51 protein-coding genes and 2 tRNA genes are annotated in these 57531 nt (G+C 66.2%); 22 read left to right on the forward strand and 31 right to left on the reverse strand.

The window, feature by feature from the left end; translation table 11 throughout:
* Positions 1 to 470: 470 nt before the first annotated feature.
* Positions 471 to 556 (reverse strand) — tRNA-Leu (locus CW348_RS03305).
* Between the two features lie 220 nt (positions 557 to 776).
* On the opposite strand from CW348_RS03305, the gene CW348_RS03310 reads away from it, so the two are divergent.
* The gene (locus CW348_RS03310; RefSeq protein ID WP_011293210.1) at positions 777 to 2078 is read left to right on the forward strand and encodes a M20/M25/M40 family metallo-hydrolase; all 1302 of its coding nucleotides are present in this window, start codon (positions 777 to 779) and stop codon (positions 2076 to 2078) included.
* 732 nt (positions 2079 to 2810) lie between these two features.
* Positions 2811 to 3527 (forward strand): hypothetical protein, encoded by a 717-nt coding sequence (locus CW348_RS03315; RefSeq protein WP_104613100.1) that lies wholly within the window; start codon positions 2811 to 2813, stop codon positions 3525 to 3527.
* A gap of 143 nt (positions 3528 to 3670) precedes the next feature.
* Here CW348_RS03315 and CW348_RS03320 read toward each other — a convergent pair whose 3' ends face one another.
* On the reverse strand, positions 3671 to 3856 hold the full coding sequence (locus tag CW348_RS03320; RefSeq protein ID WP_011293208.1) for a DUF5703 family protein: 186 nt from the start codon (positions 3854 to 3856) through the stop codon (positions 3671 to 3673).
* Positions 3857 to 4082: 226 nt separating this feature from the next.
* On the opposite strand from CW348_RS03320, the gene topA reads away from it, so the two are divergent.
* The 7 genes from topA to CW348_RS03355 all read left to right on the forward strand — a co-directional run bounded on the left by topA (position 4083) and on the right by CW348_RS03355 (position 14378).
* Positions 4083 to 6803: a type I DNA topoisomerase gene (gene topA / locus CW348_RS03325; protein ID WP_278459516.1), complete on the forward strand. Its 2721-nt coding sequence runs from the start codon at positions 4083 to 4085 to the stop codon at positions 6801 to 6803.
* Positions 6804 to 6961: 158 nt separating this feature from the next.
* Positions 6962 to 9022 (forward strand): dTMP kinase, encoded by a 2061-nt coding sequence (gene tmk, locus CW348_RS03330; protein WP_038044175.1) that lies wholly within the window; start codon positions 6962 to 6964, stop codon positions 9020 to 9022.
* A gap of 73 nt (positions 9023 to 9095) precedes the next feature.
* The gene (locus CW348_RS03335) at positions 9096 to 10268 is read left to right on the forward strand and encodes a DNA polymerase III subunit delta' (RefSeq protein WP_011293205.1); all 1173 of its coding nucleotides are present in this window, start codon (positions 9096 to 9098) and stop codon (positions 10266 to 10268) included.
* Positions 10269 to 10319: 51 nt separating this feature from the next.
* Complete coding sequence (locus tag CW348_RS03340; protein ID WP_011293204.1) at positions 10320 to 11126, forward strand: regulatory iron-sulfur-containing complex subunit RicT; 807 nt, start codon at positions 10320 to 10322, stop codon at positions 11124 to 11126.
* Positions 11062 to 12600, forward strand: a complete 1539-nt coding sequence (locus CW348_RS03345; protein WP_016189298.1) for an alpha/beta hydrolase — start codon at positions 11062 to 11064, stop codon at positions 12598 to 12600. The genes CW348_RS03340 and CW348_RS03345 overlap by 65 nt, the downstream gene beginning before the upstream one ends.
* Positions 12601 to 12717: 117 nt before the next feature.
* Complete coding sequence (locus tag CW348_RS03350) at positions 12718 to 14241, forward strand: aminotransferase class V-fold PLP-dependent enzyme (RefSeq protein ID WP_104613101.1); 1524 nt, start codon at positions 12718 to 12720, stop codon at positions 14239 to 14241.
* A gap of 63 nt (positions 14242 to 14304) precedes the next feature.
* Positions 14305 to 14378: transfer RNA gene (locus CW348_RS03355), tRNA-Thr, on the forward strand.
* Positions 14379 to 14991: 613 nt separating this feature from the next.
* Here the strand turns inward: CW348_RS03355 and CW348_RS03360 are convergent.
* Both CW348_RS03360 and CW348_RS03365 read right to left on the reverse strand, forming a co-directional pair.
* Entirely contained in the window at positions 14992 to 16197 is a 1206-nt protein-coding gene (locus tag CW348_RS03360) for a helix-turn-helix domain-containing protein (protein WP_104612658.1), read from the reverse strand.
* Positions 16194 to 16502, reverse strand: coding sequence for a putative quinol monooxygenase (locus tag CW348_RS03365; RefSeq protein WP_011293200.1), 309 nt, complete (start codon positions 16500 to 16502; stop codon positions 16194 to 16196). The genes CW348_RS03360 and CW348_RS03365 overlap by 4 nt, the downstream gene beginning before the upstream one ends.
* Positions 16503 to 16662: 160 nt before the next feature.
* Here CW348_RS03365 and CW348_RS03370 point away from each other — a divergent pair, with 160 nt between their 5' ends.
* Both CW348_RS03370 and CW348_RS03375 read left to right on the forward strand, forming a co-directional pair.
* Entirely contained in the window at positions 16663 to 17076 is a 414-nt protein-coding gene (locus CW348_RS03370; protein WP_287462758.1) for an ATP-binding protein, read from the forward strand.
* 309 nt (positions 17077 to 17385) lie between these two features.
* Positions 17386 to 17865 carry a DUF488 domain-containing protein gene (locus CW348_RS03375; protein WP_011293198.1) on the forward strand — a complete coding sequence of 160 codons (480 nt, stop codon included), beginning with the start codon at positions 17386 to 17388 and terminating at the stop codon, positions 17863 to 17865.
* Positions 17866 to 17899: 34 nt separating this feature from the next.
* Here the strand turns inward: CW348_RS03375 and CW348_RS03380 are convergent, their stop codons facing one another.
* Both CW348_RS03380 and CW348_RS03385 read right to left on the reverse strand, forming a co-directional pair.
* The gene (locus CW348_RS03380; protein WP_169803327.1) at positions 17900 to 18751 is read right to left on the reverse strand and encodes a hypothetical protein; all 852 of its coding nucleotides are present in this window, start codon (positions 18749 to 18751) and stop codon (positions 17900 to 17902) included.
* A 389-nt stretch (positions 18752 to 19140) separates the two neighbouring features.
* Complete coding sequence (locus tag CW348_RS03385) at positions 19141 to 20106, reverse strand: hypothetical protein (protein ID WP_104612659.1); 966 nt, start codon at positions 20104 to 20106, stop codon at positions 19141 to 19143.
* 709 nt (positions 20107 to 20815) lie between these two features.
* Here CW348_RS03385 and CW348_RS03390 point away from each other — a divergent pair.
* Positions 20816 to 21043, forward strand: a complete 228-nt coding sequence (locus CW348_RS03390) for a hypothetical protein (protein WP_287462761.1) — start codon at positions 20816 to 20818, stop codon at positions 21041 to 21043.
* 324 nt (positions 21044 to 21367) lie between these two features.
* On the opposite strand, the gene CW348_RS03395 is transcribed toward CW348_RS03390, so the two are convergent.
* The gene (locus CW348_RS03395; RefSeq protein ID WP_011293194.1) at positions 21368 to 22414 is read right to left on the reverse strand and encodes an NAD(P)-dependent alcohol dehydrogenase; all 1047 of its coding nucleotides are present in this window, start codon (positions 22412 to 22414) and stop codon (positions 21368 to 21370) included.
* 202 nt (positions 22415 to 22616) lie between these two features.
* Positions 22617 to 22994 (reverse strand): thioredoxin, encoded by a 378-nt coding sequence (gene trxA, locus CW348_RS03400; protein ID WP_011293193.1) that lies wholly within the window; start codon positions 22992 to 22994, stop codon positions 22617 to 22619.
* 117 nt (positions 22995 to 23111) lie between these two features.
* Here trxA and CW348_RS03405 point away from each other — a divergent pair, with 117 nt between their 5' ends.
* The gene (locus CW348_RS03405) at positions 23112 to 23459 is read left to right on the forward strand and encodes a hypothetical protein (protein ID WP_011293192.1); all 348 of its coding nucleotides are present in this window, start codon (positions 23112 to 23114) and stop codon (positions 23457 to 23459) included.
* Between the two features lie 180 nt (positions 23460 to 23639).
* Here CW348_RS03405 and CW348_RS03410 read toward each other — a convergent pair whose 3' ends face one another.
* Positions 23640 to 25022: a 6-phospho-beta-glucosidase gene (locus CW348_RS03410; protein WP_011293191.1), complete on the reverse strand. Its 1383-nt coding sequence runs from the start codon at positions 25020 to 25022 to the stop codon at positions 23640 to 23642.
* Positions 25023 to 25158: 136 nt separating this feature from the next.
* Between CW348_RS03410 and CW348_RS03415 the strand changes: the two genes are divergently transcribed.
* The gene (locus CW348_RS03415) at positions 25159 to 26316 is read left to right on the forward strand and encodes a carbohydrate kinase family protein (protein ID WP_011293190.1); all 1158 of its coding nucleotides are present in this window, start codon (positions 25159 to 25161) and stop codon (positions 26314 to 26316) included.
* A 30-nt stretch (positions 26317 to 26346) separates the two neighbouring features.
* Here the strand turns inward: CW348_RS03415 and CW348_RS03420 are convergent, their stop codons facing one another.
* The gene (locus CW348_RS03420; protein WP_011293189.1) at positions 26347 to 26910 is read right to left on the reverse strand and encodes a superoxide dismutase family protein; all 564 of its coding nucleotides are present in this window, start codon (positions 26908 to 26910) and stop codon (positions 26347 to 26349) included.
* A 281-nt stretch (positions 26911 to 27191) separates the two neighbouring features.
* Here CW348_RS03420 and ptsP point away from each other — a divergent pair, with 281 nt between their 5' ends.
* Positions 27192 to 28889 (forward strand): phosphoenolpyruvate--protein phosphotransferase, encoded by a 1698-nt coding sequence (ptsP, locus tag CW348_RS03425; protein ID WP_061783971.1) that lies wholly within the window; start codon positions 27192 to 27194, stop codon positions 28887 to 28889.
* Between the two features lie 219 nt (positions 28890 to 29108).
* Here ptsP and CW348_RS03430 read toward each other — a convergent pair whose 3' ends face one another.
* The 5 genes from CW348_RS03430 to CW348_RS03450 all read right to left on the reverse strand — a co-directional run bounded on the left by CW348_RS03430 (position 29109) and on the right by CW348_RS03450 (position 36509).
* Positions 29109 to 29477: an STAS domain-containing protein gene (locus tag CW348_RS03430; RefSeq protein WP_011293187.1), complete on the reverse strand. Its 369-nt coding sequence runs from the start codon at positions 29475 to 29477 to the stop codon at positions 29109 to 29111.
* Positions 29478 to 29783: 306 nt separating this feature from the next.
* A complete protein-coding gene (gene meaB, locus CW348_RS03435) occupies positions 29784 to 30782 on the reverse strand; it encodes a methylmalonyl Co-A mutase-associated GTPase MeaB (protein WP_011293186.1) in 999 nt (332 codons plus the stop codon).
* A 98-nt stretch (positions 30783 to 30880) separates the two neighbouring features.
* Positions 30881 to 33103, reverse strand: a complete 2223-nt coding sequence (scpA, locus tag CW348_RS03440; protein WP_011293185.1) for a methylmalonyl-CoA mutase — start codon at positions 33101 to 33103, stop codon at positions 30881 to 30883.
* Positions 33100 to 34992 carry a methylmalonyl-CoA mutase family protein gene (locus CW348_RS03445; RefSeq protein WP_011293184.1) on the reverse strand — a complete coding sequence of 631 codons (1893 nt, stop codon included), beginning with the start codon at positions 34990 to 34992 and terminating at the stop codon, positions 33100 to 33102. Before CW348_RS03445 ends, scpA begins: the two co-directional genes overlap by 4 nt.
* 62 nt (positions 34993 to 35054) lie before the next feature.
* Complete coding sequence (locus CW348_RS03450; RefSeq protein ID WP_016189290.1) at positions 35055 to 36509, reverse strand: hypothetical protein; 1455 nt, start codon at positions 36507 to 36509, stop codon at positions 35055 to 35057.
* Between the two features lie 148 nt (positions 36510 to 36657).
* On the opposite strand from CW348_RS03450, the gene CW348_RS03455 reads away from it, so the two are divergent.
* On the forward strand, positions 36658 to 37140 hold the full coding sequence (locus tag CW348_RS03455) for a glutathione peroxidase (RefSeq protein WP_016189289.1): 483 nt from the start codon (positions 36658 to 36660) through the stop codon (positions 37138 to 37140).
* A gap of 59 nt (positions 37141 to 37199) precedes the next feature.
* Here CW348_RS03455 and CW348_RS03460 read toward each other — a convergent pair whose 3' ends face one another.
* The gene (locus CW348_RS03460; protein ID WP_011293181.1) at positions 37200 to 37691 is read right to left on the reverse strand and encodes an NUDIX domain-containing protein; all 492 of its coding nucleotides are present in this window, start codon (positions 37689 to 37691) and stop codon (positions 37200 to 37202) included.
* Between the two features lie 59 nt (positions 37692 to 37750).
* Here CW348_RS03460 and CW348_RS03465 point away from each other — a divergent pair, with 59 nt between their 5' ends.
* Complete coding sequence (locus CW348_RS03465; RefSeq protein ID WP_011293180.1) at positions 37751 to 38392, forward strand: YigZ family protein; 642 nt, start codon at positions 37751 to 37753, stop codon at positions 38390 to 38392.
* Positions 38393 to 38396: 4 nt separating this feature from the next.
* Here the strand turns inward: CW348_RS03465 and CW348_RS03470 are convergent, their stop codons facing one another.
* Positions 38397 to 38648, reverse strand: a complete 252-nt coding sequence (locus tag CW348_RS03470; protein ID WP_011293179.1) for a DUF6504 family protein — start codon at positions 38646 to 38648, stop codon at positions 38397 to 38399.
* Positions 38649 to 38919: 271 nt separating this feature from the next.
* Here CW348_RS03470 and CW348_RS03475 point away from each other — a divergent pair, with 271 nt between their 5' ends.
* A complete protein-coding gene (locus CW348_RS03475) occupies positions 38920 to 39522 on the forward strand; it encodes a TetR/AcrR family transcriptional regulator (protein WP_011293178.1) in 603 nt (200 codons plus the stop codon).
* 10 nt (positions 39523 to 39532) lie between these two features.
* On the opposite strand, the gene CW348_RS03480 is transcribed toward CW348_RS03475, so the two are convergent.
* Both CW348_RS03480 and CW348_RS03485 read right to left on the reverse strand, forming a co-directional pair.
* Positions 39533 to 40177 (reverse strand): DivIVA domain-containing protein, encoded by a 645-nt coding sequence (locus CW348_RS03480; RefSeq protein WP_104612660.1) that lies wholly within the window; start codon positions 40175 to 40177, stop codon positions 39533 to 39535.
* Positions 40178 to 40291: 114 nt separating this feature from the next.
* Positions 40292 to 41155 (reverse strand): N-acetylmuramoyl-L-alanine amidase, encoded by an 864-nt coding sequence (locus CW348_RS03485; protein ID WP_016189287.1) that lies wholly within the window; start codon positions 41153 to 41155, stop codon positions 40292 to 40294.
* A gap of 240 nt (positions 41156 to 41395) precedes the next feature.
* Between CW348_RS03485 and CW348_RS03490 the strand changes: the two genes are divergently transcribed.
* Positions 41396 to 41758 (forward strand): YkvA family protein, encoded by a 363-nt coding sequence (locus CW348_RS03490; RefSeq protein WP_016189286.1) that lies wholly within the window; start codon positions 41396 to 41398, stop codon positions 41756 to 41758.
* A 137-nt stretch (positions 41759 to 41895) separates the two neighbouring features.
* Here CW348_RS03490 and bldC read toward each other — a convergent pair whose 3' ends face one another.
* Positions 41896 to 42099: a developmental transcriptional regulator BldC gene (gene bldC, locus CW348_RS03495; protein ID WP_011293174.1), complete on the reverse strand. Its 204-nt coding sequence runs from the start codon at positions 42097 to 42099 to the stop codon at positions 41896 to 41898.
* A gap of 696 nt (positions 42100 to 42795) precedes the next feature.
* A complete protein-coding gene (locus CW348_RS03500; RefSeq protein WP_038044171.1) occupies positions 42796 to 43713 on the reverse strand; it encodes a hypothetical protein in 918 nt (305 codons plus the stop codon).
* 438 nt (positions 43714 to 44151) lie between these two features.
* Here CW348_RS03500 and CW348_RS03505 point away from each other — a divergent pair, with 438 nt between their 5' ends.
* On the forward strand, positions 44152 to 44391 hold the full coding sequence (locus CW348_RS03505) for a DUF3073 domain-containing protein (protein WP_011293172.1): 240 nt from the start codon (positions 44152 to 44154) through the stop codon (positions 44389 to 44391).
* Between the two features lie 168 nt (positions 44392 to 44559).
* Here CW348_RS03505 and purM read toward each other — a convergent pair whose 3' ends face one another.
* From purM to CW348_RS03520, 3 genes are all read right to left on the reverse strand, one after another.
* Positions 44560 to 45612 carry a phosphoribosylformylglycinamidine cyclo-ligase gene (gene purM / locus CW348_RS03510; RefSeq protein ID WP_011293171.1) on the reverse strand — a complete coding sequence of 351 codons (1053 nt, stop codon included), beginning with the start codon at positions 45610 to 45612 and terminating at the stop codon, positions 44560 to 44562.
* Between the two features lie 77 nt (positions 45613 to 45689).
* A complete protein-coding gene (gene purF, locus CW348_RS03515; RefSeq protein WP_011293170.1) occupies positions 45690 to 47144 on the reverse strand; it encodes an amidophosphoribosyltransferase in 1455 nt (484 codons plus the stop codon).
* 10 nt (positions 47145 to 47154) lie between these two features.
* Positions 47155 to 47664, reverse strand: a complete 510-nt coding sequence (locus CW348_RS03520; RefSeq protein ID WP_104612661.1) for a sterol carrier family protein — start codon at positions 47662 to 47664, stop codon at positions 47155 to 47157.
* A gap of 436 nt (positions 47665 to 48100) precedes the next feature.
* On the opposite strand from CW348_RS03520, the gene CW348_RS03525 reads away from it, so the two are divergent.
* Together CW348_RS03525 and CW348_RS03530 are read left to right on the forward strand one after the other, a co-directional pair.
* A complete protein-coding gene (locus tag CW348_RS03525; protein ID WP_011293168.1) occupies positions 48101 to 48718 on the forward strand; it encodes a DUF47 domain-containing protein in 618 nt (205 codons plus the stop codon).
* A 44-nt stretch (positions 48719 to 48762) separates the two neighbouring features.
* Positions 48763 to 49758: an inorganic phosphate transporter gene (locus tag CW348_RS03530; protein WP_104612662.1), complete on the forward strand. Its 996-nt coding sequence runs from the start codon at positions 48763 to 48765 to the stop codon at positions 49756 to 49758.
* A gap of 76 nt (positions 49759 to 49834) precedes the next feature.
* Here the strand turns inward: CW348_RS03530 and pstB are convergent, their stop codons facing one another.
* From pstB to CW348_RS03565, 7 genes are all read right to left on the reverse strand, one after another.
* Positions 49835 to 50614, reverse strand: a complete 780-nt coding sequence (gene pstB / locus CW348_RS03535) for a phosphate ABC transporter ATP-binding protein PstB (RefSeq protein WP_011293166.1) — start codon at positions 50612 to 50614, stop codon at positions 49835 to 49837.
* Between the two features lie 56 nt (positions 50615 to 50670).
* Positions 50671 to 51756 (reverse strand): phosphate ABC transporter permease PstA, encoded by a 1086-nt coding sequence (gene pstA, locus CW348_RS03540; protein WP_011293165.1) that lies wholly within the window; start codon positions 51754 to 51756, stop codon positions 50671 to 50673.
* Entirely contained in the window at positions 51757 to 52719 is a 963-nt protein-coding gene (gene pstC / locus CW348_RS03545) for a phosphate ABC transporter permease subunit PstC (RefSeq protein ID WP_011293164.1), read from the reverse strand.
* A gap of 334 nt (positions 52720 to 53053) precedes the next feature.
* The gene (gene pstS / locus CW348_RS03550; protein WP_011293163.1) at positions 53054 to 54172 is read right to left on the reverse strand and encodes a phosphate ABC transporter substrate-binding protein PstS; all 1119 of its coding nucleotides are present in this window, start codon (positions 54170 to 54172) and stop codon (positions 53054 to 53056) included.
* Between the two features lie 275 nt (positions 54173 to 54447).
* Positions 54448 to 55419 carry a mycothiol synthase gene (gene mshD / locus CW348_RS03555; RefSeq protein ID WP_011293162.1) on the reverse strand — a complete coding sequence of 324 codons (972 nt, stop codon included), beginning with the start codon at positions 55417 to 55419 and terminating at the stop codon, positions 54448 to 54450.
* A 54-nt stretch (positions 55420 to 55473) separates the two neighbouring features.
* Entirely contained in the window at positions 55474 to 56490 is a 1017-nt protein-coding gene (locus tag CW348_RS03560) for a hypothetical protein (RefSeq protein ID WP_287462787.1), read from the reverse strand.
* 262 nt (positions 56491 to 56752) lie between these two features.
* Complete coding sequence (locus CW348_RS03565) at positions 56753 to 57514, reverse strand: response regulator transcription factor (RefSeq protein ID WP_011293160.1); 762 nt, start codon at positions 57512 to 57514, stop codon at positions 56753 to 56755.
* Between the last annotated feature and the right edge of the window lie 17 nt (positions 57515 to 57531).

A 57531-nucleotide genomic window follows, 5' to 3' on the forward strand; every position in this document is an offset into this window, starting at 1 on the left:
TGTTCGACCGCAGTGTTACAGCCACCCGAACAGTATACAGCTTGGATCTATCTAATGTCTGAGGATCGAGAGGGATGGGCTAACCCCACGGCTGAAGCCGGGGGTCTGCGCCCAAGAATTTCGATCACTACCCGGCAGATGGCCAGGCGGAGACACCTCTGCCGGGGGCTATCGCCGCAGCGCCGGACAACGCCCGGTTGGCCCCGCTGCCGGCTTTCCCAGGCCACCAACCGCCGAGAGCTCTGGAACCAGTCGAGGAAAATCACACCGCGGCGAACAGGAACGCCAGCCCGGTATCTGCCAAGGTCCGAAGCAATCTTGGAACAGAGACGCACTCGCCGCTTCCAGGCACAGCCCTCTGCACCGCGGAAGCCTACGCCGAACCCGGCCCAGCGTTGGCCTGACTGCCCACACAACGAAAAGTCCTGGCCGCTGCTGCCAGCAACCAGGACTTTGTCGATTCAGGTCCGTGTCCGAGGGGGGACTTGAACCCCCATGCCCTATAACGGGCACTAGCACCTCAAGCTAGCGCGTCTACCTATTCCGCCACCCGGACCTGGGGTGCTCCTTGGCGGACCACCGCCTGACAAAGACAACCATATCAAAACTCTGGGGTGGCCCGTACGCCAATAAACCCTGCCTCGGATCGGCAGCTTAGCCGACAACGGAGACCTCATCCGTCGAGAAGCAGCACAGGACTGCTCAGAACCGGGACCATGGGGGCAGGAATCAACGCAACAAAGGATGGTGTGCGACCCATGACGGACAGGGAAGGGATGAGCACGGCCGAAACCGAGGTCGTCGACCTGTGCCGAGAGCTCATCGCGATCGATACCTCCAACTACGGGGACCACTCCGGGCCGGGGGAACGCGAAGCCGCCGAATACGTGGCCGCCAAACTCGACGAAGTCGGCCTGGAAGCAACGATCTACGAATCCCACCCCAAGCGCAGCAGCGTGGTGGCGCGGATCGAAGGAACTGATCCGTCCCGGCCGCCGCTCCTTGTGCAAGGACACCTCGACGTGGTTCCCGCGGACCCCGCCGACTGGACCCACCACCCCTTCTCCGGGGAGGTCGCCGACGGATGCGTGTGGGGCCGGGGCGCCATCGACATGAAAGACATGGACGCGATGGTGCTCGCAGTAGTCCGGCAGCGGATGCGGGAAGGACGCCGCCCTCCGCGGGACATCGTGCTCGCCTTCCTCGCCGACGAGGAAGCCGGAGGGACCCACGGCGCCCACTGGCTGGTGGAAAAGCATCCCGACCTGTTCGCCGACTGCACCGAGGCGATCAGCGAAGTCGGCGGGTTCAGCATCACCGTCAACGAGAACCGGCGGCTGTACCTGATCGAAACCGCAGAAAAAGGCCTCGCGTGGATGCGGCTGACCGCGCGGGGCACGGCAGGGCACGGGTCGATGGTGAACAACGACAACGCGATCACCGAACTCGCTGCCGCCGTGGCCCGGCTGGGCCAGCACAAGTTCCCGGTCCGGCTCACCCCGGCAGTACGCACCTTCCTCGAAGAAGTGTGCGCCGAGTTCGGTATCGAGTTCCGCGAAGACGACGTGGAAGCCACCGTGGCCCAGCTGGGCCCGGCCGCGAGCATGGTGGGCGCGACCCTGCGCAACTCGGTGAACCCCACCGTTCTGGCCGGAGGCTACAAGGCCAACGTCATCCCCGGAACGGCCACCGCACAAGTGGACGGGCGTTTCCTCCCCGGGTTGGAAAAGGAGTTCTTCGCGGAGATCGACCGACTGCTCGGCCCCAAGGTCACCCGCGAATTCATCCAGTACCTGCCTGCCGTGCAGACCGAGTTCACCGGCGGCATCGTCACCGCCATGACCCAGGCGCTGCAGGCCGAAGACGCAGGAGCCAAGGCCGTGCCGTACTGCATGTCCGGCGGCACCGACGCCAAGGCGTTCATGCGGCTCGGTATCCGCAACTTCGGGTTTGTGCCGCTGCGGCTGCCCCCGGGATTGGACTTCGCGGGCATGTTCCACGGGGTAGACGAACGGGTCCCCGTCGACGCCCTGCAGTTCGGGGTACGGGTCCTCGACCGTTTCTTCGACCTGGCCTGAGCAACGCCTTGCCGTCCCGGGACCGCTTCGGGGTGGTTTCGGGACGGTTCACCCTAGACACGCCTGGTTTCACATCGAGACGGACTGCTTACTTGGTGCTACCGTTGCTTTGCGTTTCGGAGAGCTGAATCTCCGCGACAGTCGTGGGATTAGTCCTGCTCAGCCGGAGTCACTGAGGGGTTGGTCCATGGTGTGCTCGGAACGCGAGCGACAGGACGCCGCTGGCCGTCCGGTCTGCGGTGCTGCCCCTCCCGCTTCCGCTCACATCCCGGCCCGCGACGGGTTGGGCGTCAGATTCGGGGCGGACCCCGCCCGATCTGCCTTCCCCACCGAGTGGAAAGCGAAGGCTGCGCTGGCCGTGGCCCCCACGACTACCGCTGCCCCGCTGCGGGGTGGCGGTGCCACCCTGTTCCGCGGTGGCTTCCCACCAGTGCGGGGCAGCCGCACACTCCCGGGAAGCCCGCACAGCGTCGGCCGATGGTGGCGGCATCGGCACCCGGACCGGGCGACGCAAACCCCCGCCGCGGCACCCCAGAAGCCGCCCCGGCACTTCCCGGTCCACGGGACAGCTCCCCTATCGAGGCGACAACGACGTCGAGGTACTCCCCACCCGGCCAGTCGGAACGCGGCCCAACCCGACCGGCGCACACCCGCCGACGGCTCCCCAACCCTCACATAACCCGCACCGCCGCGTCCGTAGACACCAGAGACTTGTCCAGAGGGAGAACACGCATGCACGCACCCGTGCGGAACACCACGCTCGCCGCCCTCATCGCCGCGGGCTTTGTCGCGGCCAGCCCGGCAGCGTATGCCGACACGGTCGGAGACGACCACGACGCGCTCCTCAACGTAAAGTGGACCCCCCTGATCGACACCACGCTCAACGTCTGCGACACCTCTCTCACGCTCGTGCAGCGCTCCACAGTGTGCGCGACCGCAACCACGCCAGCCGCCCCCGCTGCAGAACAGCCCGCACCCGCCGAAGCAGACGCGGCCCCGGACCGGTGCCGAGCCGAAGCGCACTGCCCGCTAGCAAACCTGCCGCAGATCGTCGAAGTCCACGCCATCACGCCGCCCCAGGAAACCGAGGAGACACCGGAACCGGTGGAAGCCCCCTCCCGCGAGGCCGAGGCAGAACCGGTGTCCGCTGCGGAGCCCGGAATCGCCCCCGTCCTCGAAGCGAACATTCCCCGCAACAACGACACCTGGCATGCCGCGAGCCCGGAGCCTGAGGAGATCCCTCCGCTGCGTCTCGCAGAAATCCCCCGACTGCCGGAACCGCTTGACCGCCCTGCAGCCCCCGAAGTCGCCTCGTATGCGCTGACCACGGTCGGATCTCAGGACTCCCCGCTGCTCACCGCGGGGGTCGCCACGATCCTGCTCGGTGGGGTCGCGATCTACGTCGGGTACGGTCTTGGCCGCGCAGACCGGCCGAACCTGTTCCGGTGACGGCAGCGGACCGTCGACGGCGGAGACCCCGCACCCGCGCCGTGGTCTGCAGGCCAGACTTCTCCAGTCTGTCCTGCGACGAGGGCATTTCCTCCGCGCCGTTCAAAGGACACGGACATGCCTCGCTATGTTTGTGTCTGAAATCACACTAGTCTGGGTTGTCGGATGATCCGGCGCCGTAAGGTGACACGGCGGCTGCCGTCCATGTACACACGTACTCGGGCCAGCTCCCACCGTCCGTATTCGGCGTGATCAGTGAGGGCCTGACGGGCCGCGCTCCGCGAAGTGCCGCGTGGAAAGCGGAGTTCCTGGTATTCGTACTCAAGCATTGCGTTTATTCTGCGACTGCTGACGGGTGTTGCGCCAGAGCGTTACCCGGACGAACTGAGGGACAGTGTCTCTCCCATAGTGGGAGATACCCGGACCGCGGGCCCATCACGTCGGTCCGGATGTGCGAAAGGCACCAAGCGGCGTCGGTTACCGTCAAAGTTTGGGCAACCGACCCGCGCGTTGCGGAGTGGACGCGCGAACGCGAGGCGAGACGTAGGGGAAGACGTGCCACCCAAGAAGGGCAGTGCCGGAGACGGCGTGAAGGACACCGTACGGGGCGGAGGAAACAAACTCGTCATCGTCGAGTCGCCCGCCAAGGCGAAGACGATCGCGGGCTACCTCGGCCCCGGCTACATCGTGGAGTCCAGCATCGGCCACATCCGGGATCTGCCAAACAAGGCCGCGGAGATCCCGGCACGCTACAAGGACGAGCCGTGGGCGCGCCTCGGAGTGAACGTCGACCGCGACTTTGAGCCTCTCTACGTGGTCAACGCCGACAAGAAAGCCCAAGTCAAGAGGCTCAAAGAACTGCTGGCCGAAGCTGACGAACTGTACCTGGCCACCGACGAGGACCGCGAAGGCGAAGCGATCGCCTGGCACCTGCGCGAGGAACTCAAACCCACGATCCCGGTCAAGCGCATGGTGTTCAACGAGATCACCAAGGAAGCCATCCGCCACGCGGCCCAACACACCCGCGACCTCAACCTGCGCCTGGTCGACGCCCAGGAGACCCGCCGCATCCTCGACCGGCTCTACGGCTACGAGGTCTCCCCGGTGCTGTGGAAGAAGGTCATGCCCAGCCTGTCGGCAGGGCGAGTGCAGTCCGTGGCGACCCGTCTCGTGGTTGAACGGGAACGCGAACGGATCGCGTTCACCCCGGCCGAATACTGGGGCCTCAAAGCTGTCTTCGCTGTCCTCACCGGGACAGACGGGGCCGACCCCACGACCTTCCCGGCCACCCTGGCCACCGTGGACGGCGACCGGGTCGCCCAAGGCCGCGACTTCACCTCCCAAGGCGTGCTGCGCTCCCCCAAGGGGGTGCGGCACTTGGACGAGGAGACGGCGCGCGGACTCGCGGAACGCCTGGCCGGAGCCCAGTACACGGTGCGTTCCGTGGAGCGGAAACCCTACCGGCGGTCGCCGTACGCGCCGTTCCGCACCACCACCCTGCAGCAGGAGGCCTCCCGCAAGCTGGGCCTGTCCGCCAAGCAGACCATGCAGGTGGCGCAGCGGCTGTACGAGAACGGCTACATCACCTACATGCGCACCGACAGCACCACCCTGTCGGAGAGCGCTATCGCCGCGGCCCGCGCCCAAGTCGCCCGCCTGTACGGCGACAACTACCTGCCGGACAAGCCCCGCACCTACACCAGCAAAGTCAAAAACGCCCAGGAAGCCCACGAGGCGATCCGCCCGGCCGGCGACACTTTCCGCACCCCCGCGGAGACCGGGCTGAGCGGGGTGGAGCTCCGCCTCTACGAACTCATCTGGAAACGCACGATCGCCTCCCAGATGAAGGATGCGGTCGGCGAATCGGTGAGCGTCCGCGTCGCAGGGACCTCCACCGCTGGCGAACAGGTCGAATTCTCCGCCACCGGGAAGATCATCACCTTCCACGGCTTCCTCAAAGCCTACGTGGAAGGCACCGACGACCCGCAGGCCGAACTCGACGACCGGGAACGGCGGCTGCCACCGCTCACCGAAGGAGACCCGCTGCACGCCCAAAGCGTCGACGCGGAAGGACACAGCACCCGGCCGCCCGCCCGCTACACCGAGGCGTCCCTAGTCAAAGAACTGGAAGAGCGCGAAATCGGCCGCCCCTCCACCTACGCCACCATCATCGGCACCATCCTGGAACGCGGCTACGTGTTCAAGAAGGGCTCCGCGCTTGTGCCGTCCTTCCTGGCGTTCGCCGTGGTCCAGTTGCTGGAGCGGCACTTCAGCCACCTGGTCGACTACGACTTCACCGCGCGCATGGAAGACGTGCTCGACGCGATTGCCCGCGGGGAAGCGGAACGGGTGCCGTGGCTGCGCCGGTTCTACTTCGGCGCTGACGGACAGATCGGCCTCAAAGAACTCGTCAACGAGCACCTGGGGGACATCGACCCCAAGGAGATCAGCTCGTTCCCGCTGCCGGACAGCGACATCGTGCTGCGGGTCGGCCGCTACGGCCCCTACCTGGAACGCAACGGCCAGCGGGTGAACGTACCCGACGACCTCGCCCCGGACGAGCTCACCAAGGAGCGGGCCGAAGAACTGTTTGCCCAGCCCAACGGGGACCGGGAACTCGGCAAGGACCCGGAGACGGGGCGCACCATTGTGGCGAAGAACGGCCGGTTCGGCCCCTATGTCACCGAGGTCATCGAAGAGACCGAAGCTGAGGCCGAGGAGGCGAAGCCGAAGGGGCGGAAGAAGACCGCTGCCCCCAAGCCGCGCACCGCGTCCCTGCTGAAGTCCATGTCGTTGGAGACGATCACCCTCGAGGACGCGTTGAAGCTGCTCTCCCTGCCCCGCGTCGTCGGGGAGATCGACGGGGAGCAGGTGACCGCGCAGAACGGCCGGTTCGGCCCCTACTTGAAGAAAGGCAGCGAAAGCCGCTCCCTGGAAACCGAAGAGCAACTGTTCACGGTCACGATCGAAGAAGCCAAGGAGCTTTTCGCCCAGCCGAAGAAGCGGCGCACCCGGGCCGCGGCGCCGCCGCTGCGGGAACTCGGCCCGGACCCCGTCACCGGCAAGCCCATGGTGATCAAAGAAGGTCGGTTCGGCCCCTACGTCACCGACGGGGAGAGCAACGCCTCCTTGCGCAAGGGGGACGACGTGGAGTCGCTGACCCCGGAGCGCGCCGCGGAACTGCTGGCGGAGCGGCGGGCTAAAGCGCCCGCGAAGAAGACCACGTCCCGCACCACCACGCGGAAGACCACGAAAAGCACCGCGAAAAAAGCGTGACAGGCATTCCAGGGGGAGGACCTTCCCGGGTCCTCCCCTTCCTGATCAGGACGAACGTCCTTTTCATCCTGAGGCCCCGGGAGAAGATGTCCAGAAATGCCAATAATGGGCATTCCGTAAGCGTTGCATGATTCGCACCCGTCGCTACGCTGGTCGCCATGAGCAGACCCGCACCCCTAGGGACACCCAGCGAGGCGCGCACCGTTCTCGCGATTCCGCCATTCCGGCGGCTGTGGATTGCGCTATCCCTGTCCAGCCTCGGTGACTGGCTGAGCCTCCTGGCACTCATGTCTTTGGCCGCGATCCTCACCGAGGGCGAGGAAGCAGTCATCCAATACTTCGCGGTGAGCGGAGTCGTCGTCCTCAAAGTGCTCCCCTCGGTGGTGCTCAGCCCGATCGCGGGAGTCCTCGCCGACCGGCTCGACCGCCGCCTCACCATGGTCGTGGGCGACGTTATCCGCGGCCTGCTCTACATTTCGATCCCCATCGTGGGCCGCCTGGACTGGCTGCTCATCGCCAACTTCCTCGCCGAATGCGTGGCCCTGTTCTGGTCGCCCGCCAAGGACGCCACCGTGCCCAACCTGGTGCCCCGGCACCGCTTGGAACAGGCCAACCAGCTCAGCCTGCTCACCACCTACGGTTCCGCCCCCGTCGCTGCCGGACTGTTCGCGCTGCTGGCCTCCCTCAGCACGGTGCTCGGCGGCCTCTTCCCGGTCCTGCAAACCCCCGAAGCCGACATCGCCCTCTACATCAACGGCGTCACCTTCTTCGTCGCCGCAGTCGTCATCGCCCGACTGCCCATCCCCACCACCCACAGTTCGGACAAGGTGACCCGAACCTCCATGTTCCGCGCCATCTGGGACGGCCTCCGGTATGCGGGAACCACCCGCCTGGTGCGCGGCCTGCTCTTGGGCATGCTCGGCGCGTTCGCCGCAGGCGGCGCAGTCATCGGGGTCGCCCGCATCTACGTCACCCACCTCGGCGCCGGCAACGCCGGGTTCGGTGTCCTGTTCGGCGCGGTCTTCACCGGCATGGCGCTCGGTATGTTCGCCGGACCCCGCGTGCTCCGCGACTTCAGCCGCCGCCGACTGTTCGGCCTGTCCCTGCTGGGCTCCGGGATTGCGCTGCTGCTGGCCGGCCTGATCCCCGACATGGTCCTGGCTGCAGTGCTCACCACGGGCGTCGGCGTGGGCGCGGGCATCGCCTGGGTGATCGGCCTGACCCTGCTCGGACAAGAAGTCGAAGACGAGATCCGCGGCCGCACCTTCGCGTTCCTGCACGCCATGGCCCGCGTCGTACTCATGGGTTCGGTCGCGGTGTCCCCGCTGATCGCCGCCACCATGGGGTCTGCCACTCTCAAAGCCGGGCAGCTCAGCTACGAGTTCCACGGCTCCGCCGGCATGCTGCTGATCGCCGCGGTCCTCCTCATCCTCGTCTCCCTCGTGGCCTACTGGCAGATGAACGAAGGCCACGACAAGACGCTGTGGGCTGAACTCAAAACCCTGCTGGGCGGCGCAGCCGAAGAAGAAGGCGCCCCCGACAAGCCCGGCGGCCTGTTCGTTGTCCTGGAAGGCGGCGAAGGCTCCGGCAAGTCCACCCAAGTCCGCGAGATCGCCGTGTGGCTGCGGGACGAAGGCTTCGACGTGCTCACCACCCGCGAACCGGGCGCCACCAAACTCGGGATGCGGCTGCGCACCATGCTGCTCGACAAAGCCAACGAGGGCATGGCGGCACGCACCGAAGCACTGCTGTACGCGGCCGACCGTGCCGAACACGTCGACAAAGTGATCCGGCCCGCACTGGAACGCGGCGCGATCGTCATCAGCGACCGCTACGTGGACTCCACGCTCGCCTACCAGGGGGCGGGACGGGAACTGGACCCCGACGACGTCGCCACAATCAACAACTGGGCCACCGGGCGGCTCGTGCCGGACCTGACGATCCTGCTCGACATTCCCGCCGAAGAAGGACTGCGGCGGCACGCCGACCGTCCCGCCGACCGGCTCGAGTCAGAAAACCTCGAATTCCACGAGCGGGTCCGCCGCTGCTTCCTGGAACTCGCCGACCGCGCCCCCGACCGCTACCTCGTGCTCGACGCCCGGGAACCGCAGGAAGAAATCACCAAGGCGATCCGTAGGCACCTGCGGCGCATCCTGCCCGACCCGGTCCCCCACGACGCCGAAGAGATCACCGGCATGATCCCGATCATCAAGGAGTGACCGAGCCTCAGGCACCCGCCCGAAGCACCCAGACCGCCCCGACTGTCGTCGGGTCCCCCTATGCTGGCCGGTGATGAGCGTCTTCGACACCCTGGTGGGCCAGGACACGGTAGTCCAACGGCTGCGCGCCGCCGTGCGCGCAGCCGACAACCTGCTCTCCGGCGGTGACGGCACGGGCATGACCCACGCGTGGCTGTTCACCGGCCCGCCCGGGGCAGGGCGAGCCCAGGCAGCCCGCGCATTCGCCGCCGCCCTCCAATGCACCCACGGCGGCTGCGGCGAATGCGCCTCCTGCCACCAAGTGCTTGCCGGAACCCACCCCGACGTCCTCTACGTGCGCCCCAGCGGGCTCAGCTTCGGCGTGGAGCAGACCCGGGAACTCGTGGTGCGCGCCGCCTCCAGCCCCACGGGGGGCCGCTTCCGGGTCGTGCTGTTCGAAGACGCCGACCGCGCCACCGAAGCCGCCTCCAACGCCCTGCTCAAAGCAATTGAAGAACCCGCCCCGCGCACCGTGTGGCTGCTGTGCACGCCCACCGCCCACGACCTGCTCGTCACGATCCGCTCCCGCTGCCGCCTCGTGAACCTGCGCACCCCCAGCACGGAAGCGATCATCGACGCCCTCGTCACCCGGGACGGGATCGACCGGGACCGCGCAGTCGCCGCGGCCCGCGCCGCTGCCGGACACTTGGAACGCGCCCGCCAACTCGCCACCGACGAAACCGCCCGCGCCCGGCGGGAAGAAGTCCTCACCATCCCCGCCCGGCTCGACAGCCTCGGCGCGTGCGTGCACGCCGCCGCCCGCCTGTACGAGATCGCGGAAGCCGACGCGAAGGAAAGCACCGCGGCCCTCGACGAACAGGAGAAAGCAGACCTCAAAGCTGCTTTCGGGGAAGGCGCCACCGGCAAAGGCGTGGCCAAAGCAGTGCGCGGCGCAGCCGGAGCCCTCAAAGAACTCGAGGAACGGCAGAAACGCCGCGCTACCCGCATCAAACGGGACGCCTACGACACGTTCCTCATGGACCTGGTCGCCTTCTACCGGGACGTGCTCGCCATCCAACTCGGTGCGTCCGTGGAACTCTCCACCGCGGACCGCGACGCCGACCTGCGTCGCGTGGCACGCTCCAGCACCCCGGAAGCCACCCTGCGCCGCATCGACGCGATCATGGAATGCCGCCGCCGCATCAACGCCAACGTCCACCCGCAGATCGCCATGGAAGCGATGACCGCCGCCCTGTATCTGGGCTGAGCCCTGCACGACACTGGTGCTGGCCGCAGGACGCCGCTTAGGCTGATCACCATGCCCATGATCATGGCGGTGGCCTTCGAACGGTACGGACGGCTCCACTACCTCGACCCGGGGCAGACCAGTCCCCGCGTCGGCGACAAAGTGCTCGTCCCCGCCGAAGGCGGACCCGAGGTCGCCGAATGTGTGTGGGCACCGCAGTGGGTCAACGAAGACATCCACGGCCTCCCCGTCTGCCTGGGCCTGGCCACTGACGCAGACCTGGCCCGCGCCGAACAGGCCCGCCGCCGACGCGCTGAAGCACGCCGTACTGCGCGGCGCCTAGCCCGCACCCGCGGCGTGGACCTGGTGGTCGTCGGCGCCGACCACGTCGCCGACAGCGACGCCGTCACCATCTACTACACGTCGCGCACCCGGGTGGACTACCGGGCCCTGCAACGGGAGCTGGCCCAGACCCTCAAAGCGCGGGTGCGGTTCATCCGGCTCTCCGCACGCGACGAAGCCCGCCGGCACGGCGGTATCGGCCCGTGCGGCCGCGAACTGTGCTGCGCCACCTTCCTCACCCGCTTCGAACCGGTGACGATGCGCATGGCCAAAGCACACAACCTGCCCGCTAATCCCCTGCGGATCTCGGGCGCGTGCGGCAAGCTGATGTGCTGCCTGCGCTACGAGCACGAGCCGGACCAGGAGCACGAGTCCCCGGGGCGGCGCTTCTCGTGCGACCGAGCGGACGTCTGCGCGGCGAGGCAGGCATACGACAACGCCTACGAGGGCCTGGCACGGAGAACAGAAACGAGTGGGAACACAGGGCTGGATCGGCGCGTCACTGGTGGTGGCGCTGCTCGCGACCGGATGCGCTAACGTCAACCCCCTTGCCGCGTCGGAGACAGCGGACCCGCTGGCCGCCTTCTACGACCAGGAGATCGCCTGGGAGGACTGCGGCCGGGGCTTCGAATGCGGCACGATCACAGTCCCCATGGACTACGACGACCCGTCCGGACGGCAGGTGACGATCGCGGTGAAACGCCTCCCCGCCTCCGGGGACAAAATCGGATCCCTGGTGGTCAACCCGGGTGGGCCGGGCGGCTCCGGACTCGACTATGTCAGCGCCGCCCCCTCCCTGTTCAGCGAGCAGGTGCGGGAACGGTTCGACATCGTTGGCTTCGACCCGCGGGGCGTCAGCCAGAGCACCCCCATCTACTGCATGGACAGCGCGGGACTGGACGAGTTCATCGGCTTCCCCGCGCCCATCCTGGACAGCGAGGACCCCGCCGACACCCGACTGGACGAGTTCGCCCAGGTGAACCGCGACTTCGTTGCGGCGTGCCTGGAACGTTCCGGGGAGCTCATCCACCACGTGGGCACCGCCAACGTGGCCCGTGACCTGGACGTGCTGCGGGAAGTGCTCGGCGACGACAAGCTCACCTACCTCGGCAAGTCCTACGGCACGTTCATCGGCGCCCACTACGCCGAACTCTTCGGCGACAAGGTGCGCGCCCTCGTCCTGGATGGCGCGGTCGCCCCGCACGGCGACCAGTTGGAGCTCAGCGTCGAACAAGCGGAAGGCTTCACCACGGCCCTGCACGCTTTCGTTGACGACTGCCTGACCTGGTCCGACTGCCCGCTCGCCGACGGGGAGAACCCCACCGTGGAAGAAGGGGTGGCGCGGATCGCTGCACTCATGGAGCAGGCCGCAGCCGAGCCGTTGCGCAACCGGATTGACGACCGGGAGATCAACCAGACCCGCGTGGAACTGGGGGTGCTCGCCGCCTTGTACAGCGAGTCGCTGTGGCCGCGGGTCCGCGCCGGGCTCGCTGAAGCGATCAACGACGGCGACGGCACGACGCTTCTCGAACTCGGCGACATGCTGTACCGCCGGGACAACCGCACCACGTACGAGAACTCCCTGGCCGCGCTGATCGCGGTGAACTGCGCGGACCGGCCCGGACCGCGGGACCTCGCCGCCTACGAGGAGGCTGCGCGCACCGTGAAAACAACGTCGCCCCTGTTCGGGCCGTCCCTCGTGTGGGGCTCGTTGACGTGCGCGTACTGGCCGGAAGAAGCCCAGGAGGACGCGGTGCCGGAGATCGACGGCGATGGCGCGCCGCCCATCCTCGTCGTCGGCACCACCCGGGACTCCGCGACCCCGTACGCGTGGGCGGAGGAAATGGCTGAGGCTCTGGAGTCGGGGGTGCTGCTCACCTGGGACGGGGACGGCCACACCGCCTACGGGTTCGACGCGTGCGTGGACGCGGAAGTCGACGCCTACCTGGTGGAGGGGGACGTGCCGGAAGACGGGACTGTCTGCGCCCTGGGAACCCAGACAAACCGATAAACCCGGCAAACTACCCTGAACCAGGTAAAAGCTCCTCAAAATACGCGAGGATGGTGGGAAGCGGGGCGCAACCGCGGGAATGGCCCTCACAAGGACAGGCATGACGCGGAGGGCAGCATGAAACGGACGAAGGACCGCGCGGCTCCGAACGCCACAGGGACGCATCCGACCCCGCAGTCCCCCATCCCCCAGCAGAGCACGTTCCTCGACACCTACCCCGAGTACGCCGACACGGCGATACTCGACCACCTGCGCGCCACCGAATACCGGTACCTCGACGCCAAAAACCACCTCTACCTGGACTACACGGGGGGCGGACTCCCCGCCGAAACCCAGATCCAAGCCCATGCTGACCGGGTACGGGCCAACTGCTTCGGCAACCCCCACTCCGCCAACCCCACCTCCGCCGCCTCAACCGAACTCGTGGAACAGGCCCGTGACGCGGTACTGCGGTTCTTCAACGCCTCCCCCGACGAGTACACGGCCATCTTCACCCCCAACGCCACCGGGGCCTGCCGTCTCGTCGGCGAGGCGTACCCGTTCCAACCCGGAACCCGGTTCGTGCAGCTCGCCGACAACCACAACTCCGTGAACGGCATCCGCGAATTCGCGCGCCGCAGAGGAGCACAGATCGACACGATCGACGTCACACCTCCCGAACTGCGCGCAGAAGAACACGAGATTCACACCGCGCTCGACCGCCCCCCACCCCCGCCCCTCCGGAACCGGGAGGACAACGGCGGGCGGGCCGGACTATTCGCCTACCCGGCGCAGAGCAACTTCTCCGGCGTGCAACACCAGCTGGAATGGATCGACATCGCCCACCGCTACGGCTTCGACGTGCTGCTGGACGCGGCCGCCTACGCGCCCGCCAACCGGATCGACCTCGCAGAAATCCACCCCGACTTCATGCCTGTGAGCTGGTACAAGCTCTTCGGGTATCCGACCGGCCTGGGCTGTCTCATCGCACGCCGTGAAGCCCTTGCCCGACTGCAGCGGCCGTGGTTCTCCGGAGGCACCATCCAAGCGGTCAGCGTGCAAGGCGACTGGTTCCACCCGCTGGACGGCGCCGCAGCCTTCGAAGACGGCACCGTCAACTACCTGTCCATTCCGGATGTGGAAGTGGGACTGCGCTGGCTGTCCGCGATCGGCATCGACACCGTGCACACCCGGGTGCAGTGCCTCACCGGCTGGCTGCTCGACCAGCTGGTCCGCGCCCGCCACGCCACGGGCACGCCGCTCGTCCGCATCTACGGGCCCACCACCACGGACGCGCGCGGCGGCACGATCGCGTTCAACTTCCTCGACCCGGCGGGGCGCGTCGTCGACGAACGGGTGGTGGCCCGTGACGCGGCACGCGCCACCATCTCGCTGCGGACCGGATGCTTCTGCAACCCCGGGGCAGGGGAGGCGGCTTTCCGGCTCCGCCGGGAAAACCTGCGACTGCCCGGACTGCAGTTTCCCGCCACAGTCGACGAGGTGCTCGCTGCCATGGGCATGCCCACGGCCGGAGCGATCCGCGTCTCCTTCGGCCTAGCGAGTACCCTGGATGATGGAGCGCGTTTCCTGGACTTCGCGTTCTCCACCTACCTGGACCGCTTCCCCGACACCAGCGACCTGCCCGCACGGGTGGCGTGCTGACCCGTCCGGATTCGATTTCGGTCCTGCCCAGGAACGCGCTAGACTTACAGAGCCTCTGTGAAGGCCGCCTTAGCTCAGTCGGCCAGAGCGACGCACTCGTAATGCGTAGGTCGTGGGTTCGATTCCCACAGGCGGCTCGCAGTACGGAAGGCCCTCCCCGGTCCAGGGAGGGCCTTTTCTTGTCCTCTGTGCTGAGGAGGGGTCTCTGGCCAGGCTTCGGAAGCCGGCCTCGTCTGCATTCCTCGGGGTCTGACGGGACCGGAAGATCCAACGCCCTTGCTTGAAGGACGATGACGGAGCCGCCAACCGTCGCCGCCCGTTCAGCGCCTCCATGGCCCAGCGTGATGCGGAAAACAACAGGAAACCTTCATGGGTTGGCGGTGACGCTCAGGTCAAAGCGGCGTAGTGGTGCTGCCGGAACCCGGAGGGATCCCCAAACAGAGAAGCTCGGCTCGAAGTGCCACCATCAACGATCTACACTTCTCCAAGAAGTGAATGAAACTGGCGCCTTGGGCCGGTAAAGTCGCAGGTCGTTAAGTGTGCTCCCCGCGCATGCGGGGATGGACCCGGCTCGGTGCGAGAACGCATCGCCTCGGCTCGGTGCTCCCCGCGCATGCGGGGATGGACCACGCAGGGGGCGCGGGGGCGAAACCCGTATAGGGTGCTCCCCGCGCATGCGGGAGGGGTGCGGCGGTAGCCACACCCTGACCGGTGCTTGTGTGACTGCCTGGTGTTTTGAGTTGTGAGTATCTAAAGCATGCCTGCTCTGCGGGCCAGTTCTTGGAGTGCTGGGCTGGCGGGGTCTTGGATGGTGAGGAGGTCTCCGATTGCTTGACGGGCTAGGGGATGGCTGTGGACTTGTTCGGGTGTGATTGATTCTGCTTGGTGCAGCGTATGGATGGCTTTGTCGAGGTTGCGTCGCTGAAGGTGGGCGCGTGCGACGTCGATGAGGAACCGTCCTCGCCGTTCTGCGGATAGGTCTGAAGCATCGACTGTTGCTGCTGCTCGCAGCGCTATTCCGGCATCGCCTAGGTCCACTGCGACCGATACTTCATGCAGGCTCACGTTGGTTGGGCCGAACTCGGTGTGGAAGTCGTTGCGGTCTGCGCCGAGTTGTTGAGCTAGGGATCGTGCTGAGATGAGGTGTGTGTATGCGGCGGTTGCGTCGTTGCTGCGGGCGGCGGCAATGGCCCGTTGCAGAGTCAGCGCTCCCATGAGTGATAGCACCTCTGGACGGTCGTTGGAAGCCAGAGAGGACAGCGCCTCTATTGAGGTGCGCGCTACTGTGTCGACCTGGTGGAAGTGTTTGGCCCCCTGAAAGGTCACACACAACCGGAACTCGCCCGCCGCCATCAACAGCGGATCATCAGCCCGCTCTGCCGCGACGATTGCCCGCTCAGCAGCAACCCAGGCCGCCGCAAAGTCGCCCAGCTTGCTGAGCGCCGACGAACACGCCTGGTAGACCGAGGCCAGCAACCGGAAACATTCGGTGCGCTGCTCGTCGTCGACGGATCGTGTCGCTGTCTCCAGTTGAGGCACCAAGGATTCCAGCAGGTCTGTCAACTCCAGGTAGTGACCCTTATGGGTGAGCTGCCACGCCTGCTCTACACGAGGCCGCAACTCTGCAAGATCAGCTGGTTGCTTCTGAGCGAGGAGCGCATTCAGGGCGTGCGCGGCACTCAGCACCAGGCGCAGCCGGGTACTGTCTGGGGTTTCTTTGGCTGTGGCCGCGACGATAGGTGCCTCAGCGGCCAGTTCCGCAACCGGTACGTCCAACACCTCAGCCACGGCTGCCAGCACCGACATCCGGTCGACCTTGCGCACCCCGCGTTCCACCTGAGAAACCCAGGCTTCAGAACGGTTGATGAGAGCAGCGAACTCCCGTTGCGACAGGCCCCGTCTGCGCCGGTATTGGGCGATCTTGCGGCCCAGCGCTTTCTGATACTCCGTACTCACCGTGCCACACCTTTGGCATCCTGCAGGTTCAGGAAGTCCACGGTGAAAGACTCCAGGTACTGGCCGCGTTCTTCAAGAAAGCGCATCACGTGCGGCTGCTCTTCGTGGGTCTCGAAAGCCGTCCGGTCAGCGTACAGCTCGTAGAAGACCCGCTGCAACGGCTCACCGTCCACCTCGTGCACTGCATAGACCAGGGTCCCCGGCTCGCTCTGGCGGATCTTGGGCAACGTCTCGGCCACAAGCGCATCAAACCCCTGCGCGCTGGCTTGGTCTTTCAGGACGAACTTAACCACCAGACCGAACACGGCGACTCCCTTAGCTGACTCTATGCGTTTCGCTGTCCGTACTCATCGTGTGGCAAACACATTCCAAACAACATTTACTTATTGTACTCCAGCCGTACTTTAAATACTGGTCGCGCAGTTCATGTCGGCTATGGGCTGTCTCACGAGAGGTCACACCGCGATGAGCCTGCACGCTGCCCACCCCCTCCATCCGACACAGTCGGCCCGCGCCCGCTGGTTCCCCGGCCGCCCCGGGTCCATCAGCCAAGTCCGTCGCTTCATCGCCGAGGAACTCCCCAGCCACCCCCGCCAAGACGACGCAATTCTGCTCACCAGCGAACTGGCCACCAACGCCATCGAACACACCCGCTCCGGCCAACACGGCGACGGCTTTTTCGTCACCGTCGAACACACCTGTACCGAAATAGTCCGCATCACCGTCCACGACAGCGGAAACCGCCAACAAACCCCTCACGTAACCAAACCCGAAACCGACGACAAACACGGCCGAGGGCTCTTCATCGTTGACGCTCTCGCCGACCGCTGGGGAAGTCGCAAAGGATGGCACGGCCAAGAAACCTGGTTCGAGATCTGACGGTCGAATGAACAGTGGAAATTAACTCATTTTTCTGTCGAAATATGACTGTTTCTGTTTGTGGGTACAGTTTGGTTTGGAGGCTTGAATTATGCGGTGAAGGAAATGGTGTTTGAGAAAGTCTTGGTTGGGGGCTTTAAAATTTGTCGTTACAGTTTTAGAGGGAGTGATGGGGTGGGAATTGACTGTGGTTCGACTGCTAGAGTTTTCCACATCATGTGGAAAACTTTCTCTTCTTTGGTTTTAAATAGTTTGAGGATAGTTGTGTCTTTGTTGTTCGATTGCTGATATCCTTGGGTTAAGGAGTTCTTGGCAAGAGAGGTGGCAATGTCGGATACTCCTCTGTTTGATGCTTGTGGTGTTGTTGGAGTGGGCTATGAAGGGCTCGATGTCTTTCAATTTATAGAAAAACTGAAAAAAGACCAAGTGTCTCTTCTTGTTGATATTAGAAAGACTCCGATATCACGAAAGCCTGGACTTAGCAAAACGAGGTTAAGTGAGAATCTCAAGGCTGTCGGAATCGAGTACAAGCACGCTTCCTGTCTCGGGAATCCGAAGTGGAATCGACCAGGATTCTCTGGAGATCCGCGCGAGCTAGAGGAAGCACGATCCACATATTCAAAGCTTATGCAAAACAATGAAGCAAAGCAGTGGATCGAGTGGATTGCAGAGCAGGCCATGACAAGAACAGTTGCTCTGATGTGCTTCGAGGCCTGTGAAGAGCGCTGCCACCGCTATGTAACGATCCGGGAAGTCCGTGATCGTATCGGAAAGCTCGCTACTGCCTGATGAAGTGATAGTAATCGGCAAATAAGAATCTATTTTAACGATCGGGGTAGTAAATGCCGAGAACAGAAAAAGTGTGTCGTCGCTTCGCTTGGTTTCCGACGAAGAAGACGGTGTCCTTGGTAGGTGCACACATCTCTTCGAAAAACTTCTCCTTGATAATCGATGTGAGTTCTTGGTCGGAGGCCGGTCGGAAGCGGCGCTGCAAAGCGACAAGTTCCCAGTCGAGGATTCTTTGACGATGGCCTCGACACTCTGGCTGCCAGCAGGTGTAGCGGTACCACGCTGCGAACCGTGGTGCCTCGAGAGCGGTTCGTGGCGCAGAGGAGTCGAGGGCAAGCTGGTTGACATACTTGTCAATTTTCCGCTGCTCCTCAGGGGTCCACGGAGGATGCGGGGCAACCTCGATACCGTAGATACGTTTCGGGCGGATAGCAGCCAAGGAACGTGCCTGGGGATCCTCTTTACACCGCCAGTAGATCCGGCACATGGACTCCTCGATGAAGCCGGAGATATAGGGGATTCTTTTCTTCCATCCCTTCAGCTTTTTTTCGATTTTTAGGGAATCTAAGCGAGGACGCCAGCTTTCCGGACGCTGGTCGTGGAGTCTCGATGGTTTCGCGAACAGAGACACCACATCGTACTTGTTAAACTGGTCCTCGGATTCGAGTGCCCGAAAGTTGATCGGATATAACCGGACCCAACCTTGACAGTCAGGGTCGAGGCGCAAACCCGCGACGCAGACTGTCTCGCCATAGGTTTCTGACGGTGTGGGAGCGGCTTTGACTGTAATGAGGACCCGCATCCGCTCCAGTTGATCCCCTGGAGGCTTTAACGGAGGCGATTCGAGATCGGGGCTGAAAAGGGACAGTTGTTCTTCTCGAGGCATAGGACTCCTTTGGCAGAGGACGAGAAGACCATTTCTCCACGATGTAGAAACTTTACCCATGGTAAGGGGGTGGGAAACAGATATGAAAAACAAGCCTCTTTTTTTGTAATTTTTATTATTTCTATTATGAGGATTTATGTCGTCTATCTGTTGGAAAGTTGTTGCGTCTTATCTGGACGACTGAGGAGAGTAGTACCTCTCCGTGAGGAAGCCTCATGGCCACACGCTAAGCCAGTGGTCGAGATGCTAAGCCGCAGTTCTTCGTTCCCGGTGCTTGATCGGGGCGGCACTCCAACGCCAGCGATCCCAAAGAAAAGTTTGAAACAGGGAATTAAAAAATCTTCGCTCCATGATCTACTAATTCCCAATTTTCTGAATGTTTTTGGATTTTAAGGTGTCTGGGGCTCTTCAGGGATGCGCCAAATAATTCGAAAGCGACTCTCTGGGGGTAGATTGATGGGGCCGATAGTTTCAATTCTTTTAATAAGATAGTTGAATACTAGGTGATGTGCTTCTTCTGAGACTTCATGCCAAGTTTCGGGAGTTACAGTCATCACCTCTCGCAACAAAGTGACATCTGACTCTTCCTGGAGTATTTCCGCTCGCTCCTCTTGGCTTATCGTCTCATCAGTTCTGATGGCATGTACAGATTTTTGGAGAAGGTTGGGCTCAGAGCGCAGGCGCCGCAAAATTTCTGAGCATCCGTAACGGAAAGCCTGGATGGCTGATACTTCCTCAACCTCGGGGCTCTTGTAACCATAAGGTACTCCTTCCTCTGCTCCTGGATAGTCGCCTTTAAGTATGCGCGAAAGTGCGCGAAGAGCGAACTCTACTCCATTTTCTTCAATTATTCTTTTGACGGAATAAATCCATTCATCTTCAGAAATTATTGGCTCATGTGGGAGTGTCAATGAAGGGTGGATTTCAATAGCGTTGAAGGGATTGATGATGAGTCCAGCAACTAGTTCAGGGGTCCACTTTCCGTCCTCGCCGCCCCAGCCGCTGAGATCGAATTCTCGAGCAGACTTCCAAGCTCCTGCCTCGCCCTGACGTGTTGCACGCCATAGCGGAAGGAACCGTGCCACCTCGGACTGGGGGTCTCGAGGCGGAGTGCACTGCTCGGCCGTCACGACAACGATTGAGCGAACAGTCTCCCAGCGCGGCTTCCGTTCTCCTTTGAGAGCAGTCCGGACGCCTTCATGACTGACACTGTCTGGGAGATCGTCTCGGTCCTTGATGAGCGAACTGATCTTCCGATAGCTCAGCAATCCAGTAGCTCTATGCAGTTCCTGGAGAGCCTCAACCAGCTCTTCGTGTGCCAAGGAAGCAGGGAATGAAGTAGCGTCTGCCGGCATATGGGCTCCTTCCAGCAGCAGGAAATGTCAACTTTTGCCAACAAAGCAGTCTGTTTTGCCAACAAAGCAGTCTGATTGCGTCAATTTTAGTCAACTTCCTGGCTTTTCCTGTCAGATGACGACATGCAGCCAGAGATGTCCGAAGCATGGAAGGTGACGTCTAGCTTTGTTGCTTCAAGGGGTTGCTCGCGTATGCACATTCCTGCTTATGCCCGTGCCACGATCCGTGCGGAGTTACCACTAGTCCCGACCCCAGGACAAGTGGCTGGCCTGGACTGTTGTTTCTGCAACGAGCCTTTTGGGAGACGCGCACCAGTCTCGCTCGGGGGGACTGAAGGATTCGGGTTGTTTGCATGCCGCCCTTGTCTAACCCATCTGGTCGCCCGGGCACGTCAACTGCGTGATAGCGCACTTGTCCGAAAAGCTGAGCAGGCTCGGAAGGAAGCAACTGCGTGGGCTGCAGAGCGTGGACGATATCTCGCTGAGCTTGAGCGGGTGCGTCGGGCAGCGGAGGCCGTAGCCTACCTCGTTACGGAGAAGGATCTCAGAGCTTCGCAGACCGCCTGGTTGTTCATGGAATTGGAGTCGGCTTATGCCTGGGTTGAGGACGGTGCTCCCGAACAACCGGCCTCCGTTGAGGACGAGGACGAGATTATGCAAAGAAAAAAAGTTCCAACTCGCGTTGGAAATGATCTCAACGAGGTTCGCTGTGGCGAATTCTCTCGCTTATCGGATCATCAACGACGCCATGCCTCCTGATCCGGAGCTTTGTGAGGAAATGGAATGTCCCGAAGGTTGCGACGGTAAGCATGACTTCTCAGACATCGATTGTGGACCCGATGCCATATTAGAGTCTTTGGTAGAGTTTGGAATCGATGTAGAAGAAGGTGAATACCGCACTCTTTCTCATCCAGTTGAGGACGGGGAAGCGCCGTGAAGTGGGACAGCTTGACTCTCGCTATCCTTGCCTTCTCCGGCTGTGTCACTCTGACACTCTCGCAGATCAATGAGGTCCTGGCACGAATACCGCCAATCATTCGTGCTTGGCGTCAGGTGCGGAGTGAATTGGGCAGCAGTGGAAAATATGAAGAAGATCCCGACCTGGTAGATGGTGGTCCCCGTTCAACGGGGAACTATGTCGAACGGTAGAGAGACTTCCTGAGCTATTGCTGGTCAATCAGCTCTGCGTTGGATGTTTTGCGTAATAAAAGATCCTTGGGGTGGATACTTTTCCAGGAGGGTATCCACCCCAAAACGATTGTCACGACCTCTGGGCGGGCACCAACACCGCGCGACCCTGGATCTTCCCGGCCTCCATCCGCTTGTACACCTCGGGGCCTTCCTCAAGCTCGTAGCGTTCCACGTGCACGTCGATCGCGCCCTGTTTGGCGAGTTCGACGAGTTCGATCAGCTCGGAGCGGGTGCCCCAGTAGCTGGTGCTCACCCTGGTGCCGTAGGGGAGCGAGTCGAACGACACCGGCAGCGACCCACCGCCGATACCGATGATGTTGATGTGGGAGTCCAAGCCTGCCATCTGCGCGGCAAGGTCGAGGGTGACCTGTGCCCCCACGAAGTCGAACACCACGTCGGCGCCTGCGCCGTCGGTCAGCTCCCGCACCAGGCCCACGGCTTTGGAGTCGGACGGCAGCGCGTGGTGCGCTCCGCTGCGCAACGCCAGTTCCCGGCTCTCCTCGCGGATGTCCAAGGCCACCACGGTGGCTGCGGACATGAGGCGCAGCAGCTGGATGCCGACGTGCCCCAGCCCGCCTGCGCCGATGACCACCGCGACACTGCCCGGTTCCAGCTTGGACATGGAGCGTTTGATCGCGTGGTACGGGGTGAGTCCAGCGTCCGTGAGCGGGACGGTTTTCACCGGGTCGAGGTCCCCGATCGGCACCACGTGCCGCTCCGAGTCGACGAGCAGGTATTCCGCTAGTGCTCCGGGACGGCCCAGTCCCGGGGGCATGATGCCGAGGCGCGCGGCGCGCGGACAGTAGTTCTCCCGGCCTTGCGAGCAGGCGTGGCAGGTGCCGCACCCCCACGGTCCGTAGACGACAACCGAGTCGCCGACGGAGACGGCGTTCACGTTCTCCCCCACGGCTTCGACGACGCCAGCGCCCTCGTGGCCCAGGGTGAGCGGCAACTGGTAGGGGAGGGTTTTGGCGTCCCAGTGCATGACTGTGAGGTCGGAGTGGCAGATTCCCGCGGCGGTGACGCGCAGCAGGATCTGGCCGGGGCCGGGAGTGGGCACGTCAACGTCGACGACGCGGGGCGGCTGGCCGACCTCACGGTATTGGACGGCATGCATGGTGTTCCTCCTCTGCGAGCGGTCCGCCTTGGGATTGCAATCCCATTGGGGCGACTACCCGCAGGTGGGGGGAAGGAACGGGCGGAAAGTCAGCGGGAAGGTGGGAGGAAGGCGGCGGTCTTCGAGACGCTCAGCCTGCCCGGTGCAGGCGTAAGGCCCACCGGAACCGGTGGGCCTTGCATGCCTCTGCTGTGGGGCCGTGTCACGCCTTTGCGGACTGTTCTGCGATCTTGCGCCGCACCTCGTCCATGTCCAGTTTGCGGGCGTCCGCGATCAGGGCTTCCAGGGCCTGCTCGGGAATGGCCCCTGCCTGGGAGAACACGACGACGCCTTCGCGGATCACCATGAGGGTGGGGATGGAGGAGATGCGGAACGCTGCGGCGAGCTCCTGTTCGGTTTCGGTGTTGACCTTGCCGAAGACGATGTCGTCGTGGCGGGCAGCGACCCGTTCGTAGACGGGGGCGAACATGCGGCACGGACCGCACCAGCTCGCCCAGAAGTCGACGAGCACCATGTCCGAGCCGGTCACGGTTTCGTTGAAGTTCTCCTTGGTGAGTTCGATCGTCGCCATGGCTGACACCGTCCTTTCCCTTGAATACCCCTAGGGGTATTAGGGTAACCGGTACGTGTCCTGTTTTGTTCCGACGCCCCGCGACCAATCCCTCACGGTGGGGATGGTGACGTTTAGTGTCGAAGTATGAGCATGCTGCTGATGCTGGTCTCACTGCTCGGAGCTGTCCTGGTGATGGCGGTGGGGATAGCGCTCGTGCGCTGGGGGGCCGAGTACCGGGGAGGCCGGGCATTCGACGCGGACGGCATAGAGCCTCTGCCGGAAGGCAACGGCATCGGGGGGTATTGGCCGCTTGTTGAGGACAGCACCGGTCACGAACCCGTCCTCGCCCCGCACATTCTGTCCCGAGTGCGTGACCTGGTACGGGAAGGTCGGGAAGCGGAAGCGGTGGAGATGGTCCGGGAGGCGACCGGCATGGACGTGTACCGGGCTCGGGAAGCGGTCGCTCTCGTCCGGCGCAACACGGAAGGGTGACCGGGGCTGAAGCGGGGAGGCCAGGGGTTTGCCCGACTGCAACCGAGCAGTGTCACATCCCTGAAGCAGCCGCGGGCTCCAGCCGGTGCTCTGTCATCCCTTGCGCTGTTCCGTGGCCGTCCTCCTGCACGGCTGCGGAACAGTCCTGCCCCGATGGGGACGGCATCGGGGCAGGACTTTCTAGTCTCCGGGCAGGATGCGGGCCAGTTCGGGGAAAGCCTGCAGGTAGCCGTCGAGGAGGCGTTGGGCGACAGCCACCGAGTCCACGAGCGGGTGGGTGGCGAAAGCCCGCAGCGCCGCAGTCCGTGAACCGGTGCGGACCGCGTGCAGGACTTCCCGTTCCACGGCTTTGACCGCGTGCACCAAAGCGAGTTGGTGCGGGGCGAGCGGGTCCACGGCGAGTGGGCGGGCCCCGGAAGCGTCGACCAGGCAGGGCACTTCCACGACTGCGTCAGCGTCCACGCCGGGCAGGGCGCCCCGGTTGCGGACGTTGACGATCAGCCGGGCGGGCTCGTCGCGGAGGATCGCGCGCATGACCGCTAGCGCCACCTGCTCGTAGCCGCCGCCGTCCAAGTCGGCTTCGTCGCGTTCCACTCCTCCGGCGGCGCGCCGGTTGTCGGCCATGTAGGTCTCTTCCCGCTCCCGACGGGTCTGCTCCCACAGGTCGTAGGCGTCGCGAGGGCGGGCCGCAGCCAGCCGGTAGAACTCTTTCTGCTGGACGACGAGCTGCTCCCCGCGGGTGTGGCCGCCGGCCGCAAGAGTGCGGGCGATCTCTTCGCGGGTTTCGCGGGCCAGATAGTAGTAGTGCAGGTACTCGTTGGGGAGGGCGCCCAGGGCGCGCAGCCACGCCGCGCCGAACAGTCGGCCTTCTTCGAACGAGGTCAGCGCGGCCTCGTCGGCGAGCAGGTCGGGGAGCCGGTTGCGGCCGTCGGCGTGCAGGCCGCGCAGCCATCCGAGGTGGTTGAGGCCCGCGTAGTCGAAGTGGACGCGCGCCGGGTCCAAGCCCAGTGCCCGGGCGGCGCGGCGGCCGAGCCCGACCGGGGAGTCGCAGATACCGATGATCCGGTCGCCGAGGATCTGGGTCATCGCCTCGGTGATCAGCCCGGCCGGGTTGGTGAAGTTGATCACCCATGCTTGGGGGGCGAGGCGGGCCACATGCTGGGCGATGGCCACGGCCACCGGCACGGTGCGCAGCCCGTAGCTGATCCCGCCCGCGCCCACGGTTTCTTGGCCGAGTACTCCAGCGGCGAGCGCCACCCGCTCGTCGCGGACCCGGCCTTCGGCGCCGCCGACACGGACCGCGGAGAAGACGATGGCGCTTCCCCGCAACGCCTCGTCCAGGGTGTCTGCGACGCGGACGGTGAGCGGGGGTTCGCCGTAGACGGCCCGGTGGGCTTCACGCTGCTGTTCCAGGATGGTGCGGATCACCGCCACCCGCTCCGGTGCGGTGTCGAACAGCACGAGCTCGGTGATGGGCGGATCCGGGTGCCGTGCGTCGGCGAGCAGGGCGCGGTGGATGAGCGGGACGCGGAAACCACCGCCGCCGAGGATGGTCAGTCGCACGTCTTTTCCCCTCCCTGTCGGGTGCGGCTGCGCTTCACGGTAGTGGGCTTCGGCCGGAGCGGAGCCGTCGTAGCGTCGATACGGGTGGGAAAAGGGTTAACCTACGGTTTGAGCACCAGATACGCAGGGAGCGCCGATGGCCTCGGACGGAGCAGGGGACCCCCAAGGGCTGACATCCCAGTACGGAAAACTCGAGTCCACTCCTCTGGTGGGGGAGCCGAAGGACGTATTGAAGGAGACCCGGGAGAGCGGCGGACCCGCCATCGACTTGGCGTTGAGCGGGACGGTCTTCTTCGACATTGTGCTGACCGGGTTGAGTTCGCCGCCGGCGAGCGGCACCGAGGTCAGCGCCCAGGGGATGGGGTCCTGCCCCGGCGGGGTGGCGAACATGGCGGTGGCCGCATCCCGGCTAGGGCTGCGCACCGCAGTGGCGGCAGCGTTCGGGGAGGACGTGTACGGCGACTTCTGCTGGGAGACGCTGGCGAACCAGGAGATGGTGGATCTGTCTGCGTCTCGGCGGATTCCCAACTGGCATTCCCCGTTCACGGTGTCGCTGGCCTACCGGGGTGACCGCAGCATGGTCACCCACGAGCATCCGTCACCGATCCCGTTGCAGGACATGGCGCGCGATTTGCCGCAGGCGCGGGCTGCGTTCGTCAGTTTGAGCAATGAGGACGGGGTACCGGAGTGGGCGCAGGAGCAGGCGAAGAACGGCACGCTCATCTTCGCCGATGTGGGATGGGACGATAGTCAGCGCTGGTCTCCGTCCGTGTTGGAGCAGCTGCGGCACTGTCACGCGTTCATGCCGAACGCGATCGAGGCGATGGCGTACACGCGGACGGGCAGCCCGGCGCTGGCTGTGGCGGCGCTCGCCGAGCACGTGCCGGTCGCGGTGGTCACGGACGGGCCGCGCGGGGCGATCGCGATTGACCAGACCACGGGTGAGGAAGCCGAGGTGGAAGGCATCGTGATTGATGCCGTGGACACCACCGGTGCGGGCGACGTGTTCGGGGCCGGGTTCATCATGGGCACGCTGGCCGGGTGGCCTTTGGAGCAGCGCCTGCGGTTCGCTAACTTGTGCGCGGCGCTGTCCGTGCAGCACACCGGGGGGTCGCTGTCGGCTCCGGGGTGGGCGGATATTGCCGCGTGGTGGGGGCAGGTGTGCGCGTCCCGCCGTGACGAGAGCTGGGAGCGCCTTGCCCGCGAATATGGCTTTCTCGGGGATCTTGTCCCGTTGCCGTGGCTGCCCACCGCGCAGCGCCGGGCTAGCGCCACGATCGGGCTTCGCCCGTGACCGGTGGGGCAGCCTGGCGGCTGTCGGCTGTCACTGGGGGATAGTGACGCAGGCGAGGGTTTCTCCCGCGGTGCCCGCAAGCACGGGAACGGTCTGGGTGCGTTCCGCGTGGATCACCACCGAGTTGGCTTCGCCGTCGCGGGGCTGCCACGACACTGATGTCTGCGAGTGGCCGCGGCCTTCCTCGTCGGTGTGGAAGTCCAGCCACGCCTCGTTCTCCGGGTTGGCGTAGTCGGGGTCGGGCGTGGAGGGGTCGGGGGCAGGCTCGTTCTGGTAGTGGGGGCCCGCGTCTTCCGGGTTTTCGCCGCACGGGTTGGTGTGCAGGTGGGCGCCGTAGTCGCGGTCGCCGACCAGTCCGGTGACGCTGAGCATGATCTCGGAGCCGGAGTCGATCGGGGTGATGGTGACTTCGACGGTGGCTCCGATAGGAACGTTCTCCTCGTCGTAGGTGATGGCGGTCGCCCCTTCCCGCCAGGGTTCGAAGGTCGCCTGGACTTGGTGGGAGGGTTCTGGTCTGGGTTCTTCGGAGGAGCCGCAGCCCGCCAACAGAAGCAGGGACAGGGCCACACCGATGGCGGTCGACGGGATGCGCATGGCCGTTCCTCTCCGGGAGTGATGTAATTCACGGCTTTCGGGCGCATACATTACTCAATGTGCCTGAGTGAACGCACTATGCCGAGATTTCCGAAAGCGAACAATGTGGTTTCGTCGGTCCCCTTCAGGCAGGGTGGTGGAGGGTTGTCTGCCGTTGTCGGAATGGTGGGCCGTTGGCGGAACAGCGGCAGGTGCCCCGCCATGGAGGCGGTTTGCGCTGCCGCGGCCCGCGCGGGCTGCGGGGCGCGCACGGCGGTGCGCAACGGATGACGGAGGATCGGATGGAACCGGACCGGGGGTGCTCCCCCGCTGCTGGAGAACAGACCCTGACCGGGGTCGCGGCCAGCCCGGGCAAAGCCACGGGACCGGTTGCGGTCCTGGCCGCGCCGCCGACGCTTCCCCCACGGCGCCCGGCGGTCACCGATCCTGACGCGGAGATCGCCCGGGCTACGGCCGCGCTCCACCAGGTCGCCGACCAGTTCCGCCGCCAAGCCGCCACGGTGGACGGCGAGGCGCGGGAGATTCTCGAAGCCCAAGCGCTCATGGCCAGCGACCCGCAACTCGCTGCGGGGATCGCTGAGCGGGTGCGCAACGGGCTTGCCGCGGAGTGGGCGCTCGACGAGGCGGTCGCCTCCTATCAGGAGCTGCTCCGCGGTGCAGGGGAGTACGTGGCGGGACGCGCCGCGGACCTCGGTGACATCCGGAATCGGGCGTTAGCGGTGCTGTTGGATGTCCCCATGCCGCGGCCGCCCGTCCCGGGGCACCCGTTCGTCCTGGTCGCTGACGATCTTGCCCCCGCGGATGTGGCCAGGTTGGACGCGGACACGGTGCTGGCGATCGTCACCCGGGTGGGCGGGGCCACGGACCACACCGCGATCCTGGCCCGTTCGCTCGGCATTCCCGCGGTGGTGGGTTGTGCTGAGGCGCACCAGTTGTGCGAGGGGACCCCGGTCACGGTGGACGGAGACCAGGGCACGGTCGTGGTGCATTCCTCCGCGCAGCAGTGCACGACCCAGCGGCATTCCCGCCCCCAGGCTGCCAGAGGGCTCGCTACGGGGCCGGGCCGCACCAAGGACGGACAGCGGGTGGAGCTCCTCCTCAACCTGGGCGGGGAGGATCCGGAACGCGCGGCCCGGCACGACTGCGAGGGCGTGGGGCTGCTGCGCACCGAGTTCCTGTTCATGGACCGGGTGGCCGAGCCGACGGGTGCGGAGCAGAGCGCCGCCTATGCGCGGGTGTTCCGCGCGTTCGGCGGCCGTGTGGTGACGGTCCGCACGCTGGATGTGGGGGCGGACAAGCCGCTGGCGTTCTTGGCGCAGGAGAACGAGCCCAATCCGGCGTTGGGGGTGCGCGGGTTCCGCATGGTGCGCACCTCCCCTGAGGTGCTGCGCCGGCAGCTTGCCGCGGTGGCCCGGGCCGCGCAGGAGACGCGGGCGCGCGTCAGGGTGATGGCGCCGCTGGTCGCCACCCCGCAGGAAGCCGCGGATTTCGTGGCTTTGGCTCGGGAAGCAGGGATCGCCGAGGTCGGGGTGATGGTTGAGGTGCCGTCGGCCGCGCTGCTGGCCGACCGGGTTGTGCGCGAGGTGGATTTCGTGTCGATCGGCACGAACGACCTCGCCCAGTACACGCTGGCGGCAGACCGCACCCGTCCCGCGCTGTCCGACTTGCTGGACCCGTGGCAGCCCGCGGTACTGCACCTGGTGGGCCGGGTCGGGGCGGCAGGCCGGGAGGCGGGACGGCCGGTGGGAGTGTGCGGGGAGGCTGCGGCTGATCCACTGCTCGCTTTGGTTTTCGTGGGGCTCGGGGTGACGAGTCTGTCGATGGCTGCCGCGGCTTTGCCAGTGGTGCGCGGGGCGCTGGCCCGGCACACGGTGGCGGACTGTCGGAAGCTGGCTGCGCTGGCAATGGACGCTGCCGGGCCCTGCGAGGCGCGGGAGACGGTCCGCGCCGCGGTTGATCCCGCGGTGCTGGACGCCTAGCGGTGCGGCGGGAAAAACGTTACCAACAGCAGTTGCTTAAAGTAATGAATCTGTAGCTAATAGTCACGATATTAGGGCGGGGAAAACACCGGCGGGACGCGGAACAAAACCCTTCCGCTGCTTCACGAAACATCCGCGAACCGCACACCAGAAGTGGGTCCGGTCGGAATACGGCCGGACCCACAGAAGCACGGCGCCGTACCGGAACCGTGCGCAGACTCAGCCGGCCTGCTTGACCACGAGAGCCCGCATGGCGGCCACAGCCTCCGCCACCGTCCGGTGCACGGGAAGCTGGCGGTGCAGTCCCACCAGGCGGATGACCTTCGTCACCCGCTCGTTGGGAGCGGCGAGAGCGAGGCTGCCGCCGCGCTCCCGCACCAGGTGGTAGGCGTGGATGATGGCGTTGAGACCGCTGGAGTCCATGAAGTCCAGCGCGGAGAAGTCAAGGATCAGCCACGGCCCGTGTGCGTCGACCGCGGATTGGACCGCGGAACGCAGGTCGCCCGCGGTAGCAATGTCGAGATCGCCCTCCACTGACACGATCACGCTGCGGTTCTCGACCCGGGTGCTCACCCCAAGCCTGTACACGTTGTCACTCCTCCCAGCCTCACGAAGTCATGAGGGGTCCCCCATAGCGACCTCAGGCCATGTCATAGACCGGTTGCCCTCAGCGCGGTCCCTACTCGCGCCGATACTCCCGCCCCACGGTGTCCACCCGCACCGAGTAGCGGGGGCGCCTCTCCCCGATCCCCTGGTCGCTCGTAAGGCTTTGGACACACACGGTATTAGCCAAAACGCCAATCGGGAATGGCTGAGAGCAAGAAATTTTCACGTTACTGAGAGCAACCGGCCCGAGAATGCCAGACCCCTGGGAAAAGTGGGGGTGGTGGTGATTCACTCGTCCCGGGATACTCCGGTGAATGCGGCGAAGATTCGGTCCGCGGCAAGCGTCGCGGTGATCGTGCCCTCCCGCACTTCGTTCTCCAGCTGCGGGGCCAGCTCCCGCACCCGAGGATTGGTGTGCAGCTCCTGCAGCAGCCGGTCCCGGACCTGCGCCCACATCCAGTCCACCTGCTGCCGGCTGCGCAGCTCAGCCAGCTCCCCGGTCTCTTCTAGCGCTGCCCGGTGGGCCAGCACCTGCTCCCACACCTCGTCCAGGCCGCTCCCTTCCAGCCCGCTGCAAGTGAGCACGGGGGGAGTCCACGACGGGGAGGGCGGCTGCAGCAGCCGCAGTGCCCGCGACAGTTCCCGCGCAGCCCGGCGGGCCTCCTGCACGTGCGGACCGTCGGCCTTGTTGACCGCGACCACGTCCACCAGCTCCAGAACACCCTTCTTGATGCCTTGGAGCTGGTCGCCGGTGCGCGCCAAGGTGAGGAACAGGAAGCAGTCCACCATCTCGGCCACGGTGACCTCGGACTGGCCGACACCCACCGTCTCCACCAGCACCACGTCGAATCCGGCGGCTTCCATGAGGATCATCGTCTCCCGGGTCGCACGGGCCACTCCGCCCAACGTCCCCGCCGAGGGGGAGGGACGCACGAACGCGTTCGGGTCCGTGGCCAGGCGCGTCATCCGCGTCTTGTCGCCCAGGATGCTGCCGCCGGTGCGGACCGAGGAGGGGTCCACGGCGAGCACGGCCACCTTGTGCCCCCGCCCGGTCAGCATGCTGCCCAGCGCGTCGATGAACGTGGACTTGCCCACCCCGGGCACCCCGGTGATGCCCACCCGGTGCGCGTTCCCGCTGTGCGGCAGCAGCCGGACCAGCAACTGCTGGGCCAGTTTCGCGTGGTCGGTGCGGCGCGACTCCACCAGGGTGATCGCCCGCGCCAAGGTGGGCCGGTGGCCGGCGAGCACACCCTCGGCGTAGGCGTCGATGTCAATCGTTCTGCTCATAGCTCCTCGATCGTCTGCAGGTCAGCGAGTGCGTCCGGGACAGATGGAACACGCGGGGACCCCGGCAGTCCGGGATCCCCGCGCCTGGGTGGGACCACTCAGTGTCCCAGCCGCTCCCGAAGCTGGTCGAGGAGCCCTAGCGCAGCCTCGGCGATCACCGTGCCCGGCGGGAAGATCGCCGCGGCACCCGCCTCGTACAGGGCGTCGAAGTCGGACGGCGGAATCACCCCGCCGACCACGATCATGATGTCGGAGCGCCCCAGGGCGGCGAGTTCGTCGCGGAGCGCAGGCACCAGCGTGAGGTGCCCCGCGGCCAGCGACGACACACCGACGATGTGCACGTCGGCTTCGACCGCCTGCGCGGCGACCTCAGCGGGCGTCTGGAACAGCGGGCCCACGTCCACGTCGAAACCGAGGTCTGCGAAAGCGGTGGCGATCACCTTCTGCCCGCGGTCGTGGCCGTCCTGGCCCATCTTGGCGACGAGGATCCGCGGCCGGCGTCCCTCTGCTTCTTCGAACTCCGCGACCTTCGCGGCAACCTCGTCCATGGCTTGTCGTGCCGCCTCCGCGTTGTGCGCCTCTTCCCGGTACACGCCCTGGATGGTGCGGATCTGCCCGGAGTGCCGTCCGTACACTTTCTCGATCGCTTCGGAGATCTCCCCGACCGTGGCCATAGCCCGGGCCGCATCCACCGCGTGGGCGAGCAGATTGTTCTCCAGTGTCGCACCGTTCGACTCGGCGGCCGCCGCTGCGGTGAGCCGCCGCAGCGCCTCCTGCACCGCGTCCTCGTCGCGCTCCTCGCGGAGCCGCCGCAGCTTCTCGATCTGCTCGGCGCGCACCCGGCTGTTGTCGACCTTGAGGACCTCGATTTCGTCCATGGTCTCCGGCCGGTACTTGTTGACCCCGATGACCGGCTGCAGTCCGGAGTCGATCCGCGCTTGGGTGCGGGCCGCGGCTTCTTCAATCCGCATCTTGGGGATGCCCGCGTCGATGGCTTTCGCCATGCCCCCGGCTTCTTCGATCTCTTGGATGTGTCCCCAGGCGCGGGCCGCGAGTTCGAAGGTGAGCCGCTCCACGAACGCGCTGCCGCCCCACGGGTCGATCACCCGGGTGGTGCCGGACTCCTGCTGCAGCACCAGTTGGGTGTTGCGGGCGATCCGCGCGGAGAAGTCGGTGGGCAGTGCCAGGGCTTCGTCCAGCGCATTGGTGTGCAGGGACTGGGTGTGGCCCTGGGTGGCGGCCATCGCCTCCACGCAGGTGCGCACCACGTTGTTGAACACGTCCTGGGCGGTCAGCGACCAGCCGGAGGTCTGCGAGTGGGTGCGCAGGCTCAGCGACTTGGGGTTCTTCGGCGAGAACTGTTTGACCAGCTTCGCCCAGAGCAGCCGCGCGGCACGCAGTTTGGCGACCTCCATGAAGAAGTTCATGCCGATCGCCCAGAAGAACGACAGGCGGGGCGCGAAAGCGTCCACCTCCAGCCCGGCGTTGAGCCCGGCGCGGATGTATTCGATCCCGTCCGCCAGCGTGTACGCCAGCTCGAGGTCCGCGGTAGCCCCGGCCTCCTGCATGTGGTAGCCAGAGATCGAAATGGAGTTGAACCGCGGCATCCGCTTGGAGGTGTAGGCGAAGATGTCGGAGATGATCCGCATCGACGGCTGCGGAGGGTAGATGTAGGTGTTGCGGACCATGAACTCTTTGAGGATGTCGTTCTGGATGGTCCCCGCCAACTGTTCGGGCGCCACCCCCTGCTCCTCCGCGGCCACGATGTAGAGGGCCATCACGGGGAGCACTGCGCCGTTCATGGTCATGGACACGCTCATGCGGTCCAGCGGGATGCCGTCGAAGAGCTGCCGCATGTCGTAGATGGAGTCGATCGCCACCCCGGCCATGCCCACGTCGCCCGCCACCCGCGGGTGGTCGGAGTCGTAGCCGCGGTGGGTGGCCAGGTCGAACGCGACCGACAGCCCTTTCTGGCCGGCCGCCAGGTTGCGGCGGTAGAACGCGTTGGACTCCTCCGCCGTGGAGAAGCCCGCGTACTGCCGGATCGTCCACGGCTGCGTGGTGTACATGGTCGGGTAGGGGCCGCGCAGGAACGGCGCCAACCCTGGATAGGTGCGGAGGAAGTCCAAGCCTTCCCGGTCAGCCTGGGTGTACAGCGGTTTGACGCTGATCCCTTCAGGGGTCTCCCACACCAGTGCGTCCGGGTTCTTCCCGGTGGCTTCCACGAGCGCCTGACGCCACCGCTCGGCCTGTTCCGGACTGGAGGCCGCCGCGGGGGTGCCCGCAGCGATCTCCGCAAAGTTCGGGATGTTCGCGCTCATCGGGCTGCTCCAAGGAAGTCGGTGAGGTCGGTGAGCAGGGTCAGTGCGTCGCAGCCGGTGAACACGAAGTCGTCGACCCCGGCAGCGGAGAAGTCCTCAGAGGGACGCCCGGCCAGCAGTACCCGTTCCGCGCCTGCTTCACGCAGCGCGGCAACCGTGGCCGCGGCCTGTTCGGCATAGACCCGGTCACTGGAACACACGCAGGCGACACGCGCCCCGCTTTCCCGGAACGCGGCCGCGGCCTCCTCGGGCCCGGCGCCGCCGCCGCTGACCGGTTCGATCCCGCCCGCCTGGAACAGGTTGGCGGCGAAAGTAGCCCGGGCCGTGTGCACGGCGACCGGGCCCAGCGTGGCCAGGAAGATCCGGGGCCGTTGACCGGTGGCGGCCAGTGTCGCATCCGACCGGTCGCGCAGCTCCTCGAAACCGGCGGCGTAGCGTCGCGGGCGCAGCACGTTGGGTGCGTCCGCCACGGGCACCACAGGCGCGGGAGCCCGCTCCAGCACTGGTTCGTCAAGGTTGGGGAACTCGCTCACCCCGGTCAGCGGGTCGCGGCGGTGGGCCAGGTTGACGCGGCGCTCCTCCCACACCGCGTTCACCCGGTCAGCTACGAGCCCGGACGCGAGCGCGTCCACGATGCCGCCGGCGGCTTCCAGCTCTTGGAAGAACGACCAGCCGCGCTGGTACAGGTCGGCGGTGAGGCGTTCCACGTAGTAGGAGCCGCCCGCCGGGTCGATGACCCGGGCGATGTGGGACTCTTCCAGCAGCAGCGAGTGGGTGTTGCGAGCGATCCGCCGGGCGAGTGCATCAGGCAGCCCCAGGGCGTGGTCGAACGGGCGGACCGTGACCGCGTCCGCGCCGCCGACTCCCGCCGCGAAGCACGCCAGCGTGGTGCGCAGCATGTTCACGTACGGGTCGCGGCGGGTCATCATTGCCGCGGAGGTGACGACGTGCTGGCGCATGCCGCGGTGCGGTTCAGTGAGCCCGCACACTTCGGTGACCCGGTGCCACATGGCGCGCGCAGCACGCAGCTTGGCGATGGTGAGGAACTGGTCGGCGCTGGCCGCAAACCGGAATTCGATCCGGGAAGCCGCGTCCGCCAGGTCCAGCCCGGCGTCGGTGAGCGCACGCAGGTAGGCCACGCCAGCGGCGATCGCCGCACCCAGTTCCTGCGCTTCGGAGCCGCCGGCCTCGTGCACGGGGGTGCCGTCGGCGACAACGAGACGCAACTGGGGCCGGGTGGCGGCGAGCGGGGCAGCGAAACGCGCGGCCGCGGCCAGGTCGGCCCGCTCCCCAGTGCGGGCAGCGACTCCCAGCGGGTCGATGCCCAGGTTGCCGGAGACCACGCTGTCCGGCAGGTTCCGGTCGGCGTAGGCGGCGAGCAGGGCGGCCGCGGCAGCCTCGTAGTCGGCTCCGGCGTCCAAGACGACCGGGGCCAGGTCCAAGTGGACGTCGGCGAGCGCCTCGTCGATCCGGTCGACGGGCACTCCGGCGGCGCCCACGCCCAGCCAGATCGAGGTGACGCCGTTGTGCAGGTCTTCGAGGATTTCGTTGCGTGCGGTCGCGGCGTCGGGGTGAGCGTGGCGCTGGCGCACATCCCAGCCCTCGACAACCGCGCCCTGTGGCTGTGCTCCCCGGATGAACGGCGCAAGGCCGGGGAAACCGGATTCGATGTCGTCGCCGCTGTCGTACAGCGGCTGAATGGCGATCCCGTCGTAAGTGGTGGTGGTCAGGAGGCTTTCGGGCGTCTCGGGCGCCGACTCGACGTCGACCCCGCTCTTCCGCAGCACTCCCGCGACCAGTTCGCGCCACTGCTCCTTCGTCACCGAGGGGAACTCGGCTGCCAAGGGCAGAGCACCGGTCGCCGTGGCTGTGTTCTCCGGCACGCTCATACCCCGGATAGTAGAGAATGGCGTTCGGTTCGCCGGGCACCAGGGTTCAGGGAAAGCGCATCTCAGCCACGCTCTGTGGGGGACAGTGACGGAGTGGCGGTGCCGCCGGGCGGGGTTTCGGGGGCGAAGACGAACCGCTGGCGGTTCTGGACGACGAGGGCGTACCCGTCGTCGGTCACCGCTTCCACATAGCCGGAAAGGTCGTCGGCGACGACGTCTTTGGTCCTGCTGTCGAACACGACCTGCGTACCCCCGTCTTCGGCGCGTGTGTCCCCGTAGACGTATCCGGCCAGGGCGAAGCGCGGGGCGATCGACCGTTCCACAGCGTCCTCGAACACCCAGAGGGTTTCCCCGGACACCAGGTCCACGGCGATGAGCGACGTGGTGGCGTCGGCCTGCGGCACGAGCAGGACCCCGGTGGTGCCGTTCCACACGGTTCCGGTGACCGGGGTGGTAGCGAAAGCCCGGCCGACCGTGTTGCTGCCGGGTTCGGTGAGCGTCCACAGGGTCTCCCCGTCGCGCAGGTCGTGCAGGGAGAGCAGCGAGGATTCTTCCGGGCTGCTCCAGCGGACGAGGACGGTGCGGCGCGGCTGCGCCTCGGCGTCGGTGTCTTCGTCGTCTGCCTCGTCGCTGGGCGACGTGTCGTCGGCCGGCAGCGAGTAGAAGCCGACCAGGCGCGGCCGGGGAGCGGACAGGGTGCGGCCGTCGTCGGCAGCGACCGTGTCACCGGAGACGCTCCACAACAGCGCCCCTTTGTCAGTCAGGTCGCGGGCTTGGAGCAGGCCCGCGCCGTCGTCGAGCAGCACGACTTCGTCGCGCGCCCCGACCGGGACTCCCAGGTGGGCGGCCTGCTCTGCTGCGTCGTCTTCGTCGTCTGCCGTGTCGCGGTCCTCGGCGCTGCTGGCTTCCGCCTCGTCGGGGGCGGTGAACTCGTAGGACCATTCCACGCCGTCCGCGGCGGGGTCGCGGAGGGTGAACGTGCCGTACGGGTCGCTGGCGCTCCACTCGGCGGGGGCACGCACCACGAGCCCGTTGAGGTAGCTCTCCCGGGGGTCGGAGCCGGTCCACACGGTTTCCCCGGCCTCGTTCACCACGGTGCGGGTCACCCGGTCGCCGGTGCGGGTGCTCACTTCGAAGACGTCTGCGCCGTCCCGGTCCTGGGTGAACCGTTCGATGTGGGATTCCCCCTGCCACAGGACTGTGCCGTCGGCCGCGTGCTGCAGCAGGTGCCGTTCTTCGCTGTTGGAGCTGATGAGGAAGGCGTCGCCAACCGAGTGGATGCGCACCCCCAGGGGGTCGCTGAGGATGTCCTGGCCGGGCTGCGCAGGGTCGTGCAGGTAGCGCAGCGGCTGGGCGGCGAGCCCGGGCGGGGCTTCCCCCGCGTAGACGGTGGGGGTCGGCTGCGGGGTGGGCGACGGTTCCGGCTCGGGGCTGTCCTCACCGGTGCAGGACACTGCGGCAGACAGGAGGACCACGCTGGTGACCAGCCGCAAAAGGCCGTGCTGTCTGCTGCGCATGACGCTCCCTAACTCTCTGTGCCGGATTGCCTGCGCCACGATCCTAGGCCCGCGGGGGAGTGAGCACGGGACGGTTCGGCATGTGGCGCGGCAGGATTCGCCTGTGGGGTCTTCGGACGGGCAGGGGGCTGAGGCTAGGCTCCGGGACATGAAGATCTACCAGAGCGAGTTGCGGACGTTGGAGGGCGAGCCGTTCCGGCTGCCGCAGACGCAACTGCTGCTGATCGTCAACGTCGCTTCCAAGTGTGGCCTGACCCCCCAGTACAGCGGCCTGGAGAGGCTCCAGGAAGCGTACGCCTACCGGGGGTTCTCGGTGATCGGGGTGCCGTGCAACCAGTTCGGCGGCCAGGAGCCGGGGGATGCCCAGGAGATCCGGTTGTTCTGCGCCACCACGTACGGCATCAGTTTCCCCATCTTGGAGAAGATGGAGGTCAACGGCCCCAACCGGCATCCGTTGTACGTCGAGTTGACCAAGGCTCGGGACTCCCAGGGGTTGGCGGGGGATGTCCAGTGGAACTTCGAAAAGTTCCTGGTCGCCCCCGGCGGCAGGGTGCTGTACCGCTTCCGGCCCCAGGTGGAGCCTGAAGACCCCGAGATCATCAGGGCGATCGAAGAGAACCTGCCGAACTGACCGGATCCGGCGCGGCCCAGCAGCGTGTGGGGCGCGCCGGCGACGCCTGCCCGGCACGGTCAGGTCTCGCTCCACGGGCCGTTGCGGCGGTCGAACCAGCCGACTCGTCCTTCGAGTGCGTGGTTGATGCGGCGCATGATGCGGCCGGGCATGGGCGGGAGTGCGGCGTAGTCGAACCAGCGCACGTCGAGCGACTCGTCGTCGTTGACGCGGGCTTCCCCGGAGAGGGGACGGCACCGGAAGGTGAGGTCGAGGATCTGCACCTGGTCCCCGTTGGGGTAGGTGTAGGGCGCTTCCATGACGGCGCTGACCAGGGTTTCCGGGTGGACGCGGAGCCCGGTTTCCTCCTCCAGTTCCCGCACCAGGGTGGCGGCTGGCTGCTCGCCTGGTTCCACGAGGCCGCCAGGGGTGCACCAGCGTCCGTCGTCGGCGCGGCGGTGCAGGAGGATGCGCCCGGCAGGGTCGATGACCACGGCCGTCACTCCGACGAGGGGCAGCAGGGCGTGGCCCACCTGCTCGCGCAAGCGGAGGACGAAGGGAGGTGTCGGCATGGCACCGACCATACAGAGCATGCTGGGGCCGGGACGCGGCGCATACGATCGAAGGCGGCATGAGAACGATCAGACGCGGCGGCGAACACCAGATCGAGATCAAAAAGTCCCGGTTCATTTGCGCGCTTGCCCGGGTGAGCAGCGAGGACGAGGCACGGGAGTTTATTGCGGAGCGGCGCAAACTGCATTGGAACGCCACCCACAATTGCACGGCCTACATTGTGGGGGAGGACGGCAGGATCCAGCGGTCTAGCGACGACGGGGAGCCCGCCGGGACCGCGGGGGTGCCCATGCTGGAAGTGCTGCGGCACCGCGGGCTGACGGACACGGCTGCGGTGGTGACCCGCTATTTCGGGGGGATCAAACTGGGCGCGGGCGGGCTGATCCGGGCGTATGGGAGCGCGGTGGCCGCGGCGATCGACGAGGTCGGGATCTTGGAGCGCCGCTCTCTTCCGGTGGTGACAGTGCTCGCCGACTACCAGCAGGCCGGGCGGTTGGAGAGCGATCTGCGGGAGTCGCCGCACCGGGTCGTGGACGTGCGGTACGGGGCCGACGTGGAGATCGATGTCGCGCTGTACGGGACCGACCCGGCGGATTTCACGGCGTGGGTGGCCGAGATCACCGCCGGGCAGGCCCTCTGCGAGCTGCAAGGAAAGACGACCGTGGAGGTGGAAGTCGGCGCGGATGGGACCGCGCCGTAGCCGGTCAGTACCACAGACGACGCATCGTCCAATGGTTGGTCGCGGTGTCGAGCACGATGTCGGCGATGCCGCGGTGGCCGTGGTCGGATTCGGCGGCGACTCGGACGAGCCGCACTTCGCTGGCGGCCTCAGAACTGGTGCCGTGCCAGGTGCCGATGACGCGGCGCACCCGGTAGAGGGTGCCGCGCCAGGAGAAGAGGACAGGAGCGTCGTTAGTGGTGGAACGGACGTCGATCTGCTCGTTGTAAAGACTCACCCGCGCACTTTATCGAACATAGGTTCGGTTGTGGGACAGTCTGTGGCAGCGGGTCGAAGCTAGACCTTAATACGAAAACCCTTACCGTTCATTCTTGCTGGATTGAGCGGTGGGTGAGCTCCGGAACACAATGGTGTCAGGGTTTCCCCGCCATGGTTACCCGAACCGACAGACTGGTCGGTATGTCGCGTGTTCTATGCTGAGGGGACGTGCCCATCCGGGGAGTGACGGCGCCGCAGATCCGCGGCGGACGCGAGAGGTGTAGGGGAACATGACGCAGTCAGCGGAGTCCACCACGGTCTCCCCTTCCGTGCCGGACCGCCTCCTGGCCGAGGCCACCCGGCTGTTTGCCCAGCGTGGTTTCGACCGCGTCTCAGTCCAAGAATTGGTTGAGGCAGCCGGGGTCACCAAGGGGGCGATGTACCACTACTTCACCTCCAAGGACGACCTGCTCTTCGCGATCTACCAGCGCGTGCTGCAGTTGCAGATGAGCCGGCTCGCCCAGATCGTCGAGAGAGGTGGAGACGTCACCGAACGCCTGCACGCAGCGGCCGCCGATGTCGTCAAGACCACCGTGGACAACCTTGACGACATGGTCATCTTCTTCCGCTCACTGCACATGCTCTCGCCGGACCGCCAGCGCGAGGTGCGCAAGGAGCGCCGCGCCTACCACGAGCTGTTCCGCTCCCTGGTCGAGGAGGGGATGCGTGAAGGGGTATTCCAAGACAAGATCCCGGCGGACATCGTGGTCAACTACTTCTTCGGCTCCATCCACCACTTGAGCATGTGGTACCGGGCCGACGGCGAGCTGGACGGCGCCCAGCTGGGCGAGTACTACGCCGACCTGCTGCTCGCGAGCCTGCGCGCCGACTGATCCGCCGAGGTCAGTGCAGGCCGTAGCGTTCCAGCTCGTCGGCGATCTCGTCGAGGAACGCGTCCACCTCTTCTTCTACGTAGCCGGGACGGAACCGCGTGCTGGAGAAGCGGACGCCGCGCACTTGTGATGCGGTCAACCGGGCCTCCTGGGGCCTGCCCTCCACCAGAGCGGCAACCGTGGCCTCGGCCAGGTCGAGGAAGGCGTCGACTTCCTCATCTGAGTAGCCGATCCGCAGCCGGGTGGTGTGGAAGCCCTTGTTCCGGATGTCTTCTGGGCGCATGCGCGGGGAGACCGGTTCCCGGGGCTTGGGGGCGGCCTCGCGGCGGAAGTATTCGGCGCTGTGCTTCCCGGTGCGCAACTGCTGCGAGTACAGCCCGAGTTCCCGCAGGGTTTCCGCGATTTCGTCGAGGAAGGCGTCCACCTCCTCTTCGTCGTAGCCCGGCCGCATGACCGTGGTGCGGAACTGCGCGCGCATTACGTCGGAGGCGGTGATGAGCTTTGTGGGGCGGGTTCCTTGCTCAAGCGCGCGCAGCGTCTCCTCCACCCGGCGCAGCAGGGCGTCGACGTCCTCCTGGACGTACCCCAGGCGCAGGCGCGAGGTGCTGAACCGCTTGTCGCGCACGTCACTGGATGTCAGTGGCATAGCACCCATTGTGCAGTCAGGAAGTGATCAGCACCATACAAAGCGAACCCGGAGTGTCCGGGGCACCCTGTGGGGAAGCGGGTCCGAGCGGGGAACCGTGCCGCCGTGCCAGGCGGCTGCGGGTCACCGCGCTGGCGCCTCCTCGAGGTACCGGCTGATCCCGGCGACGATGCCGTCCGCGGCGAGGGCACGCCACTCGGGGTCGGTGAGCTTGGCCGCGTCTTCAGGGTTGCGCATGTTGCCGACTTCGAGGAACACCTTGGGCACGGTGGACAGGTTGAGCCCGCCCAGGTCGGTGCGGACGTCGATGCCTTCCTCACCGAGGTAGTCGGAGTAGGGGTGTCCGGTCACCGCGTGGAATTCGTCGCGGAGCGCTACGCCGAGGGCGTAGGAGGACTCCAGGATCGGTTCGGTGAACCCAGGGACTTCACCGGGGACGATGACGTGGAAGCCCCGTGAGCCGGGGGCGGCGCCGTCGGCGTGGATGGAGATCGCCGCGTCCGCCTCAGCCTCATTGCCGATCTTGGCGCGTTCGTTGATGCAGGGACCGACCCCGTCGTCGCTGTCGCGGGTGAGGATGACGGTTGCGCCCTGCTCCTCCAAGCGGTCGCGGACGAGGAGGGACAGCTCCCACGTGAACTCGTGCTCGTAGTAGCCGTCCTCGGTCCGGGAGCCCACCGTGTCGCACTCCTTGGTGCTGGGGCCTGCGGGAACGGCGCGGCTGATCTCGCGGGCCGCGTCAGCGTTGCCGCCGTTGTGGCCCGGGTCGACGACGACTACGGCGCCGTCGAGGGGCAGCGGCGCAGCCGGAGGCGACGGTGCGGGCGTGTCGCGCGGTCCGGGCATGTCGTCCGGCCTGGGCAGAGGAAGCGAGGCGGTCTCTGCCATGGGCGGGCGGGCGTCCGGGGGAGGCGTCCAGCACGCGGTGGTCAGCAGTATTCCGGTAACGGCTGCGAGGAGGCGCAGCAGGCGCGGGGGAGCGGGCACTCGGGCGGTAATGCTTCCTCCGGAACAGACAGTCGTAACGGTGGAATGGGTGTGGCCGCAATGACCATAACCAACCTATGCCACATCGGTTACCGAACGCACGCGGGGAACAGGCGGACAAAGCGGGATGTGTCGGGCGTGGGATTGGGCGGGGCAGGGAACAGAACCGAACGGAGACACGTCATATCGCAAGAGACGTCCGGAACTTCTCCGGGCGCACGGACCCGACGAGGTGGAGGAATGCGCAAGTCCAATCGTGCTGCGGCCGGCGCTGCCGCCATGAAGCTGGTCTATGAGAGCACCCAGCCCGGGAAGCCGTCCCTCGCGGCCCGGGTCAAAGCCCTTCCCCGCATGCTGAAAGCCCGGATGCGCGGGCAGTACCGCGAGCTGTCTACCTCGAAGATCGTGCTGCTGCTCGCCGCTCTCGCCTACATCATCTCCCCCATCGACCTCGTTCCTGAGCTGTTCATCCCCCTTTTCGGAGCCGCGGACGACGTGGGCGTGGCCGTGTGGCTGACCGCCATGCTGCTGGGGGAGACGGAACGTTTCCTCCACTGGGAGCAGATCGGGACCGACTACATCGAGGGGGAAGTGCTGTCCTGAAGTGGGTCTGTGCAAGAGACGCCGCGCCATGCTGAGGGGCGGACCGCCGTAGCGGCCCGCCCCTCGAGATTCTCTACTCTTTCGGGTATCGCGGGCGTCCCCCCGCCATCCCGCCGAATTGGTCGAGGCGAGGAGGGCTACTCGCTACGCTGGCTGGGAATCCCGGCCAGCAGGGCGCGAACCTCGGTCTCCCGGTAGCGGCGGTGACCGCCGAGGGTGCGGATCGACGTCAGCTTTCCAGCCTTCGCCCACCGGGTGACGGTCTTCGGGTCCACGCGGAACATCGTGGCGACCTCGGCAGGGGTCAACAGGGGTTCCGCCTCGGGCGTGCGAGTTGACATATGTACGGCCTCTCCTCCCGGATCGGTGTGTTGATCCTTGAGACTTTTCAATCCTGGCGCTTGGTCCGGATGTCCAATATTTCCCTGAGGTCTATATTGGCATCACCCGAGGTGATTGTGCGACCACTTAACGCGACTTTGTCAAATGGGATTGCAAAGTCGCACATGTAGCGCGTCACGCTGAGTGATTCTAGCGATACGTTTAGTGGCATGTGGCGTATTCGGTCAAACACTTCATTCTCGGACGGGGGTTTCGGTAATCCGGCTGACCGAAAACGCAAAGACAGCGCATCCTTAACTGGGGATGCTCCCCCTCCTCGGGTGCGGTCGTGGATGGTTGGTCTGGCCTTTTTCCTCCTGTGCGGGTCAGGGCGCCGGTGGCAGGCCTGGGACGGCCGCCAACGCAGACGCGCGGCGTGGAAACCCCTATGCGGTAGGGGTTCTCGAATGTTCTCGTTGCTCTCTGTAACGGTCCCAGTGCAGTCTATATCGCCGTCTATCGAAGGGTATGTCCCCCTTTGGTAATTTTGTTGTCAACTAAGAGGCTTATGGAGCCATCCCCCGCGTCCACCCTGCGACAACCGGAAACACCTCCCGAGAAACCTGGCGAACCAGGTTTGCCACCGGGGGAAACGGGGATTGTGAGCCTGCACACTGGGCGCGGTGAGCGCGAAGGCGGGCAAACCCGCAGGGCCCTCAATTGGCGTGGCGGAGCGCGCGGATCGCGTTCCACCGCGTCCGCAGCCGCAAGCGCATTGCGGCCACCAGCTCCGGCCGGTCCTGTTCGATCGCGGTCAGTGCCGTATGCACCTCCGCGACCGACTGGTCCGACCGCAGCGTGGCGTCGTCCATGAGGAGGACAAGGCCGCCGTAGTCAAGCTCCAGGAGTGCGCGGGGGTGCGCCACCGCGCTCACCCACTCCTCCAGTCGTTCCAAGGCGTACAGGAAGGAGGAACTCGCAGGGGAGTATCCGCTCACGAGGCGAACCGCTCTCACCAGGCGAGGAAGCGCGTCGGCGGCCCGGGTGAGGTAGAGCAGCGCGCGCACCGGCGTCTGCTGGAAAGCGGGAAGAGAGGTCGCACACTGGGGGCACGCCCCGCCATGAGGCGCAGGAGGACGGTACTCCTCCCCGGCCTGGTCCAGGACGAGATGGCGCTCTGCGGCATCGAAAAGCACGAACCAGGGGAGCGGCACCTCCCACGTGCTGGTCAGGATCTGAGGCCGCGTGCGACCGGTGCGGGACTGCCATCGCTCGAAATCGCGCTGGGTCTCCTGGGCGACCAAGTCCGGCAGGAAACTCTGGAACAGCCGCCGCGACGTCGTAGCCTGTAACGTGGAGAAAGCGAGCCAGGAACGCAGCCGTGTCTGCCAAGGACAGACCAGCAGCTCGTCGCCGACCCGGTGGATGTAGGCGTCGCTGCTCTCTGCCAGGGGCGCAGCCAGCGGCGGTTTGGAGAGCAGCCGGTGCAGGCTCTCCGCGTGCTCAGCAGCCATCGCCTCGTGCCGCCCCCGATACCGCGGCGACTCCGCATACGCCTTCCAGTACTCCCGTTCGCGACGGGGAAAAACGGAGAGTGGTTGGTAGAGGCGAAGGTAGGCGGGATAGGGGAGCACGTTCGCATAGTGGCACAGAACGGCGCCGACGTGCGGGGATTTCGCCTGGAATGGCGGCAGTTTTCGGACAGCGGTCCCGCTGAAGGGCACCGTGGCAAGGAGAGTAACCTCACACGTGACCCGCACCGGGATCCGGTCCCGTCCCGCGGGGCATGCTCTGGTGCGGGGAAGGAAGCGGGACGAGACGGCGTTCCTAGTCTGTAGGAGGTGAAACCTCAGGGTTGTGCGTCGCGCAATCCCGTCCTCCACGGGCGTGACACAAGCGGCACGCTCGGTAGGACACGGGCGGCGTAGGCACGTCGCCTCTGAACCGGGTACGGTTGTATTCGTACGTAAAGCTGGGGCCTGTCGTCAGTTCGGTGATGGCCGCCAGCCCGGCAATGCGGTTTTGCTAGTGAACGGGTTTGGAAGAACCCAATCGTTGAGGGGGTCGAGCCAATGGGGCGCGGCCGTGCCAGGGCCAAGCAGCAGAAGGTCGCCCGGCGGTTGAAGTACAGCACCGTCAACACGGACCTTGATCGGCTTCGGGCAGAGCTGGGTGTCGGTGGGGGTGCGTCGAAGTCTTCGGATTCACCGGACGACACGTACCGGGACCCCTACGACGAGCTGATCGAGCGCTACGCGGACTTCGCGGAGAACTACCCGCCCAGCGATGGCTCCGACTCAGAACGTCGCTGATCTGCTGATCTCCACGTCGACCAGAGACAGATCGCACGGGACCGGATTCCGGATCGCGTGACTCTCGAGTAAATCGAGCGACTCTGGGCGACGGAACCGCCGAGCCAGACATCTAGACAGCGGCGAAACCCGGGGCTCTCACCGTTGAGAAGCCCCGGTTTCGCATGTCTACGAACGGTATTCCCCGGTCATCACCACCTTCCCGGAACCGGGGATCACAGAGCCCAGCACCCAGGCGGGCACTCCGCGTTCCGCGAGCAGCTCCAGCGCCCGCTCCGCGGCGTCCTCGGCCACGATCGCCACCATGCCCACGCCCATGTTGAAGGTGGCTTCCATGTCCTCCTGGGAGACCTGGCCGTGGCGGGCGAGGAAACCGAAGACCGCGGGAGGCGCCCAGGAAGCGCGGTCCACGACAGCGTCCGCGGTAGCGGGCAGGGAACGGGCCAGGTTCGCGGCAAGCCCGCCCCCGGTGATGTGGGCAAACGCGTGCACTTCCATATCGGCGGCGAGCGCCAGGCAGTCCTTGGCGTAGATCCTCGTAGGGGTGAGCAGGACTTCGCCGAGCGGGCCGCCCAGTTCCGGCACGTTCGCGTGCAGGTCGAGCTGGGCGTCGGCCACGATACGCCGGATGAGCGAGTAGCCGTTGGAGTGCGGGCCGGAGGAGGCCATCGCGATCACCACGTCGCCCACGCGGACCCGGTCCGGGCCGAGGATGGCATCCGCCTCCACAATCCCGGTTCCGGCCCCGGCCAGGTCGTACTCGTCGGGACCCATCGCACCGGGGTGTTCCGCGGTCTCCCCGCCGATCAGCGTGCATCCCGCCTGGCAGCAGCCTTCCGCGATCCCGCTGACGATCTCGGCGATCCGCTCGGGCACCACGGAGCCGCAGGCGATGTAGTCGGTGAGGAACAGCGGCTCGGCTCCGCTGACCACCAGGTCGTCCACGACCATGGCGACCAGGTCGATGCCGATCGTGTCGTGCCGGTCCAATGCCTGGGCGAGCATCACCTTGGTGCCGACACCGTCGGTGGAGGTGGCCAGCACGGGGGCGGTGTACTTGGAGAGATCGAGCCGGAACAGCCCGGCGAAACCACTGGCGTCGGGGACGAGCTCCGGCCGGTGGGTGCGTGCCACATGTCGCTTCATCAATTCCACCGCGCGTTCCCCGGCGGCGATATCGACGCCGGCGGCGGCATAAGCGGTGGGGGCGCGCTCTGACACGGAAAACCTCTTCTGTAGTCGTAGGTTGCCGTGCGGCTGGACCGCAGGCACACAGACGGCTGGGAACGTGACGGCGGCTAGGGGCGCTTAGGGGCGCCGCAGGACTTCTCCAACAGGTACTTGCCGCGGGAGTCCTCGTCGACCTCGACCGGGTAGACGCCGTCGAAGCAGGCCCGGCACAGCCGGTTCTTCTCGACTCTGGTGGCTGCGACCAGTTCATCGAGATCGATGAAGCCGAGCGAGTCTGCGCCGATGGATTGGCAGATCTCTTCGACGGAGAGGCTACCCGCGATCAGTTCGGCTTTGGTGGCGAAGTCGATGCCGTAGTAGCAGGGCCACATCACGGGCGGGCTGGAGATCCGGACGTGGACCTCGGCAGCGCCCGCCTCGCGCAGCATCCGCACCAGGGCCCGCTGGGTGTTGCCCCGCACGATCGAGTCGTCGACGACGACCAGCCGCTTGCCTTCGATGACTTCGCGCAGCGGGTTCAGCTTGAGCCGGATGCCGCGCTGGCGCAGCGTCTGGCTCGGCTGGATGAACGTGCGGCCCACATAGGAGTTCTTCACCAGCCCTTGGGCGAACGGGATGCCGCTGCTTTCGGCGTAGCCCACGGCCGCGGGCGTGCCCGATTCGGGGACGGGGATGACCACGTCTGCATCGGCCGGGTGCTGCCGGGCCAGCCGCCGCCCCACTTCGACGCGGGCGCTGTTGACGTTGCGTCCCGCGATCGTGGTGTCGGGACGGGCCAGGTAGACGTATTCGAACAGGCAGCCTTTGGGCTCGGCCGGGGCGAAACGCCGGGAAGCGACGCCGTCCGCGTTGATGACCAGCAGCTCTCCCGGTTCGACCTCGCGCACCACGGAAGCACCAACGATGTCGAGCGCCGCGGTCTCGCTGGCCACGACCCACCCGGTGTCGAGGCGGCCCAGGACCAGCGGGCGGATTCCCTGGGGGTCGCGAGCCGCGTACAGGGTGTGCTCGTCCATGAAGACCAGGGAGAATGCGCCCTTGACTTTGGGCAGCACGTCGAGGGCGGCTTCCTCGGTGGTGCGGTGCGGGGCGGCGGCGAGCAGACGGGTGAGCACCTCGGTGTCCGTGGTCGCGCTCAGGCGATCCGACGGCAGCAGCGCCGCGAGCTCCGGGGTGTTGATCAGGTTGCCGTTGTGGCCGAGCGCGAGACCGCCCTCCCGCGCGCTGAAGAACGTGGGTTGCGCGTTCTCCCAGACGGATGAGCCGGTAGTGGAGTAGCGGCAGTGGCCGATCGCCAGGTGCCCTTTGAGGGAGTCCAGGGTGACTTCGTTGAAGACCTGGGACACGAGCCCCATGTCTTTGTAGACGACGATCCGCTCACCGTTGCTGAGGGCGATGCCCGCGGACTCTTGGCCGCGGTGCTGGAGCGCGTAGAGACCGAAGTAGGTCAGTTTGCTTACTTCTTCGCCGGGAGCCCAGACCCCGAACACTCCGCAGGCGTCCTGCGGTCCGCGTTCTAAAGGATCGATGTCCAGGCTGAGGCGGCCGTCGGGTTGCGACACGTGATCCAGCTTAACGGCTGTCACCGGTGCCGGTGCCATGCAGGGGTGCTTCGTGTGGAGGAGACCACAACGGAAGGGCCGGGGACAGGTCGGCGCGTGCTCCGCTGGCTGACACACGGTGGGAAGAGACCGCATCTGCCCAGGTGAGGTCACCTGTGACCAGGGCAAGCCAGGTCAGGGGGTCGGTTTCGACCACGTTCGGCGGGGTGCCGCGGGTGTGGCGGGGACCGGGGAAGCACTGCACTGCCCCATACGGTGGAACTCGCACTTCAACGGCTTGTCCGGGGTAGCGGGAGGCCAGTTCGGCAAGGGTGGCGCGCACCGCAGCCTTGACCGCTGGGCGGTGCGGGGCCAGGCCGCGGCGCTGGGCGCGCAGCAGGGCCTGCACACAGGCGGTGAGGGCAGCAGCGGGGTGGCCCGGTCCCGCATAGGGCGGTTCGCCGAGGGCGGCGAGCTGCTCGTCGAGTGCGGAGCGTAGGGCGGCGAGGCGGCGCCGCGCAGCAGGGGAGAGAGATGCCATGGGAGAGGTCACGATCGCAGAACAATCACCGTGCCCACCGGGACGGTGTGTGGATAAATTGCCAGTTCTCCTGATTCGGGGTTATTGCCAGAACTTGTGCGTTAATCTTGCGTTTTGTGGCGATGACGTGCCGGTGAAACGCTGTGACCTGCAGGTTTCCCCCGGTTTCACGTCTCGTTCACGAACCATACCTCCGAGGACTGCCAGTGCGTTGATGAGTCATCTCCCTGCCTGCCGCAGGGGAGGCGGTTAGGATGGAATCGCTCCACTACGTCGGCATTCTGGCGGACGCTGGGGTAGCTGTAAGTGAACATCGAGTGACGCACCCCGCGTCGCAGGCGCCGGGGTGCGGCGCGGTCGTGCCCGAAGGGACTTCCGCGGGACAGGGTCCGACACTTCAAGGACATGAGCCTTACCGCACTCATGGGAGAAAGATGTGCGTCTTCGCCTGACACCGCGCGATGACAGCTACTACGAGATGTTCGCCGATTTCGCGAACAACCTAGTCACAGCCTCGCGGCTGCTGGTGGAACTCATCAGCGAAGACGCCGACCGAGAAGCCATCACCGAGAAGATGCGGCAGTGCGAGCAGGCGGGGGACGAACGCACCCACGCGATCATGCGCCGGCTCAACACGAGCTTCGTCACACCGTTCGACCGCGAGGACATCTACCGCCTGGCGTCCAGCTTGGACGACGTGATGGACGCCATGGAAGCGGCCGTGGACTTCATCGGGCTCTACCAGCTCGACCGCCTCCCCAAAGGCATCATCGACCAGGTCGGGATCCTGGAACGCTCCGCCGAACTCACCGCGGAAGCCATGCCGAAACTACGGTCATTACGCAACCTCTCCGGCTACTGGGTGGCCATCAACCAGTTGGAGAACCAGGCCGACCAGGTCTACCGGCGTCTGCTCGCCCACCTGTTCGGCGGAGAATACGACGCGCTGACCGTGCTCAAACTCAAAGACGTCGTCGACCAGTTGGAAGCCGCAGCCGACGCCTTCGAGCACGTGGCCAACACCATTGAAAGCATCGCGGTCAAGGAAGCCTGACCCACCCCCACCACCCCCTTACCCCGACTCAGGAACACTTTCCCGTGCTCCTCGAATCCGCCCTGCTCGCGGTGGTCCTGGCTGCTCTGCTCTTCGCTTTCACCAACGGCCTCCACGACTCCGCGCACACCATTGTCACCGCCATCGTGTCCAGGGCCCTCACCCCTGGGGTTGCGATCGCCCTGGCCACGCTGATGACCCTGCTCGGCGCCTTCCTCGGCGAGGGCGTGGCCCGCACGATCGGACAGGACTTCATCAGCCCCATCCACGGTGCAGACGGCCTGGCTGTGCTGTTCGCGGCACTGTCCAGCGCGGCCGCCTGGAACCTCTTCTCCTGGTACCGGGGGATGCCTTCCTCCGCCTCCCACGCGCTGATCGGCGGAATGGTCGGGGCGGCACTGGCCTCCCAAGGAGAAGTGCGCTGGGACGGCGTCCTCATCAGCTTCCTCGTCCCCATGCTGGTGGCCCCGCTTCTGGGCTGGCTGCTGGGCTACCTCATCATGCTGGGGATCCTGTGGCTGTTCCGCGACACCAGCCCCGGCGTAGTGAACCGGGGGTTCAGGCTCGCGCAGAGCGTTTCCGCGGCGATGCTGTCCCTCGGCAACGGCCTGCAGGACGCCCAGAAAACCATGGGGATCGTGGTCCTGGCGCTCATCACCGTCGGCAGCCAGAACACCTACGAGGTTCCTACCTGGGTGACCCTCTGCTCGGCCGTCGCGATCTCGCTGGGCACCGCCACCGGCGGGTGGCGGATCATGCGCACCCCGGGCTGGCGGATGAGCCGCATCGACCCGCCGCAGGGGTTCGCGGTGGAGGCAGCGGTCTCCGCCATCATGGGCTTCACGTCGCTGGTGTGGCACGCGCCGATCTCCAGCACCCACACCACCACTTCGGCCATTGCCGGTGCGGGAACCGCACGCAGGGTCACGGGGGTGCGTTGGGGCATCTTCGCCACCATCGTGCTGTTCTGGCTGGTCACAGTCCCCGTCACCGCGGTGATCGCCGCCGGGGTCTACGGGCTGCTGCACACCGTCGTCTGACCCGCGGCGGAGACACAGGTACGCATACGGCTGTGGCCCGCCCAAGCGCTTGGGCGGGCCACAGCCGTGGAGTGGACTAGCCGAAGCGTCCGGTGATGTAGTTCTCCGTCTCTTTCTTTTCGGGCTTGGTGAAGATCTTGTTGGTTTCGCCGATCTCGATGAGCTTGCCGGGTTTACCGGTACCCGCCAGGTTGAAGAACGCTGTCACGTCGCTGACCCGGGCGGCCTGCTGCATGTTGTGCGTGACGATGACAATCGTGTAGTTCTCCTTCAACTGGGAGATCAGGTCCTCGATCGCCAGCGTGGAGATCGGGTCCAGCGCCGAACACGGCTCGTCCATGAGCAGCACGCTGGGCTCCACGGCGATGGCCCGGGCGATGCACAGGCGCTGCTGCTGCCCACCGGACAGGCTCGCCCCTGGCCGGTCAAGGCGGTCCTTGACCTCCTCCCACAGGTTCGCCCCGCGCAGGGACCGCTCCACGATCTCGTCGGCTTCGGACTTGCGGAGCCGCCGGTTGTTGAGCTTGTACCCGGCGATGACGTTGTCGTAGATCGACATGGTGGGGAACGGGTTGGGGCGCTGGAAGACCATGCCGACTTCGCGGCGGACCTCCACCGGGTCCACGTCGGGCGCGTAGATGTCCTGGTCGTCCAGGAGGACTTTGCCTTCGACGCGTGCCCCCGGGGTGACCTCGTGCATGCGGTTCAGGGTGCGCAGGAAGGTGGACTTGCCGCAGCCGGAGGAGCCGATAAAGGCGGTTACCGAGCGGGGTTCGATAGTCATGGAGACGTCTTCGACGGCGAGGAAGTCACCGTAGTAGACGTGCAGTCCGGAGACGTCAATTCGCTTGGCCACTGTGTTTCCTCAAGACCGTGGTTGGTTCGGATGAGACGGCAAAGGGGATGAGGGGGTTACCGCGTCTTCGGGGCGAAGAAGTGCGAGACCAGGCGGGCGGCGAGGAACAACAGCATCACGATGATGATCAGCGTCAGCGCCCCGGCCCAAGCACGCTCGTAGTTGATGACGCCGCCCATGCGCACCTGTGAGTAGATGAACACCGGAAGGCTCATCATTTGTCCCTCGAACAGGTTGGCGTTGATGGCGACCGCTGAGGAGCCCGCAGTGAGGATGAGCGGGGCGGTCTCGCCGATGACCCGCGCCAAGGCCAGCATCACACCGGTGGTGAGCCCCGCGATAGCGGTGGGCAGGACCACCTTGACCACGGTAAGCCACTTGGGCACCCCCAGCGCGTAGGAGGCTTCCCGCAGCTCGTTGGGCACGAGGCGCAGCATCTCCTCGCAGGAGCGCACGACCACCGGAATCATCAGGACCGAGAGTGAGATCGCACCGGCCGCGCCGTTGGTCTTGCCCGGACCGAACAGCAGGATCCACAGCGCCACCACGAACAGACCGGCCACGATGGAGGGGATACCGGTCATCACGTCCACGAAGAAGGTGATCGCCCGCTTGAGCCGCCCCTGGCCGTACTCCACCAGGTAGATCGCGGTCATCAGACCGATGGGCACCGAGATCAGCGCGGCCATGAGCGTCATGAGCAGGGTGCCGAGGATGGCGTGGTAGGCGCCGCCAGCGTCCATGCTCGGCGTGACCCCGTTCATGGAGACGGTCAGGAAGTAGCCGTCCAACCGGACCAGGCCTTTGGAGAGCACCGTCCACAGCAGGGAGACCAGCGGCACCATGGCGATGCCGAAACAGGTGTAGACGATGGCGGTGACCAGGCGGTCTTTGGCTTTGCGGCGGTTCTCGACGAGGGCCGAGGCCGCGGTGATGAGCACCATGTAGCCCACCGCGGTGACGATGGCCCACACCGCGGGGTTCCACCACCCGAGCGCGTACAGCAGCCCGGCCGCGACCAGGGCGACCCCGGCGAGCAGGGTCGGCGGGAACAGGGCAGGCAGCGGCTTGGCGCCGAGTGAGGGCGCGAGCGGCCGAGGCGGCACGGTCTTCTCCGGAGCAGACAGTTTCGTGGCGGACATTTACGCGAACTCCTTGCGGCGGGAGACGACGAAGCGGGCCACCATGTTCACGGCCAGGGTGATGGCGAAGAGGACGAGACCGGCCGCGATGAGCGCGGACACCCCGTAGCCGGTGGCTTCGGGGTACTGCAGGGCGATGTGCGCGGCGATCGTCTGGTTGCCGCTCTGCAGCAGGAACCAGGAGATGACGAGGGAGGGGGAGAGGATCATGGCCACCGCCATGGTCTCGCCGAGCGCCCGCCCCAGGCCCAGCATTGCGCCGCCGATGATGCCGGGGCGCCCGAACGGCAGTACCGCCATGCGGATCATCTCCCAGCGGGTGGCGCCCAGTGCGAGGGCAGCCTCCCGGTGCGACTGCGGCACCTGGAGGAACACGTCGCGGGTCATGGCGGTGATGATCGGCAGGATCATCACGGCGAGCACGATGCCTGCGCTGAGCATGGTGCGGCCAGTGGTGGACACGGGTCCGGCGAACAGCGGGATCCAGCCGAAGTACGTCTCCAGCCAGGCATAGAACGGGGCGAGCTGGACCACGAGCCAGCCGATGCCCCACAGGCCGTAGACGACGCTGGGGATTGCCGCGAGCAGGTCCACGAGGTAGCCCAGGATGGCGGCGATGCGGCGGGGGGCGTAGAAGACGATGAACAGGGCGATGCCGATCGCTACGGGAGTGGCCAGCACGAGGGCGATTGCCGCGGCGAGCACGGTACCGAAGGCGAGGGCCGCCACACCGAAGGAGGGCTCTTCCCGGGTGTTGGCGTCCCACTCGCTGCTGGTGAGGAAGTTCGCCTGGTTGGCAGCCAAGGAGTCGAAGGACTGCAGGATCAAGAACGCGGCGACCCCGGCCAGGATCGCCAGGATAAGGATCCCTGACCCTTGGGCTCCGGCAGCGAAGAGGACGTCACCGAGGCGACGTCTCTGCCGCTGCGCGCGGCCCGTCGTGGACAGATCCGTGGTGGTCATTTGAGACTCCGGTCAACTGATGCGGGTATGCACTCGGCGGCAGCGGAGCCCGCACGCGACACCGCTCCGCCGGACGAGGGCAGGGCCCGTGACATTGTGGAGTACACCCCTGACCAGAACGGAAGGCACCCAGGAGTCGTTCCGGAAATACCCGAAGAGCGAGAAAAATCTCTGGTCAGGGCGGGCAAAGCGCGGCTGTCCTCGCGGTGAGGCGTTGCCGGTGCGCTGGGCGGGTGTGCGGGGCACCGGGGGAGTGGGGAGGACAACGCAGCCAAGGGCAGGGCCCACAGCGGTCTGTGGTGCCCTGCCCTGACGGCGACAGGACCAGTGCGGGTCAGCTCGCAACCTGGATCTTGTCCAGTACGGCTTGGATCTTGTCGCGGGTGGCATCGGAGAGCGGCGCAGAGCCGGCTTCGTTAGCGGCGGCCTGCTGGCCCTCTTCGCTGATCACGTAGCCGATGAAGCTCTTCACCAGGTCGGCTTCGGTCTGGTCCTCGTACTCCAGGCACACGATCTCGTAGCTGACGAGCACGATCGGGTAGACGCCGTCCTCGTCGGTGGCGTAGTTGAGGCTGACTGCCAGGTCGTTTTCGGTGTTGCCTTCCCGCGGTTCTGCGGAGTCGACGATCGCTGCGGCGGCCTCCGGGCTGTAGGGGACGAAGCTGTCGCCCACGCCGACGGCCACGGTGCCGAATTCCGTGGCGTGCGAGGCGTCGACGTAGCCGATCGTCCCGGTACCGCCTTGGACAGCGGAGACAACGCCAGAGGATCCCTGGGCGGCTTCGACCGGGGGAATCGGCCAGTCACCGCTGACTTCGTGCGGCCAGTGGTCGGGGGCGGCCTCGGACAGGTACTGCACGAAGTTCTCGGTGGTGCCGGACTCGTCGGAGCGGTTGACCGGGATGATGTCGGCGTCGGGGAGGTCGACATCAGGGTTGTCCGCGGCGATCGCCTCGTCGTTCCACTTGGTGATCTTCTGGTTGAAGATGTCAGCGATCACCTCGGGGCGCAGGTTGAGCGAGTCGACGCCCTCGAGGTTGAAGATGATGGCGATCGGGCTGATGTAGGCGGGCAGGTGGACGGCTTCGGAGCCGCCGCAGCGCTCGGTGGCCTGCGCGGTCTCCTCTTCGTCCATCGGGGAGTCGGACCCGGCGAAGGAGACGGCGCCCTCGATGAACTGGGAGCGTCCGGCACCGGAGCCCACCGAGTCGTAGTTGACGGTGGTGTCCGCGCAGGCGCTGGTGTACGCAGCGACCCACGCCGCCATCGCCTTTTCTTGGGAGCTGGCGCCGGCTCCGGCCAGGGTCCCGCCGCCTTGGACACAGTCGACACTGCCCGCGGCCGTGCCGCCGGTCTCCTCGGGAGCGACTGCCTGGTCACTGCCGCAGGCGGAGAGCGCAAGGGCGCTGGCGAGGGTCACGCCCGCGATCTTGCCGTACCTAATGAGCTTCACAGCCCGGGTGTCCTTCCTCTGGCTTGTCCACCATTGGGGCGGGATATGTCGGCGTTCCCGCCGAAAGCCAAGGTAAGGAGCCGAGGTGGCCAGTCATACCAAAGAAGATGAACAGGCGGTGAACGTGGGGATGAGTGACGCTAAAAGTAGTTCGTCCCTCTCATAGAGTTTGGGTGAACGAGGTGCGTTTTGAGAATTTTGCCCCTTTCTGGCCTGCGGTGACGGCGGAGCGTGCACTGTTCCATCGCTGAGCGTGCACCCCTGGCCGCGCCCGCTCACCGCTCCTCGGGTACCCGCCCGTACATGACGTCGCTCTCCCACAGTTCGAAACCGAGCGAACGGTACAACTGCACCGCGGGACGGTTCTCCTCATCCACGTACAGCAGCACCCACGGCAGCCCGCGGTCCCGCAGATGGTGCAGGCCCCGCAGCGTCAGCACCCGGCCCAGCCCGCTGCCCTGCCAGTCTGGGTCCACCCCCACGACGTACACCTCGCCCACCGGCTCCCCGTCGGTGAGCCCGGCCCCGTCGTCGTGCACTTTGGTCCAGTGAAAACCCGCGATGCGGCCGCTGCCCCGGTCCACCGCGACGAAGAAACCCTCCGGGTCGAACCACGGCTCCTGTTCGCGCTGCTGCAGGTCCTCCAAGGTAAGAGCGCCCTGTTCGGGATGGTCAGCGAAAGCGCGGGCGTTGGTGCGCAGCCACTCCTGCTCGTCCACCCCCACCCGGAACGTCCGGATCTCCACCTGCTGGGCGACCTCGGGACGCAAGGCAGGCTCGGGCAGCGTGGCAGCAGGAGCCGAATCCGTGCCTCGCAGCGGCAGCCGCATCTTCCACAGCGCACGCATCCGCTGCAGGCCGGCGGAAGCGGCAAGCGCCCGCGCCGGCGCCAAATCGCCGTGCGCCCACACCCGCAGGCCGCGCGCATCCGCATGCGCCCACAGCTCGTCCAGCAGCCGCCGCCCCAGGCCGTGCCGCCGCCACTGCGGTGCCACCGCTACCTCAGCCGAATCCGGTTCCCCCGGGGAGACCTCGGCGAACGCACAACCGGCGAGGACTCGGCCCTGCTCGGCGTCGACGTAGGCCAAGTGGAAGCGCCCCCGGCCGCGGGCGCCGTGCCGGACCCGCAACAGGGTCTGCTCCGACAGCGCGGCAACACCGTCGGCGTCCCGCACCGCCTCGGCCAGGGCGAGCACCGCCGCGACCTGCTCAGGGCTCAGCGTGTCAGTGGTGAGGATGTGGCTCATGGCACGAGCCTACTGAGCGTCCCCCGCCCTGCTGCGCGGCCGGGTCACGCCTGGTCAGCGCTTGCGGCGCCGCCCCACGTAGCTGTGCCGGACCCGCACCCGCCGGACCGGGCCCAGCGGAGTGGCCAACAGCAGCAGGAGCATCAAGACCAGCAGCAGGATGAACGGGGTGAGCAGCGGGTCGACCGGCCCCTCCTGGGAGACCGGGGCCGCCCCGTCCTGCTCGCTGTTCTCCTCGCCGAGAGTGACCATCGGCAGCTCGGCGTACTCGTCGCTCGGCGCAGCCAGCTCGGGCAGGTGCGCGGTGTCGGTCGGCAGCCCAGGAGGCGAGGACGGGCCGCCCGCAGCACTCTGCGGCGGCAGCGTCGACACCGGGCTGTGGGGGATCGGGGACTGCGGCGACGAGGAACGCGGAGACGGCGTGGCTGAAGGCTGCCCGCTCGGGCTCGACGGCGTAGCGGAGGGGTGTGGTGGAGGAGGCGGGGTGGACGGCCGCTCCGGAGGCACAGGTGCTGTCGGCGTCGCCGACGGGGATGGTGCGGGCACGGACGGCGACACCGTGGGCGTCGGGGTGGGCTTCGGCGTCAACTGCGGCACCCGCAGCCAGGCGCTGACCCGCGCCGTTCCTGTGAGCGGCGTCTCCAGGCAGGACTCGTCATCCGCGGACGCTGAGGGCTCCGGGGCTTCGCACGGGGCCGGGTAGGAGTAGGCGATCTCGACTTCGATCCGGATCTGGGACTCTTCGGGCTCGCCTACCACGCTTCCGACGACCTCGGCCTCAGCAGTGTCCCCCGGGGAGAGGACCTCGGGGAGGTCGACCACGGCGAGGTCCGTCACGTCAGAACTGTCCGCTGTAGCGGTCGCTTCGCTGATCGTGACCTCAGCGGACTCGAGAGTATTGCGGACCGAAAGCGGGAGAGAGAACGCGGTGCCCGGGAGAGCGGAGCGGCTGGACAAGTCCAGGTCGAGTGTGGCGTCAGCGGAGGCAGGCAGGGTGGGCACCAGGAGGCACCCGATAAAAGCCGCACCCACGGGGACTCCGAGCCAGGCGCGCCGCCGTGGACGGGACACGCGAGCCTTGTCCATCCCAGGGGGCATGGGGACAGCCCTCCTCGATCACCAAACCGCGTGCTGCCAACCGTGTGAACAGGCACGTTCCCGACAGCAAGGGAAAAGGAACGCTACCTCACCGTGAAACGGTCAGTAGCGTGAAAACTGGCGCGTACCATCCTAAGTCTTTTAGGCGTCGAAAACGACCCCTTGGGGTGACCGGTTGATCGCGTGTCGTAGGCGGGGAGGGCCGTACTGTCCGGCCCTGACCCGCCACGTGCGGTTAGAGCTGGTGCGGGGCGAGCGAACGCTCCGGTTCCGCCATGCGAGGCATCGCCGCGTCGCTGTTGGACTTGGCCGCGGGGTCCATGACGAAGCGGTAGCCGACGTTGCGTACCGTCCCGATCAAGGATTCGTACTCGGGGCCGAGCTTGGCGCGCAGCCGCCGTACGTGGACGTCGATCGTCCGGGTCCCGCCGAAATAGTCGTATCCCCACACCTCTTGGAGAAGCTGCGCGCGAGTGAAGACCCGACCCGGGTGCTGGGCCAAGAACTTCAACAGCTCAAACTCTTTGAAGGTGAGGTCGAGGATGCGGCCGCGCAACCGGGCGCTGTACGTGGCTTCGTCGATGACCAGGTCGCCGCGGCGGATCTCGTCGGGGTCGTCGGCGCTGTCGGCCCGGCCGATCGCGAGCCGCAGCCGCGCCTCTACCTCAGCTGGGCCCGCGGTGGTGAGCAGGAAGTCGGTGACCTGCCATTCAGGGGTCAGCGCGGCGGCACCGCCTTCCGTGAGGACAGCGATGAGCGGGCAGTCCAGGCCGGTGGTGTTGAGGAGGCGGCACAGGTTGCGGGCCGCGACAAGGTTGGTGCGGGCGTCGACCAGGATTGCGTCCACCGGAGACCCGGCTGCGTTGTCGGGACCGGGGGTCAGGAGGGCGCTCGCCTCGGCGGGTGCCACACGCACCGAGTGCAGGAGCAGGCCCAGTGCAGGCAGGATCTGATCGGATGGGTCGTTGGAGTTGGTGAGTAGTAGAAGGTGGCTCATGTGCCCTTCCCGTCGCC

It is taken from the genome of Thermobifida sp., assembly GCF_017577275.1.
GTDB classification, from domain to species: domain Bacteria; phylum Actinomycetota; class Actinomycetes; order Streptosporangiales; family Streptosporangiaceae; genus Thermobifida; species Thermobifida fusca.

Bases quoted from the DNA above. Each gene is read 5' to 3' on its own strand.
- CW348_RS03520 (WP_104612661.1), bottom strand. From the start codon at position 47,664: ATGGCATCTCTCTCCCCTGCTGCGCGGCGCCGCCTCGCCGCCCTACGC.
- tmk (WP_038044175.1), top strand. From the start codon at position 6,962: ATGAGCAGACCCGCACCCCTAGGGACACCCAGCGAGGCGCGCACCGTT.
- CW348_RS03450 (WP_016189290.1), bottom strand. From the start codon at position 36,509: ATGCGCAGCAGACAGCACGGCCTTTTGCGGCTGGTCACCAGCGTGGTC.
- ptsP (WP_061783971.1), top strand. From the start codon at position 27,192: ATGGAACCGGACCGGGGGTGCTCCCCCGCTGCTGGAGAACAGACCCTG.
- bldC (WP_011293174.1), bottom strand. From the start codon at position 42,099: ATGTCAACTCGCACGCCCGAGGCGGAACCCCTGTTGACCCCTGCCGAG.
- CW348_RS03505 (WP_011293172.1), top strand. From the start codon at position 44,152: ATGGGGCGCGGCCGTGCCAGGGCCAAGCAGCAGAAGGTCGCCCGGCGG.
- pstC (WP_011293164.1), bottom strand. From the start codon at position 52,719: ATGACCACCACGGATCTGTCCACGACGGGCCGCGCGCAGCGGCAGAGA.
- CW348_RS03465 (WP_011293180.1), top strand. From the start codon at position 37,751: ATGAGAACGATCAGACGCGGCGGCGAACACCAGATCGAGATCAAAAAG.
- CW348_RS03315 (WP_104613100.1), top strand. From the start codon at position 2,811: ATGCACGCACCCGTGCGGAACACCACGCTCGCCGCCCTCATCGCCGCG.
- CW348_RS03335 (WP_011293205.1), top strand. From the start codon at position 9,096: ATGAGCGTCTTCGACACCCTGGTGGGCCAGGACACGGTAGTCCAACGG.
- CW348_RS03405 (WP_011293192.1), top strand. From the start codon at position 23,112: ATGAGCATGCTGCTGATGCTGGTCTCACTGCTCGGAGCTGTCCTGGTG.
- CW348_RS03340 (WP_011293204.1), top strand. From the start codon at position 10,320: ATGCCCATGATCATGGCGGTGGCCTTCGAACGGTACGGACGGCTCCAC.
- CW348_RS03370 (WP_287462758.1), top strand. From the start codon at position 16,663: ATGAGCCTGCACGCTGCCCACCCCCTCCATCCGACACAGTCGGCCCGC.
- CW348_RS03385 (WP_104612659.1), bottom strand. From the start codon at position 20,106: ATGCCGGCAGACGCTACTTCATTCCCTGCTTCCTTGGCACACGAAGAG.
- CW348_RS03310 (WP_011293210.1), top strand. From the start codon at position 777: ATGAGCACGGCCGAAACCGAGGTCGTCGACCTGTGCCGAGAGCTCATC.
- CW348_RS03350 (WP_104613101.1), top strand. From the start codon at position 12,718: ATGAAACGGACGAAGGACCGCGCGGCTCCGAACGCCACAGGGACGCAT.
- CW348_RS03475 (WP_011293178.1), top strand. From the start codon at position 38,920: ATGACGCAGTCAGCGGAGTCCACCACGGTCTCCCCTTCCGTGCCGGAC.
- scpA (WP_011293185.1), bottom strand. From the start codon at position 33,103: ATGAGCGCGAACATCCCGAACTTTGCGGAGATCGCTGCGGGCACCCCC.
- CW348_RS03420 (WP_011293189.1), bottom strand. From the start codon at position 26,910: ATGCGCATCCCGTCGACCGCCATCGGTGTGGCCCTGTCCCTGCTTCTG.
- CW348_RS03415 (WP_011293190.1), top strand. From the start codon at position 25,159: ATGGCCTCGGACGGAGCAGGGGACCCCCAAGGGCTGACATCCCAGTAC.
- CW348_RS03445 (WP_011293184.1), bottom strand. From the start codon at position 34,992: ATGAGCGTGCCGGAGAACACAGCCACGGCGACCGGTGCTCTGCCCTTG.
- CW348_RS03320 (WP_011293208.1), bottom strand. From the start codon at position 3,856: ATGCTTGAGTACGAATACCAGGAACTCCGCTTTCCACGCGGCACTTCG.
- CW348_RS03460 (WP_011293181.1), bottom strand. From the start codon at position 37,691: ATGCCGACACCTCCCTTCGTCCTCCGCTTGCGCGAGCAGGTGGGCCAC.
- meaB (WP_011293186.1), bottom strand. From the start codon at position 30,782: ATGAGCAGAACGATTGACATCGACGCCTACGCCGAGGGTGTGCTCGCC.
- CW348_RS03565 (WP_011293160.1), bottom strand. From the start codon at position 57,514: ATGAGCCACCTTCTACTACTCACCAACTCCAACGACCCATCCGATCAG.
- CW348_RS03490 (WP_016189286.1), top strand. From the start codon at position 41,396: ATGCGCAAGTCCAATCGTGCTGCGGCCGGCGCTGCCGCCATGAAGCTG.
- pstA (WP_011293165.1), bottom strand. From the start codon at position 51,756: ATGTCCGCCACGAAACTGTCTGCTCCGGAGAAGACCGTGCCGCCTCGG.
- CW348_RS03380 (WP_169803327.1), bottom strand. From the start codon at position 18,751: ATGCCTCGAGAAGAACAACTGTCCCTTTTCAGCCCCGATCTCGAATCG.
- CW348_RS03395 (WP_011293194.1), bottom strand. From the start codon at position 22,414: ATGCATGCCGTCCAATACCGTGAGGTCGGCCAGCCGCCCCGCGTCGTC.
- mshD (WP_011293162.1), bottom strand. From the start codon at position 55,419: ATGAGCCACATCCTCACCACTGACACGCTGAGCCCTGAGCAGGTCGCG.
- CW348_RS03480 (WP_104612660.1), bottom strand. From the start codon at position 40,177: ATGGGTGCTATGCCACTGACATCCAGTGACGTGCGCGACAAGCGGTTC.
- CW348_RS03455 (WP_016189289.1), top strand. From the start codon at position 36,658: ATGAAGATCTACCAGAGCGAGTTGCGGACGTTGGAGGGCGAGCCGTTC.